At 73.6% G+C, this 53,650-nt stretch carries 60 protein-coding genes, 1 tRNA gene and 2 pseudogenes (1 of these 63 cut by a window edge); 28 read left to right on the top strand and 35 right to left on the bottom strand.

Annotated elements, in window-relative coordinates:
• The 3 genes in view from cobA to cobC are tightly spaced (each overlapping or abutting the next) and all read right to left on the bottom strand, a layout consistent with a single transcriptional unit that may run on beyond the window.
• A protein-coding gene (cobA, locus tag ACGFIA_RS26795; protein WP_357386279.1) for a uroporphyrinogen-III C-methyltransferase crosses the window boundary here: on the bottom strand, positions 1-749 show its 5' portion. 502 nt of this gene lie to the left of the window's left edge; only the first 749 of its 1,251 coding nucleotides appear in the window; the start codon lies at positions 747-749; its stop codon lies off the left edge, out of view.
• Positions 746-1,816 carry a nicotinate-nucleotide--dimethylbenzimidazole phosphoribosyltransferase gene (cobT, locus tag ACGFIA_RS26790; protein WP_357386380.1) on the bottom strand — a complete coding sequence of 357 codons (1,071 nt, stop codon included), beginning with the start codon at positions 1,814-1,816 and terminating at the stop codon, positions 746-748. Before cobT ends, cobA begins: the two co-directional genes overlap by 4 nt.
• Complete coding sequence (cobC, locus tag ACGFIA_RS26785) at positions 1,816-2,898, bottom strand: Rv2231c family pyridoxal phosphate-dependent protein CobC (RefSeq protein WP_357386277.1); 1,083 nt, start codon at positions 2,896-2,898, stop codon at positions 1,816-1,818. Before cobC ends, cobT begins: the two co-directional genes overlap by 1 nt.
• A gap of 121 nt (positions 2,899-3,019) precedes the next feature.
• Between cobC and ACGFIA_RS26780 the strand changes: the two genes are divergently transcribed.
• Entirely contained in the window at positions 3,020-5,152 is a 2,133-nt protein-coding gene (locus tag ACGFIA_RS26780) for a transglycosylase domain-containing protein (protein ID WP_357386275.1), read from the top strand.
• A 136-nt stretch (positions 5,153-5,288) separates the two neighbouring features.
• Here ACGFIA_RS26780 and ACGFIA_RS26775 read toward each other — a convergent pair whose 3' ends face one another.
• Positions 5,289-5,858: a GNAT family protein gene (locus ACGFIA_RS26775; protein WP_357386273.1), complete on the bottom strand. Its 570-nt coding sequence runs from the start codon at positions 5,856-5,858 to the stop codon at positions 5,289-5,291.
• A complete protein-coding gene (locus ACGFIA_RS26770) occupies positions 5,855-7,225 on the bottom strand; it encodes a cobyrinate a,c-diamide synthase (protein ID WP_357481098.1) in 1,371 nt (456 codons plus the stop codon). Before ACGFIA_RS26770 ends, ACGFIA_RS26775 begins: the two co-directional genes overlap by 4 nt.
• Positions 7,226-7,359: 134 nt before the next feature.
• On the opposite strand from ACGFIA_RS26770, the gene ACGFIA_RS26765 reads away from it, so the two are divergent.
• Both ACGFIA_RS26765 and ACGFIA_RS26760 read left to right on the top strand, forming a co-directional pair.
• Positions 7,360-8,184, top strand: coding sequence for an SURF1 family protein (locus tag ACGFIA_RS26765; protein WP_357481102.1), 825 nt, complete (start codon positions 7,360-7,362; stop codon positions 8,182-8,184).
• 82 nt (positions 8,185-8,266) lie between these two features.
• On the top strand, positions 8,267-8,983 hold the full coding sequence (locus tag ACGFIA_RS26760; protein ID WP_357481105.1) for a hypothetical protein: 717 nt from the start codon (positions 8,267-8,269) through the stop codon (positions 8,981-8,983).
• Positions 8,984-8,987: 4 nt separating this feature from the next.
• On the opposite strand, the gene ACGFIA_RS26755 is transcribed toward ACGFIA_RS26760, so the two are convergent.
• The 4 genes from ACGFIA_RS26755 to ACGFIA_RS26740 form a co-directional block, all read right to left on the bottom strand.
• The gene (locus tag ACGFIA_RS26755) at positions 8,988-10,571 is read right to left on the bottom strand and encodes an ATP-dependent DNA ligase (RefSeq protein ID WP_357481108.1); all 1,584 of its coding nucleotides are present in this window, start codon (positions 10,569-10,571) and stop codon (positions 8,988-8,990) included.
• A gap of 170 nt (positions 10,572-10,741) precedes the next feature.
• Positions 10,742-10,948: a hypothetical protein gene (locus ACGFIA_RS26750; protein ID WP_192580616.1), complete on the bottom strand. Its 207-nt coding sequence runs from the start codon at positions 10,946-10,948 to the stop codon at positions 10,742-10,744.
• Between the two features lie 78 nt (positions 10,949-11,026).
• A complete protein-coding gene (locus ACGFIA_RS26745; RefSeq protein ID WP_357481111.1) occupies positions 11,027-12,391 on the bottom strand; it encodes a dipeptidase in 1,365 nt (454 codons plus the stop codon).
• Between the two features lie 21 nt (positions 12,392-12,412).
• Entirely contained in the window at positions 12,413-13,066 is a 654-nt protein-coding gene (locus ACGFIA_RS26740; RefSeq protein ID WP_393262745.1) for a uridine kinase, read from the bottom strand.
• Between the two features lie 111 nt (positions 13,067-13,177).
• Between ACGFIA_RS26740 and ACGFIA_RS26735 the strand changes: the two genes are divergently transcribed.
• Positions 13,178-13,579, top strand: coding sequence for a rhodanese-like domain-containing protein (locus ACGFIA_RS26735; protein WP_357386378.1), 402 nt, complete (start codon positions 13,178-13,180; stop codon positions 13,577-13,579).
• On the opposite strand, the pseudogene ACGFIA_RS26730 reads toward ACGFIA_RS26735, so the two are convergent.
• The 3 genes and pseudogenes from ACGFIA_RS26730 to ssb all read right to left on the bottom strand — a co-directional run.
• A pseudogene (locus ACGFIA_RS26730) lies at positions 13,478-15,149 on the bottom strand (cobyric acid synthase); the annotation flags it as partial. The gene ACGFIA_RS26735 and the pseudogene ACGFIA_RS26730 overlap by 102 nt on opposite strands.
• On the bottom strand, positions 15,146-16,171 hold the full coding sequence (locus ACGFIA_RS26725) for a cobalamin biosynthesis protein (RefSeq protein WP_393262696.1): 1,026 nt from the start codon (positions 16,169-16,171) through the stop codon (positions 15,146-15,148). The pseudogene ACGFIA_RS26730 and the gene ACGFIA_RS26725, both read right to left, overlap by 4 nt.
• 87 nt (positions 16,172-16,258) lie before the next feature.
• Positions 16,259-17,113 (bottom strand): single-stranded DNA-binding protein, encoded by an 855-nt coding sequence (gene ssb, locus ACGFIA_RS26720; protein WP_357500630.1) that lies wholly within the window; start codon positions 17,111-17,113, stop codon positions 16,259-16,261.
• Positions 17,114-17,398: 285 nt separating this feature from the next.
• Here ssb and ACGFIA_RS26715 point away from each other — a divergent pair, with 285 nt between their 5' ends.
• Together ACGFIA_RS26715 and ACGFIA_RS26710 are read left to right on the top strand one after the other, a co-directional pair.
• Positions 17,399-17,809 (top strand): HPF/RaiA family ribosome-associated protein, encoded by a 411-nt coding sequence (locus tag ACGFIA_RS26715; protein ID WP_357386259.1) that lies wholly within the window; start codon positions 17,399-17,401, stop codon positions 17,807-17,809.
• Positions 17,810-17,966: 157 nt separating this feature from the next.
• Positions 17,967-18,983 carry an alpha/beta hydrolase gene (locus ACGFIA_RS26710; RefSeq protein ID WP_357386257.1) on the top strand — a complete coding sequence of 339 codons (1,017 nt, stop codon included), beginning with the start codon at positions 17,967-17,969 and terminating at the stop codon, positions 18,981-18,983.
• A 64-nt stretch (positions 18,984-19,047) separates the two neighbouring features.
• Here ACGFIA_RS26710 and ACGFIA_RS26705 read toward each other — a convergent pair whose 3' ends face one another.
• A complete protein-coding gene (locus tag ACGFIA_RS26705; RefSeq protein ID WP_357386255.1) occupies positions 19,048-19,782 on the bottom strand; it encodes a hypothetical protein in 735 nt (244 codons plus the stop codon).
• A gap of 171 nt (positions 19,783-19,953) precedes the next feature.
• Here ACGFIA_RS26705 and ACGFIA_RS26700 point away from each other — a divergent pair.
• Positions 19,954-20,026: transfer RNA gene (locus ACGFIA_RS26700), tRNA-Arg, on the top strand.
• Positions 20,027-20,112: 86 nt separating this feature from the next.
• On the opposite strand, the gene ACGFIA_RS26695 is transcribed toward ACGFIA_RS26700, so the two are convergent.
• Positions 20,113-20,535 (bottom strand): Imm10 family immunity protein, encoded by a 423-nt coding sequence (locus ACGFIA_RS26695; RefSeq protein ID WP_357386253.1) that lies wholly within the window; start codon positions 20,533-20,535, stop codon positions 20,113-20,115.
• 172 nt (positions 20,536-20,707) lie between these two features.
• Here ACGFIA_RS26695 and ACGFIA_RS26690 point away from each other — a divergent pair, with 172 nt between their 5' ends.
• Positions 20,708-21,205 carry a hypothetical protein gene (locus tag ACGFIA_RS26690; RefSeq protein WP_357386252.1) on the top strand — a complete coding sequence of 166 codons (498 nt, stop codon included), beginning with the start codon at positions 20,708-20,710 and terminating at the stop codon, positions 21,203-21,205.
• A gap of 31 nt (positions 21,206-21,236) precedes the next feature.
• Here ACGFIA_RS26690 and ACGFIA_RS26685 read toward each other — a convergent pair whose 3' ends face one another.
• On the bottom strand, positions 21,237-21,965 hold the full coding sequence (locus ACGFIA_RS26685) for an SDR family oxidoreductase (RefSeq protein WP_357386250.1): 729 nt from the start codon (positions 21,963-21,965) through the stop codon (positions 21,237-21,239).
• Between the two features lie 74 nt (positions 21,966-22,039).
• On the opposite strand from ACGFIA_RS26685, the gene ACGFIA_RS26680 reads away from it, so the two are divergent.
• Positions 22,040-22,399 carry a MerR family transcriptional regulator gene (locus tag ACGFIA_RS26680; protein WP_357386248.1) on the top strand — a complete coding sequence of 120 codons (360 nt, stop codon included), beginning with the start codon at positions 22,040-22,042 and terminating at the stop codon, positions 22,397-22,399.
• A 28-nt stretch (positions 22,400-22,427) separates the two neighbouring features.
• Here the strand turns inward: ACGFIA_RS26680 and ACGFIA_RS26675 are convergent, their stop codons facing one another.
• The 3 genes from ACGFIA_RS26675 to ACGFIA_RS26665 all read right to left on the bottom strand — a co-directional run bounded on the left by ACGFIA_RS26675 (position 22,428) and on the right by ACGFIA_RS26665 (position 24,226).
• Positions 22,428-23,279: an aminopeptidase gene (locus ACGFIA_RS26675; protein WP_357386246.1), complete on the bottom strand. Its 852-nt coding sequence runs from the start codon at positions 23,277-23,279 to the stop codon at positions 22,428-22,430.
• A gap of 108 nt (positions 23,280-23,387) precedes the next feature.
• The gene (locus tag ACGFIA_RS26670; protein WP_357480439.1) at positions 23,388-23,789 is read right to left on the bottom strand and encodes a pyridoxamine 5'-phosphate oxidase family protein; all 402 of its coding nucleotides are present in this window, start codon (positions 23,787-23,789) and stop codon (positions 23,388-23,390) included.
• Positions 23,786-24,226, bottom strand: coding sequence for a hypothetical protein (locus ACGFIA_RS26665; RefSeq protein WP_357480442.1), 441 nt, complete (start codon positions 24,224-24,226; stop codon positions 23,786-23,788). Before ACGFIA_RS26665 ends, ACGFIA_RS26670 begins: the two co-directional genes overlap by 4 nt.
• Positions 24,227-24,483: 257 nt before the next feature.
• Here ACGFIA_RS26665 and ACGFIA_RS26660 point away from each other — a divergent pair, with 257 nt between their 5' ends.
• The 4 genes from ACGFIA_RS26660 to ACGFIA_RS26645 all read left to right on the top strand — a co-directional run bounded on the left by ACGFIA_RS26660 (position 24,484) and on the right by ACGFIA_RS26645 (position 28,349).
• Complete coding sequence (locus tag ACGFIA_RS26660; RefSeq protein ID WP_357386240.1) at positions 24,484-25,659, top strand: ATP-binding protein; 1,176 nt, start codon at positions 24,484-24,486, stop codon at positions 25,657-25,659.
• Between the two features lie 40 nt (positions 25,660-25,699).
• Entirely contained in the window at positions 25,700-26,845 is a 1,146-nt protein-coding gene (locus tag ACGFIA_RS26655; RefSeq protein WP_357386374.1) for a hypothetical protein, read from the top strand.
• Positions 26,815-27,531, top strand: coding sequence for a response regulator transcription factor (locus ACGFIA_RS26650; protein WP_357386238.1), 717 nt, complete (start codon positions 26,815-26,817; stop codon positions 27,529-27,531). Before ACGFIA_RS26655 ends, ACGFIA_RS26650 begins: the two co-directional genes overlap by 31 nt.
• A 74-nt stretch (positions 27,532-27,605) precedes the next feature.
• Positions 27,606-28,349 carry a hypothetical protein gene (locus tag ACGFIA_RS26645; RefSeq protein WP_357386236.1) on the top strand — a complete coding sequence of 248 codons (744 nt, stop codon included), beginning with the start codon at positions 27,606-27,608 and terminating at the stop codon, positions 28,347-28,349.
• A gap of 40 nt (positions 28,350-28,389) precedes the next feature.
• Here the strand turns inward: ACGFIA_RS26645 and ACGFIA_RS26640 are convergent, their stop codons facing one another.
• Positions 28,390-29,142 carry a lysophospholipid acyltransferase family protein gene (locus tag ACGFIA_RS26640; RefSeq protein WP_357480448.1) on the bottom strand — a complete coding sequence of 251 codons (753 nt, stop codon included), beginning with the start codon at positions 29,140-29,142 and terminating at the stop codon, positions 28,390-28,392.
• 77 nt (positions 29,143-29,219) lie between these two features.
• On the opposite strand from ACGFIA_RS26640, the gene ACGFIA_RS26635 reads away from it, so the two are divergent.
• Complete coding sequence (locus tag ACGFIA_RS26635; protein WP_357386232.1) at positions 29,220-29,609, top strand: VOC family protein; 390 nt, start codon at positions 29,220-29,222, stop codon at positions 29,607-29,609.
• A gap of 47 nt (positions 29,610-29,656) precedes the next feature.
• On the opposite strand, the gene ACGFIA_RS26630 is transcribed toward ACGFIA_RS26635, so the two are convergent.
• The 6 genes from ACGFIA_RS26630 to ACGFIA_RS26605 all read right to left on the bottom strand — a co-directional run bounded on the left by ACGFIA_RS26630 (position 29,657) and on the right by ACGFIA_RS26605 (position 36,499).
• Positions 29,657-31,717: a glycogen debranching N-terminal domain-containing protein gene (locus tag ACGFIA_RS26630; RefSeq protein WP_357480451.1), complete on the bottom strand. Its 2,061-nt coding sequence runs from the start codon at positions 31,715-31,717 to the stop codon at positions 29,657-29,659.
• On the bottom strand, positions 31,717-32,088 hold the full coding sequence (locus ACGFIA_RS26625) for an SCP2 sterol-binding domain-containing protein (RefSeq protein WP_357473331.1): 372 nt from the start codon (positions 32,086-32,088) through the stop codon (positions 31,717-31,719). Before ACGFIA_RS26625 ends, ACGFIA_RS26630 begins: the two co-directional genes overlap by 1 nt.
• 160 nt (positions 32,089-32,248) lie before the next feature.
• Entirely contained in the window at positions 32,249-32,665 is a 417-nt protein-coding gene (locus tag ACGFIA_RS26620) for a CBS domain-containing protein (protein WP_357480454.1), read from the bottom strand.
• Positions 32,666-32,746: 81 nt separating this feature from the next.
• Positions 32,747-33,769: an aspartate-semialdehyde dehydrogenase gene (locus ACGFIA_RS26615; protein WP_357480457.1), complete on the bottom strand. Its 1,023-nt coding sequence runs from the start codon at positions 33,767-33,769 to the stop codon at positions 32,747-32,749.
• Positions 33,770-33,866: 97 nt separating this feature from the next.
• Positions 33,867-35,210: a pitrilysin family protein gene (locus ACGFIA_RS26610; RefSeq protein WP_357480460.1), complete on the bottom strand. Its 1,344-nt coding sequence runs from the start codon at positions 35,208-35,210 to the stop codon at positions 33,867-33,869.
• Positions 35,210-36,499, bottom strand: coding sequence for a pitrilysin family protein (locus tag ACGFIA_RS26605; protein WP_357480463.1), 1,290 nt, complete (start codon positions 36,497-36,499; stop codon positions 35,210-35,212). The genes ACGFIA_RS26610 and ACGFIA_RS26605 overlap by 1 nt, the downstream gene beginning before the upstream one ends.
• 85 nt (positions 36,500-36,584) lie before the next feature.
• Here ACGFIA_RS26605 and ACGFIA_RS26600 point away from each other — a divergent pair, with 85 nt between their 5' ends.
• Positions 36,585-37,298: a phosphodiesterase gene (locus ACGFIA_RS26600; protein WP_357480466.1), complete on the top strand. Its 714-nt coding sequence runs from the start codon at positions 36,585-36,587 to the stop codon at positions 37,296-37,298.
• Here ACGFIA_RS26600 and ACGFIA_RS26595 read toward each other — a convergent pair.
• Entirely contained in the window at positions 37,273-37,494 is a 222-nt protein-coding gene (locus ACGFIA_RS26595) for a hypothetical protein (RefSeq protein WP_357480469.1), read from the bottom strand. The two genes, ACGFIA_RS26600 and ACGFIA_RS26595, sit on opposite strands and share 26 nt — an antisense overlap.
• A gap of 252 nt (positions 37,495-37,746) precedes the next feature.
• Here ACGFIA_RS26595 and ACGFIA_RS26590 point away from each other — a divergent pair, with 252 nt between their 5' ends.
• From ACGFIA_RS26590 to ACGFIA_RS26580, 3 genes are read left to right on the top strand one after another with little or no spacing between them, the layout of a single operon-like run.
• Entirely contained in the window at positions 37,747-38,847 is a 1,101-nt protein-coding gene (locus tag ACGFIA_RS26590) for a 3-deoxy-7-phosphoheptulonate synthase (protein ID WP_357386372.1), read from the top strand.
• A gap of 40 nt (positions 38,848-38,887) precedes the next feature.
• Positions 38,888-39,121 (top strand): hypothetical protein, encoded by a 234-nt coding sequence (locus ACGFIA_RS26585; RefSeq protein ID WP_393262684.1) that lies wholly within the window; start codon positions 38,888-38,890, stop codon positions 39,119-39,121.
• A gap of 25 nt (positions 39,122-39,146) precedes the next feature.
• Positions 39,147-39,356: a hypothetical protein gene (locus tag ACGFIA_RS26580; RefSeq protein ID WP_354871007.1), complete on the top strand. Its 210-nt coding sequence runs from the start codon at positions 39,147-39,149 to the stop codon at positions 39,354-39,356.
• Between the two features lie 61 nt (positions 39,357-39,417).
• Here the strand turns inward: ACGFIA_RS26580 and ACGFIA_RS26575 are convergent, their stop codons facing one another.
• From ACGFIA_RS26575 to ACGFIA_RS26565, 3 genes are read right to left on the bottom strand one after another with little or no spacing between them, the layout of a single operon-like run.
• Entirely contained in the window at positions 39,418-39,960 is a 543-nt protein-coding gene (locus ACGFIA_RS26575) for a DUF1360 domain-containing protein (RefSeq protein ID WP_357386216.1), read from the bottom strand.
• Between the two features lie 34 nt (positions 39,961-39,994).
• A complete protein-coding gene (locus ACGFIA_RS26570; protein WP_030502250.1) occupies positions 39,995-40,312 on the bottom strand; it encodes an SRPBCC family protein in 318 nt (105 codons plus the stop codon).
• Positions 40,312-40,605, bottom strand: a complete 294-nt coding sequence (locus ACGFIA_RS26565) for a DUF6158 family protein (RefSeq protein WP_357386213.1) — start codon at positions 40,603-40,605, stop codon at positions 40,312-40,314. Before ACGFIA_RS26565 ends, ACGFIA_RS26570 begins: the two co-directional genes overlap by 1 nt.
• A gap of 124 nt (positions 40,606-40,729) precedes the next feature.
• On the opposite strand from ACGFIA_RS26565, the gene ACGFIA_RS26560 reads away from it, so the two are divergent.
• Entirely contained in the window at positions 40,730-41,203 is a 474-nt protein-coding gene (locus ACGFIA_RS26560) for a hypothetical protein (RefSeq protein ID WP_357386212.1), read from the top strand.
• 25 nt (positions 41,204-41,228) lie between these two features.
• Positions 41,229-41,558: a DUF3817 domain-containing protein gene (locus tag ACGFIA_RS26555; RefSeq protein ID WP_357386210.1), complete on the top strand. Its 330-nt coding sequence runs from the start codon at positions 41,229-41,231 to the stop codon at positions 41,556-41,558.
• A 7-nt stretch (positions 41,559-41,565) separates the two neighbouring features.
• Here the strand turns inward: ACGFIA_RS26555 and ACGFIA_RS26550 are convergent, their stop codons facing one another.
• A complete protein-coding gene (locus tag ACGFIA_RS26550) occupies positions 41,566-42,084 on the bottom strand; it encodes a DUF6232 family protein (protein ID WP_357386208.1) in 519 nt (172 codons plus the stop codon).
• A 415-nt stretch (positions 42,085-42,499) separates the two neighbouring features.
• On the opposite strand from ACGFIA_RS26550, the gene ACGFIA_RS26545 reads away from it, so the two are divergent.
• On the top strand, positions 42,500-43,465 hold the full coding sequence (locus ACGFIA_RS26545) for an NlpC/P60 family protein (RefSeq protein ID WP_393262679.1): 966 nt from the start codon (positions 42,500-42,502) through the stop codon (positions 43,463-43,465).
• Between the two features lie 73 nt (positions 43,466-43,538).
• Here the strand turns inward: ACGFIA_RS26545 and ACGFIA_RS26540 are convergent, their stop codons facing one another.
• From ACGFIA_RS26540 to ACGFIA_RS26530, 3 genes are all read right to left on the bottom strand, one after another.
• Positions 43,539-44,528 carry a sigma-70 family RNA polymerase sigma factor gene (locus tag ACGFIA_RS26540; protein WP_357386370.1) on the bottom strand — a complete coding sequence of 330 codons (990 nt, stop codon included), beginning with the start codon at positions 44,526-44,528 and terminating at the stop codon, positions 43,539-43,541.
• Between the two features lie 464 nt (positions 44,529-44,992).
• Entirely contained in the window at positions 44,993-45,940 is a 948-nt protein-coding gene (locus tag ACGFIA_RS26535; protein ID WP_357386204.1) for an N-acetylmuramic acid 6-phosphate etherase, read from the bottom strand.
• Positions 45,937-46,851, bottom strand: a complete 915-nt coding sequence (locus tag ACGFIA_RS26530; protein ID WP_174533806.1) for a MurR/RpiR family transcriptional regulator — start codon at positions 46,849-46,851, stop codon at positions 45,937-45,939. Before ACGFIA_RS26530 ends, ACGFIA_RS26535 begins: the two co-directional genes overlap by 4 nt.
• Before the next feature lie 265 nt (positions 46,852-47,116).
• Between ACGFIA_RS26530 and ACGFIA_RS26525 the strand changes: the two genes are divergently transcribed.
• Positions 47,117-47,794, top strand: coding sequence for an SDR family NAD(P)-dependent oxidoreductase (locus ACGFIA_RS26525; protein ID WP_357386202.1), 678 nt, complete (start codon positions 47,117-47,119; stop codon positions 47,792-47,794).
• On the opposite strand, the gene ACGFIA_RS26520 is transcribed toward ACGFIA_RS26525, so the two are convergent.
• A complete protein-coding gene (locus ACGFIA_RS26520; protein ID WP_357386200.1) occupies positions 47,779-48,537 on the bottom strand; it encodes a dTMP kinase in 759 nt (252 codons plus the stop codon). The two genes, ACGFIA_RS26525 and ACGFIA_RS26520, sit on opposite strands and share 16 nt — an antisense overlap.
• Positions 48,538-48,684: 147 nt before the next feature.
• Here ACGFIA_RS26520 and ACGFIA_RS26515 point away from each other — a divergent pair, with 147 nt between their 5' ends.
• From ACGFIA_RS26515 to ACGFIA_RS26495, 5 genes and pseudogenes are all read left to right on the top strand, one after another.
• Entirely contained in the window at positions 48,685-49,266 is a 582-nt protein-coding gene (locus ACGFIA_RS26515) for a nucleotidyltransferase (RefSeq protein ID WP_357386198.1), read from the top strand.
• Between the two features lie 56 nt (positions 49,267-49,322).
• The gene (locus tag ACGFIA_RS26510) at positions 49,323-49,532 is read left to right on the top strand and encodes a hypothetical protein (RefSeq protein ID WP_225853111.1); all 210 of its coding nucleotides are present in this window, start codon (positions 49,323-49,325) and stop codon (positions 49,530-49,532) included.
• A gap of 10 nt (positions 49,533-49,542) precedes the next feature.
• A pseudogene (locus ACGFIA_RS26505) lies at positions 49,543-50,323 on the top strand (metallophosphoesterase).
• A complete protein-coding gene (locus tag ACGFIA_RS26500) occupies positions 50,314-50,460 on the top strand; it encodes a GPGG-motif small membrane protein (protein WP_013288160.1) in 147 nt (48 codons plus the stop codon). Before ACGFIA_RS26505 ends, ACGFIA_RS26500 begins: the two are co-directional and overlap by 10 nt.
• A gap of 158 nt (positions 50,461-50,618) precedes the next feature.
• Positions 50,619-51,116 carry a TspO/MBR family protein gene (locus ACGFIA_RS26495; protein ID WP_357480475.1) on the top strand — a complete coding sequence of 166 codons (498 nt, stop codon included), beginning with the start codon at positions 50,619-50,621 and terminating at the stop codon, positions 51,114-51,116.
• A gap of 43 nt (positions 51,117-51,159) precedes the next feature.
• Here the strand turns inward: ACGFIA_RS26495 and ACGFIA_RS26490 are convergent, their stop codons facing one another.
• Positions 51,160-51,936, bottom strand: coding sequence for a peptidoglycan DD-metalloendopeptidase family protein (locus tag ACGFIA_RS26490; RefSeq protein WP_357386194.1), 777 nt, complete (start codon positions 51,934-51,936; stop codon positions 51,160-51,162).
• Positions 51,937-52,171: 235 nt separating this feature from the next.
• On the opposite strand from ACGFIA_RS26490, the gene ACGFIA_RS26485 reads away from it, so the two are divergent.
• The gene (locus ACGFIA_RS26485) at positions 52,172-53,512 is read left to right on the top strand and encodes an ABC transporter substrate-binding protein (protein ID WP_357386192.1); all 1,341 of its coding nucleotides are present in this window, start codon (positions 52,172-52,174) and stop codon (positions 53,510-53,512) included.
• Positions 53,513-53,650 lie beyond the last annotated feature (138 nt).

The raw sequence follows: 53,650 nt of genomic DNA, 5'->3' as shown, positions 1-53,650 counted from the left end.
CCGGCCCGGGCCCGGTCGACCAGGATCCGGTTGATCTCCTCCTGGGCACGCGACGGCCCGTACGGGATCTTGGAGGCGTCGACCAGCTCGACGTCCGGCCGCAGTTCGTCCAGGAGCAGGCCGGGCACGAGCCGGTCGGCGACGACCACCTCGGCCTCGGTGAGCAGCCGCCACCCCTTCACGGTGATCAGCTCCGGGTCGCCCGGCCCGGCGCCGACCAGCGCGACGCGGCCGCCGGTGTTAACAGGGGTCCCTTCCTCTACCGCAGGCGTTAACGGGGGGCCCTTCCTTGCGAGCAACTCGCGGACGGCGTCGCGGACGGCCATCGCTCGGCGGGGGTCGCCGCCGCCGAGGACCGCCACGGTGACCGGGCCGTGCCGGGTCACCGCAGGGGTCCACGCGCTCGCCGCCGACCTGTCGTCGGCGCGGACGCAGAAGATCCGCCGCTCGGCCGCCGCGGCGCTGACCGACGCGGCGGCGGCCCGGTCGTCCACCGCCACCTGGACCAGCCACGCGCCGTCCAGGTCGCCGGGGACGAACCGGCGCGGCTCCCAGTGCAGCCGCCCGGCGTCGACGTGCGCGCGCAGCGCCGGGGTCAGCTCGGGCGACACCAGCAGCACGTCCGCGCCGGCGTCGAGCAGCGCCGGCACCCGCCGGGTGGCGACCGCTCCCCCGCCCACGACGACCACGCGCCGCCCGTCCAGCCGCAACCCCAGGGGGTACGGGCTGGGCGGCGTCGGCCCTGTCACTTCTCCGCCACCCCGGCGGAGTCGAACGTGGCGACCTCGTGCAGGACCCGGACCGCGCCGGTGACCACCGGCAGGGCGAGCAGCGCCCCGGTGCCCTCGCCGAGCCGCAGCCCCAGGTCGATCAGCGGCTCCAGCCCGAGGTGCCGCAGCGCCGCCGTGGCGCCCGGCTCGGCGCTGCGGTGCCCGGCGACCATGGCGCCCACGGCGTCCGGCGCGAACGCGGCGGCGGCGAGCGCGGCGCTGACCGCGATCACGCCGTCGAGCAGCACCGGCACCCGCCGGGCGGCGGCGCCGAGGATCAGGCCGGCCAGCGCGGCGTGCTCCAGCCCGCCGACCGCCGCGAGCACGCCCAGCGGGTCGGCCGGGTCGGGCTCGTGCCGGGCCAGCGCGGCCCGCACCACCGCCACCTTGCGGGCGTACGTCTCGTCGTCGACCCCGGTGCCCCGGCCGGTGGCCGCCTCCGCGTCCACGCCGGAGAACGCGGCGATGAGCGTGGCCGACGGGGTGGTGTTGCCGATGCCCATGTCGCCCGTGAGCAGGATGCCCGCCCCGGCGTCGATCAGCTCACCGGCGACCCGGATGCCGGTCTCGACAGCCGCGCGGGCCTCGTCAGGGGTCAGCGCGGCGGTGACCGTCATGTCCCGGGTGCCGGGGCGGATGTTCGCCGGCACCAGGCGCGGCCCGGCCGGGTCGGCGGACTCGGCGCCGGGGATCGGGGTGGCCACGCCGACGTCCACCACCGTGACCGAGGCGCCGGCCTGGCGGGCGAACGCGTTGACCACCGCGCCGCCGGCCAGGAAGTTGGCGATCATCTGGGCGGTGACCTCCTGCGGCCACGGGGTCACGCCCTGGGCGTGCACGCCGTGGTCACCCGCGAAGATCGCCACCGCGGCGGGCTCGGGCAGCGGCGGCGGGCAGGCGCCGGCCAGCCCGGCGAGGCGTACCGAGAGCGGTTCCAGGGCGCCGAGCGAGCCGGCGGGCTTGGTCAGCCGCCCCTGCAACTCGCGGGCCGCCGCCATGGCGGCCTCGTCCAGCGGCCGGATCGCCGCGACTGTGGGCTCCAGCATCATGCCTCCAGGATCCGTGCCAGCGTCTCGATGAACGCGTCTGTGGTGCCCCGGTCGCGTACGGCGATCCGGAGCCAGTCCGGGCCGAGCCCGGGGAAGGTGTCGCCCCGGCGTACCGCCCAGCCGTGAGCGCGCAGCCGCTCGCGTACCTCGGCGGCGCCGGCCGTGTGGATCAGCACGAAGGCGGCGGCGGGGCGGCCCGCCACGCGTACCCCCGGCAGGCCGGACAGGCGGGCCACCAGGTGGTCGCGGTCGGCGGCGAGTTCGGCGGCGATGGCGCGTTCGGCCGCGACGGCGGCCGGCGCGGCGCAGGCGGTGGCGGCGGCGAGCGCCGGGGTGGAGACCGCCCAGAGCGGCTGCGCGGCGGCGAACCGGGCCAGCAGCGCGGCGTCGCCGAGCAGGTAGCCGATCCGCAGCCCGGCCAGGCCCCAGGTCTTGGTGAGGCTGCGCACCACCACGAGGCCGGGCAGGTCGCGGCGGCCGGCGAGCGATTCGGGCTCGCCGTCGACTCCGGGTGCGGCAGTGGTGTCGGCGAACGCCTCGTCGACCACGAGCACCCGGCCGGGGCGGGCCAGCGCGGCGATCGCGCCCGCCGGGTGCAGTACCGAGGTCGGGTTCGTCGGGTTGCCGATCATGACCAGGTCGGCGTCGTCCGGGACGCGGGCCGGGTCCAGGCGGAAGCCGTCGGCCGGGTCGAGCAGCACCCGGTCCACCCGGTGCCCGGCGGCCCGCAGCGCGGCCTCCGGCTCGGTGAACTGCGGGTGCACCACCACCGGGTGGCGGACGCCGGAGAGCGCGCGGGCGATCAGGACGAAGCCCTCGGCGGCCCCGGCGGTGAGGAGTACCTCCTCCGGGGGTCGCCCGTGCCGGTGAGCGACGGCGGCGCGGGCGGGCGCCGGGTCCGGGTACGCGGCCAGGCCGCCCAGGGCCGCGGTGATCGGGTCGGCCAGCCAGTCCGGCATCGGGGCGCGGCGCACGTTCACCGCGAGGTCCACCAGGCCGTCGGTGGCCTCGGCGTCCCCGTGGTGGCCCAGGTCGGGCTCGTCGAGCGCGGCGGCGCTCCCGGTCGGTGGTGCGGGCATGTCCGCGATCCTGCCGGGTAGCCGCCGCCCGGGACAGCGCATCCCGGCGTGGGTCGCGTCACGGTCCGCCGGTTTATGAGTTCTTCTCATTTCCGAATCGGAAATGTCATAGCTTGACCCCGTGAGCAGTCGTTCCCTTGCTTCCGCAGGCCGTCTCGTTCCCCTACTCCGCGCCGGGCTGATCGCCGGCATCGTGGTCGCCGCCGCCCTCTATCCGCTGGTCGCCGTCACCGGCCTCGGGGCCAAGGCCACCGCGCACGCGGTGGAACAGAAGACGAACATCCTCAAGACCGCGTTGCCGGCCGAGACCTCGTACGTCTACGCGCCGGACGGCAAGACGGTGCTGACCATGTTCTACGAGGAGTACCGGCAGTACACCAAGATCGAGAACATGTCGCCGAACGTCCAGCAGGCGATCGTCGCCGCCGAGGACAACCGCTTCTACCAGCACCACGGCGTCGACCCGAAGGGCGTGGCGCGTGCCTTCGTCTCCAACGCCCAGTCCGGCGGCGTGTCCCAGGGCGCGTCGACGATCACCATGCAGTACGTGCGGATGGCGCTGCGGGACAGCGCGACCACGCCCAAGGAGGTCCAGGAGGCCACCCAGCAGACCAGCCTGCGCAAGGTCAAGGAGATGCGCATGGCGCTGGACATCGAGAAGCAACTGAGCAAGGAACAGATCCTGGAGCGCTACCTCAACTCGGCCTACTTCGGCCACCGCGCGTACGGGATCTACGCCGCCTCGCAGATCTTCTTCTCCAAGACCCCTGCGACGCTCAGCCCGGTCGAGGCGGCCACGCTGGCCGGGCTGGTGAAATCGCCGTCGGAGTACGACCCGATCACCTCCGACCAGAAGGACGCCACCGGCCGGCGCAACTACGTGCTGGACAACATGGCCCGCCTCGGCTACCTGTCGCCGGACGCCGCAGCCGAGGCCAAGAGCCAGCCGATCAAGCTGAAGCTGACCGACCCGCCGAACGACTGCGCCGCGATCGACGGCGGCCACCGCAGCTGGGGCTTCTACTGCGACTACCTCAAGAACTGGTGGAGCGCCCAGCCCGCGTTCGGCGAGAACCGGCTGGAACGGATGGACAAGCTGCGTCGCGGCGGCTACCGGATCGTGCTCGCGCTCGACCCGAAGACGCAGGAGGCGGCGGAGAAGAACGTCGGCGCCAAGGACAACACCGGCAGCCCGTTCGCCAACGGGATCGTGGTCGCCGAGCCCGGCACCGGGCGGATCAAGGCGATGGCGGTGAACCGGAACTACTCGCTCGACCTGGCCGAGAACCCGAACAGCTCGAACCCGGAGGCCGGGCCGAAGGTCAAGGCGAACTATCCGAACACGGTGGCGCCGCTGCTCGGCGGCGGGACGCTCCCGGGCTACCAGGCCGGTTCGACGTTCAAGATGTTCCCGATGCTCGCCGCGCTCAACGCGGGAATGCCGCTGTCCACCGCGTACGACTCGCCGTACACGTACAAGTCGGCCGTCTACGACGGGTGGGCGCCGTCGAACGCCAGCGGCGCGATGACCGGGCGGCAGACCATGTGGTCCGGCTTCGGCAAGTCGGTGAACACGTACTTCGTCCAGCTGGAGGAGAAGATCGGCGCGGACGCCGGGGTGCGCCTGGCCGAGCAACTGGGGCTGCGCTGGCGTACCGACGTGGACAAGGAGCAGGCGTCGCCGGGCAAGGCGAAGAAGTGGGGCGCGTTCACGCTCGGCGTCTCCGACGCCACCCCGCTGGAGATGGCGAACGCGTACGCGGCCATCGCCGCCGACGGGCGCTACTGCGAGGCCATCCCGGTCAACGCGATCATGAACCGGGACGGCACTCCGGCCACGTACACCACGCCGGGCGGGGTGCAGCGGGAGGTGGCCAAACCGCGATGCCGGCAGGTGGTGAACGCCGACGCGGCCCGGGCCGCCACCGACGCGGCCCGGTGCCCGACCGGCGACACCCCGGCCAAGGGGAGCTGCGGCGGCTGGTCGACGGCCGACAGCGTGCGGGGTACGGTCGGCCGCCCGGTCGCCGGCAAGACGGGTACGACGGACAGCACCCGGTCGGCGTGGTTCGTCGGCTACACGCCGGAGCTGGCGGCGGCGAGCTTCATCGCCGACCCGGACAATCCGTTCAACGCGGTGGGCGACGGGCAGTCCCAGATCCCGGTGAACGCGGTGGCGCAGACCCTGAGGGACTCCCTCAAGGGCCAGCCCACCCGCCAGTTCACCCCACCCTCAGACCAGATAGTCGGCTGACCCACCCCGTCCCGCCCCACCACCCAGTTCCGCCCGGGGGTGCGCCCGGGTAGTTGATCAAGGAGTTTGCGTCAGGGATCGCGCGATCCGCCGACGCGAACTCCTTGATCGACGTTGCGAAGGATGGCGGCGAGGCTCAGCGGAGGTCGGCGGCCACGAAGGACCAGAGCTCCAGGTCCACCCGGGCGCCACGGACGAAGCCGGCGTTGCGCAGCAGGCCCTCGTAGCTGAACCCGGCCTTCTCGGCGACCCGCCGGGACGCCACGTTGCCGGCCGCCACCCGCAGCTCCACCCGCTGGAACCCGTGCTCCAGGATCAGCGCGACGGCCACCGCGTCCACCGCCTCGACCGCCAGGCCGTAGCCCCGGGCATGCGGCGCGATCGCGTACGACAGCTCGGTGAGCCGGGCACCCCAGTCGGTACGCCGGGCCCAGAGCGAGCCGACCACCCGCTGGTCCTCCCGGCGGACCACCGCCCAGTGGTCGCCGTCGCCGCTGTCCCGCCGCTGCCGGGCCAGCTCGGTGCACCACGCCTGCCCGTCGATCTGCCCGGACGCCTCGGCCAGCGGCAGCCAGCGCTGCGTCTGCCGGTCGGCGAACACCTCGTCGACCGCCTCCGCGTCCGCGGCGGTCAGGTGCCGCACCTCGATGCGCGGGGTGGAGACGGTCAGCGCCGGGAAGCGGCGTACCGCCACCTGTCCGATCACGCCGACGCCCCCGCCGGGGCCAGCGCGGCGGCCACCAGCCGGGCCGCGATGCCCGGATGCGCGGCCCAGTGCGGCACGAGCTGCGAGGCGTGCACCGCCTGCCGGACGAAGCCCTCCGGGTTGCCGCCCTCCCAGCGCCACGCCGGCCGGTCACCGGCGCGCGGGGTCAGCACGGCGGCGTGCTGCTTGTGCCCGGTCACCGTCGTACCGGCCGCCGCCACCACGCTGTCGGTGACCGCGGTGGCCGTGCGGTAGCCGACCACCAGGCCGTCCCGGACCGTGCCGACCGCGTCGAGCACCCCGCACATGGGCAGGCCGTCCAGCTCCCGGGCCAGCCAGAGCAGACCGGCCCCCTCGGCGATCACCGGACGGCCGGAGCGGGCCAGCTCGGCCACCGCGATGCAGAGGCGGCGGTTGGCGGAGAGCTGATCCGCGTACGTCTCGGGCAGCCCGCCGCCGGCGACGAGCGCGCGGACCCCGGCGGGGAGCGCCTCGTCGCGCAACGGATCGAACGTGACCACCTCGGCTCCGGCGGCGCGCAGCAGCTCGGCGGTCTCGGGGTGGCTGTAGGCGCCGGCCGGTCCGCCGGCCAGCGCCACCACCGGGCGCTCCCCCGGCACCGACGGGCCGTCGGCCGGCTCCGGCGACCACGGCTCGACGGTGAGCGCGGGGGCGGAGCGGGCCAGCGCCAGCAGCCGGTCGAGGTCGACTGTCGCGGCCACCGCCTCACCGAGGCGGCGTACGCCGCGTTCGGCCTCGGCGTCGGCGCGCACCACCGGCCCGGTGCCGTACCGGCGGGCGGGCAGCACCGGGGGCAGTTCGTGCCGGCGCAACGCCCCGTAGACCGGGACGCCCACGTCGTCGAGCGCCTCGCGCAGCAGCGCCTCGTGCCGGGGCGAGGCCACCCGGTTGAGGATCACGCCGCCCAGCCACAGCTCGTCGTCGTACGCCCGGAAGCCGTGCACCAGCGCGGCCACCGACTGCCCCATCGCGGCCACGTCCACCACCAGCACCACCGGGCTGCGCAGCGCGGTGGCGACGGCCGCCGTCGACTCGCTCTCCGGCCGCCCGGCGACCGAGTCGTAGAGGCCCATCGTGCCCTGCACCAGCGCGAACTCGGTGTCGGCGGCGCCGTACGCGAACAGGGGCGCGACCCGCTCCGGGCCGACCAGTCGCGGGTCCAGCGTGCGCCCGGCGCGGCCGGCGGCGAGCCCCAGGTACGCCGCGTCCACCTGGTCCGGCCCGACCTTGAACCCGGCCACCGGAAGCCCCCGGTCGGTGAGCGCCGCGAGCAGGCCGAGGGAGACGGCGCCGGTGCCGTGCCCCGAGGAGGGCGCACTCAGCACGACGCGCGGCACGTCGGTCATCATCGACTCCTGATGTGGGTGGTTTCCGCCCGCGTGACCATACCCGTCCGCTCCCGCGCGCGAGAGCCGCGCACACCACCCTTTCTCCCTGGCTGCGGCGAGTGGCTCCGCTCATACGGGTAGCCTTGGCCAACGTGTACCGGTTCCTGCTGACCCCGCGCTGGCTCGGCTACCTCGCGCTCACGCTCGTCGCCGCGACGGTGATGGTGTTCCTGGGCAACTGGCAGCTCGACCGCTACCGGGGCCGGACGGCGGTCAACGAGCGCATCGACGCCGGGGCCACCATGACGCCCGCGCCGTTGCGCGACGCGCTCCCCGCGCCCAGCGGCGGCGCCGGTGACGTCGGTCCCGCCCCGTCGGAGCAGGTCACCTGGAGCCGGGTCACCGCCACCGGCCGGTACGACAGCGCGAACGTCGTCCTGATCCGCGGCCGGACCGTCGACCGGACGGTCGGCTTCGAGGTGCTCACCCCGCTGGTGCTGGCCGACGGCAGCGCGGTCCTCGTCGACCGCGGCTGGATCCCGCCCGCCCCGGGCGCCGCGGCGACCGTCCAGCCACAGGTGCCGGCGGCGCCGACCGGCGAGGTGACGGTGACCGGCCGGGTCGTCGGCAGCGAGAGCGGCGGCGGCGCGGTCGCCCGGCGCGACGGCAAGCTGGAGGCCCGCCGCATCGACATCCCCCGCCTGGCCGAACAGCTTCCCTACCCGGTGAGCGGCGGCTACGTGCTGCTCGACGGGCAGACTCCGGCCGCCGACCCGGCCTTCCAGGCGGTCCAGATCGGGCACACGAACAACTGGCAGAACTTCGGCTACGTCTGGCAGTGGTGGATCTTCGCGGTGATGAGCCTGTTCGGCTACGGCTGGGTCGCCCGCCGGGAGGCCCGCCGTCTCGCCGGACTGGACAAGCCGGGCGAGCCGGTGGACCGGGCCGCCGAGCCGGCCGCCCCCGCCTCCGCCTGACGACGTCCGCCCTCCCGGTGGGCACACCGGACGGCGGGGACGTTGTAAGGTCCGCGGATGATCGTCAATCGTGGGGGTCGCGGTGACCTCTGACTCCACGACGCCCCCGGCCGCCGAGCCGCCCGCGTACGACCCGTGGTCGGCCATGCCGCCGGCCGTCGCGCCGCCCACCGAGCAGTTCCCGGTGGTAGCCGTGCCGGACGCACCTGTCACCCCCGCGCCCACCGCGCAGTTCCCCGCCGCGCCGCAGTTCTCCGCGCCACCCGCACCGTTCTCCGGCCCACCGGCGACCGCGCAGTTCTCCGCGCCACCGGCCCAGTTCTCGGCGCCACCGGCCCAGTTCTCCGCGCCGCCGGCCCAGTTCTCGGCGCCACCGGTGCCGCCGGCCGGGGCGGTCGCACCGCACCACGGGCCGTACCCGCCGGGCGGGCCGGTGCCGCCCGCGCAGTCGGCGGTCGCCGTGCAGATCGCCGAGATCGTGGTGACGCCGCCGGTCATCCGTACCCCGGCCGGTGTGCTGCCGCTCGCCGGCGCCTCCTGGTACGTGACCGACTACTGGCAGCGGGAGGAGAAGATCGCTCCCTGGGCGATCGTCGCCGCGATCCTCGGCTTCTTCTGCCTGACCGTGTTCAGCCTCCTGTTCCTGCTGATCAAGGAGACGCGGCACTACGGCACCGTGCAGGTGACGGTGAGCAGCGGCGGTCACCAGTACGTCGCGCGGATCCCGGTGGCCGACCAGTTCCAGGTGCAGCAGATCAACAACCAGGTCAACTACGCCCGGTCGCTGTCGGCCGGCTGAGTCGTCAGCCGGTGACCCGGCCGGCGTGGATGGCGCGGACCGCGTCGATGGTGTCCGCCTCGGCGGCGGTCTTGTCGTCGCGGTAACGCAGCACGCGGGCGAAGCGCAACGCCATGCCGCCCGGGTAGCGGCTGCTGGTCTGCACCCCGTCGAACGCGATCTCGACGACCTGCTCCGGCCGGACCCGCACCACCCAGTCGCCCTTCTCCACGGCGAGCGACAGGAACCGCTCGGTCTGCCAGCGCAACAGCTCGTCGGTGAGGCCCTTGAACGTCTTGCCGAGCATGACGAACTCGCCGGTACGTGGATCGCGTGCGCCCAGGTGCAGGTTGGACAGCCACCCCTCCCGCCGGCCGCTGCCCCACTCGACCGCGAGGACCACCAGGTCGAGCGTGTGCCGCGGCTTCACCTTGACCCAGGCCGAGCCGCGCCGGCCCGCGTCGTAGGGGGCAGCCGGGTCCTTGACCACCACGCCTTCCTGACCGGCGTCGACCGCCGCGGCGAACGCGGTGGCGGCCTGCGCCACGTCGTCCACCTCGACCCGGTCGACGAGCAGCGAGGCGTCGACCGCGCCGGCCAGGGCCGCCCACCGCTCCCACCCCGGCGCGTCGATCAGGTCGGCGCCGTCGATGTGCAGCAGGTCGAAGAAGTACGGCGTGAGCACCGGCTCGCCGGTGCGCTCGGCGGCGGCCAGCACGGCCGGCGCGACAGGCGCCTGCCCGGTGGTGCTGGGCGTGGTGCGCCGGGCCGCCCGGCTGGACGTCTCCTGGAACGGCAGCGGCCGGCCGGCGGCGTCCAGCCCGATCGCCTCACCGTCGAGCACCAGCTCGCGGGCGGGCAGCGCGCGGACGGCGGCCACCACCTGGGGCAGCCGGCCGGTGACCTCGTCGAGGCTGCGGGTGAAGACGGCGATGTCCGCTCCGGAGCGGTGCACCTGGATGCGGATGCCGTCGAGCTTGACGTCGACCACCGCCGGCACGCCGGTGGCGGTGAGCGCCTCGTCGACAGAGGGGGCGCTCTGCGCGAGCATCGGCGCGAGCGGCCGGCCCACCTGGAGCCCGAACCCGGCCAGCGCGTCGGCGCCGCCGGTGAGCGCCGCGACCGCCACCGCCCGAAGGTCACCGGCGAGCAGCAGGGCCCGCCGGACGGCGGTGAGCGGCACGTCGGCGGCGCGCGCGACCGCGTCGGTCAGCAGCCCGGCCTGCGCGCCCTGGCGCAACTCGCCCCGGAACAGGCCTGTCAGCAGGCGCTGCTCGTCGGCGGTGGCGGCGGCGAAGAGACGGCCGACCAGTTCCCGCCGCCGGGCCTGCGAGCCGGATCCGGCGACGCGGGAGATCTCCTCGATCGCCGCGTCCACGGCGGCGACGGTGAGCGTCGGCTCGGCGGCCGGCGGGGGCAGGTCACGCAGGCCCGCCCAGCCGACACCGGTCTGGCGCTGGCGCAGCTCACCGGCGAGGTAACCGGCGCCGGCCGGGATCTCGCCCGGCTCCAGCCCGCGCAGCGCGGCGGCCAGCAGCTCCACCTTGGCCCGACGGCCGCTGGTGGCGCCGACCGCGGCCGAGGTGGCCGCCAGCTCCGCGAAACGCACGTCCACATCCTGCCAGCCGCCTGTGACATCGGGGCGGATCCGGCGGCCCGGCACACCGCAGGGGTGCGCCGGGCCGCCCGAATCATCGGGCCGCCGAATCGCCGGGCCGCCGAATCGCCGGGCCGCCGGGCCGACGTGTCGCCGGGGCCGATGTGTCGCCGGGCCGGCGGTCAGGCCGAGACGGGTTCCTCGATGCGCAGGCCGCGCCCGCGCACGCCCTCTGCGACCCGGGTGAGCAGCGCGTCGAGCGTGACCAGGGCGGCGGAGAGCTCGCCGATCTGTTCGTTGAGCGTGTCCTCGGACCACGCGGAGACGTCGACGTCCCCCAGAGCACGGACGGCGGCCTGAAGCCGCTCGATCTCGTCGTTCGTACGCATGTTCGAAAGGCTATAACACCCCGCCCGCCGACACACCACAAACTCCGACATCGGCCCCGAAGTTACGGTTTCGACACCTCAGGCGCGGTTTCCGACCTCGGCCACCCGGGCCAGCAGCAGCGCCTCGGCCAGGCAGACCCGGGCGAACTCGCCGAGGTGCAGGCTCTCGTTCGGCCCGTGCGCCCGCGCGTGCGGGTCCTCCACACCGGTCACCAGGATCGCGGCCCGCGGGAACATCTCCTGGAACGTGGCGATGAACGGGATCGACCCGCCCACCCCGATGTCGACCGGGTCGGTGCCGTCCCAGGCCGTGCGGAACGCCGACCGGGCCGCGTCGAACATCGGCCCGGAGGCGTCGATGACGCACGGCGCACCGTCGTGCTCGAACGTCACCGACACCTGTGCGCCCCAGGGCGCGTGCCGCTCCAGGTGCGCGGTCAACGCCGCGTACGCCTTCTTCGGGTCGTCGCCCGGCGCCAGCCGTACGCTCAGCTTCGCCTTCGCGGACGGCACCAGCGCGTTCGGCGCCTCGCCGGTGGACGGCGCGTCCACGCCGAGGATCGCCAGCGCCGGCTTGGTCCAGAGCCGGTCGGTGATCCGGCCGGTGCCGAGCAGCTTGGCGCCTTCTACCAGGCCGGCCTCGGCGCGGAACCGGTCCTCCGGGTAGTCGACGCTGGCGCCCTCGCGGCCGACCAGCCCGTCCACCGCGACGTCGCCGGCCTCGTCGTGCAGCGTGCCGAGCAGCTTCACCAGCGCGGTGAGCGCGTCCGGCACGGCACCGCCGAACATGCCGCTGTGCACCGCGTGGTCGAGCGTGCGCACCTCCACGAAGCAGTTGACGATGCCGCGCAGCGAGGTGGTCAGCGCCGGCACGCCGACATCCCAGTTGGTGGAGTCGGCGATGACGATGACGTCCGAGGCCAGGTCGTCACGGTGCTCGGCGAGCAGCCGCTCCAGCGAGTCCGAGCCGTACTCCTCCTCGCCCTCGATGAACAGCACCACGCCGACCGGGAGCCGGTCGCCGAACGCGCGCAGCGCGGCGACGTGCGCCATGATGCCGGCCTTGTCGTCGGCGGCGCCCCGGCCGTAGAGGCGGCCGTCGCGCTCCACCGGCTCGAACGGGTCCGACTCCCACAGCGACAGGTCGCCGACCGGCTGCACGTCGTGGTGCGCGTACATGAGCACGGTGGGTGCGCCGGGCGGGGCCGCCTTGGTGCCGATCACCGCGGGCTGGCCGCCGGACCGGACGATCCGCGTGTCGAGGCCGCAGCCGCGCAGCAGCTCCGCCACCGCCTCGGCGGAACGCTCCACGTGCGAGTGGTCGAAGCCCTCGAAGGCGATGCCCGGGATGCGGACGAGTCGCTCGAGGTCGGCGCGGACGCCGGGGAGTTCCCGCTCGACGGCGGCCCGCACCTCGGACTCGGAGAGGATCGGAGTGGTCATGACCGGAATCGTATGCTGGCCTTACCCCGTCACGTCGCCCGAGCCCGATCGCCGACCCACGCGCACGTAGTAGCGGTCCGCGTCGTGCGGCAGGTCCGGGGCACCGTCGACGACCAGGTCCACCGCCGAGGCGGTGCCGTCGGCGGCGAAGTGCGCCCGCTCCCCCGCGTGCCAGCGCCGCAGCTCCGGCAGGATCCGCGCGCCGTCGCGGGCCAGCGCCCGCCGCAACCGCAGTTCGGCCGGCGCGGTGACGAGCACCGACAGCGTCAGCTCGGGGCGTACCACGGCACGGGCGGCACTCACCCCCTCGACGATCAGCACCGGTGCGGCCGGCACCGGCACCACCCGGTCCAGGAAGCGGCGGCGCACCCAGCTGTAGCGGCGGTAGCCGCCCGGCCGCCCCGCCCGCACCGGGCCGAGCACCTGCTCCTCCAGCCGGTTCCAGAACGTGAGCTGGTCGTCCCAGCCGTCGAGCAGGTCGTCGGTGTGCACGAGCGGCGGGCGGGGGGTGCCCGCCCGCTCCGCGAGGGCGTCCGCGAGGCGCGTCGCGAACACGCTCTTGCCCGCGCCGCTCGGCCCGTCGACGGCGACCAGCCGGGTACGCCCCAACCGCGCCGGACCGGCAAGCACCCGGCGGGCCAACCCGGCGTACGCCCCGATCACCGCCACGTTCACCCGACCGACGCTAACGTTCCCCCGTCCGCTGGAACCTGCGACCCGGGCGGACCGTTTCGCCGAGCGGCGGCGCGGGCCGCTGGGCATCATCGGGGGGTGCTCCATGACGTGATGTGTCCGGGCGTCGACGCCCTTCTGGAACAGGCCCGCGCCGGTCTCCGCCGGCTCACTCCGCACGAGACCGTCGAGGCGGTCCGTGGCGGCGCGCTGCTTATCGACACGCGTACCGAGGCGCAGCGCCGCGAGGAGGGTGAGCTGCCCGGCGCGATCGTCATCGACCGCACGGTGCTGGAGTGGCGGCTCGACCCGGCCAGCGCGTGGCGCATCCCGGAGGCCACCGGGTACGACCGCGAGATCATCGTGGTGTGCCGGGAGGGCTACAGCTCCAGCCTGGCCGCCGCCAGCCTCCAGACGCTGGGTCTGCGGCAGGCCACCGACATGGTCGGCGGGGTGCGGGGCTGGCGGGAGGCCGGGCTGCCGATGTCCGACCGCCCGGCCGACGTGCGCTACTGAGCCGTCGCGGCGGCCGCCCTCCGACGCTCTACGCCGGTGGCGCGCCGGGTGGCACGAACGGCAGCCCGGGCGGTGGCCCGGACTCGATCAGCCGCCACAGCGCGTCCGTGTCGAGGTGTTCCTCGACCAGATCGCCGAGCAGATCGAGCGTCCGCTCCCGGGCCGCCGCGAAGGACGTGTCCGGCGCGACCTTGAACCCGGTCCGTCCGGCCGCCTCCGCGACCTCGGTGAGGAACCGGCGGCGGAACGCGTCCGACGAGAAGGCGCCGTGCCAGTGCGTGCCGTACACGGTGCCGAGGCGGGCGCCCTCGCCGGTGCCGTCGGCGTAGCGCAGCAGCGGCGCCAGGCCCGGGTCGGCGGCCGAGACACGGCCGTGGTGGATCTCGTAGCCGTGCACCGGCACGTCTCCGGAGGCGGTGCCCTCGGCCCGGCGTACCGTCTTGCGCGGCTCGAAGGTGATCTCGACGGGCAGCAGCCCGAGGCCGGGCACGCTGCCCCGGCGGCTCTCCACCGGGTCGTGGATCGCCCGGCCCAGCATCTGGAAGCCGCCGCAGATGCCGAGCAGCGGCCGTCCGGCGGCGGCGTGCGTCAGCACCGCGTCGGCCAGGCCGGTCTCCCGCAGCCACTCCAGGTCGGCGACAGTCGACTTGGTGCCGGGGAGCACCACCAGGTCGGCGGCGGCCAGTTCGGCCGGTTCGACGGTGAGGCGTACCCGCACACCAGGCTCCGTGGCGAGGGCCTCGACGTCGGTGGCGTTGCTGATCCGGGGTAGCCGCACCACGGCGACGTCGAGCCAGTCGGTGCCCCGGGGCGCGGGCGGGCGGCCGAGCACGCGCCCGTACGCGAGCGAGTCCTCCGCGTCCAGCCACAGGTCGAGTGCCCAGGGCACCACCCCGTACGCCGGGCGGCCGGTGACCCGGCGCAGCATGTCCAGCCCCGGCTGGAGCAGACCACGGTCGCCGCGGAACTTGTTCACCACGAACCCGGCCACCAGCGCCTGGTCGGCCGCGTCGAGCAACGCGACGGTGCCGAACATCGAGGCGAACACCCCGCCCCGGTCGATGTCGCCGACCACGATCGCGGGCAGCCCGGCCTGCCGCGCCAGCCCCATGTTGACGTAGTCGCCGTCGCGCAGGTTGATCTCGGCGGGGCTGCCCGCGCCCTCGCAGATCACCACGTCGTACTCGGCCCGCAGCTCGGCCAGCGCCGCGTACGCGGTGGTGGCCAGCCGGGCCCGTACCTCCTGGTAGTTGCCGGCGGTGACCGTGCCGACCGCCTCGCCGAGCAGCACCACCTGGCTGGCGTGGTCGCTGCCCGGCTTGAGCAGCACCGGGTTGAAGCGCAGATCGGCGTCGAGCCCGCAGGCTGCGGCCTGCATCGCCTGGGCCCGGCCCAGTTCCCCGCCGCGGCCGTCCGGGCCGACCACCACCGCGGAGTTGTTCGACATGTTCTGCGCCTTGAACGGGGCGACCCGGACACCCCGGCGGCGCAGCCAGCGGCAGATGCCGGCGGTGAGCACGCTCTTGCCGGCGTCGGAGGTGGTGCCGGCGACAAGCAGCCCGCCGCTCACCGCGCGCTCCCCCGGCCTGAGCCACGGGCCGCTCGGGTGACGGCGCCGAGCGCGGCCCGCCCGGCGGCCCCGGCCACCCGGCCGACTGTCACCGGGTAGAGCGCGGCCAGGCCGAGCGCGGCCGCACCCACCGCGCCGGAGATGCGGGCGGCCCGCTTCAGGTGCCGCGCGTCGGGGCGTGGCCCGTCACCGAGGAACGGGCGGGTCTCGGCGCGGCCGAAGTAGACGTTGCGTCCGCCGAGCCGTACGCCGAGCGCGCCCGCCATGGCCGCCTCGCACTGGCCGGCGTTCGGGCTCGGGTGGTCGGCCCGGTCCCGCCGCCACACGTGCCAGGCGGTGGCGAGGTTCCCGTTCGCCACCGGCGCGACGGCCACCGTGAGCAACCCGGTCAGCCGGGACGGCACCAGGTTCAGCGCGTCGTCCAGCCGGGCCGCGGGCGTGCCGAAGCGGGCGTACCGGGGCGAGCGGTGCCCGACCATCGCGTCGAGCGTGTTCGCCGCCCGGTAGCCGAGCAGGCCGGGCAGGCCCGCGACCGCGCCCCAGACCAGCGGGGCGACAACGGCGTCCGAGGTGTTCTCGGCGACCGACTCGACGGTGGCGCGGGCGAGCTCGGGCTCGTCGAGGGTGGACGGGTCACGCCCGCAGAGGTTGCCCAGACGCGCCCGGGCGGCGGGCAGGTCGGCCCGGCCCAGCGCCCGCGCCATCACCCGGGACTCGTGCCGCAGCGTGCGCCCGCCGAGCACCGTCCAGGTGCCGGCGGCCACCAGCGCGGCCCGCGCGATCGGATGGCGCCGGGTCGCCAGCGCGGCGGCGGCGCCGAGCAGGACCGGCCCGCCGACCGCCAGCGCGGTGAACGCGGCGCCGGCCGCCCGGTCGGGGCGGTAGAGCTGCCGCTCCAGCGTGCCGGCCGCGCGGCCGAAGCCGGCCACCGGATGCCACCGTCGGGGGTCACCGAGCAGGGCGTCGAGCGCGTAGCCCGCCACCAGCCCGGTCGCGTTCGCCATGGCGGTCGCCTGCCGCACCCGTCACCACCTCCGGCCGGCCAGCCTAGTCGTACCGCGGGGTGGTGACGCCGCTGTCACCACCCCGCGCCCCCGTCGGACGGAGGGTCAGGCGGGCACCGGGGTACGCCGCCGCCCGCGACGCCCCGGAGCGCTCCCGCCGCCGGCACCGGTCGGCTCGGCCCCATCCGGTCCGGAACCACCCGGCGCGTCGATCTCCAGCGGTGTGACAGCGCCCAGCTCGTCGTCCTCGACCGTGACCGGACCGTCGTCCGCCACGTCGCCCAGCTCGTCCTCCTCCGCGACCGGGTCGCCCGCCCCCGGGTCGAAGCCGGTGCCCTGCGCGCGCGGCCGGGCACCGAGGGCGGCGGCGCCCGGCAGGCCGGGGCCGACGTCGAACGGGTCGGGCTCGCCCACCCGCTCGACCGCATCGGCCGGCCCGGTCCGGCCGCCCCCGTACTCCGGCGGCGGGAAGTCGTCGTCGAAGGGCCGGTCGTCGAACGTGGCGGGGGCCTGCGCTGCCGGCACCGGCTCGGTCGCCTCGCCGTGCACCCGCTGCTCGGCCTCGGCGTCCTCGACGGTGCTGGTGGCGGCGCGGGGCTGGTTGCGCAGGAAGCGGGCCCGGCCGCGGGACAGGTCGTGCCCGACCGCGACCGCCTCCAGCTCGTAGAGCGTGCGGTGGGTGCCGGACTCGTCGGTCCAGTCCCGGGTGTAGAGGCGGCCGGCGACGATCACCGGATCACCCACCGCCACCGAGGCGGCCACTCCCTCGGCGAGGCGGCGCCAGCAGTTGACGCGTACCCGAAGGCTGTTGCCGTCGACCCAGCGGCCGCTGTCGCGGTCGAGCCGGCGGGCGGTCGAGGCGACCTTGAAGTTGGCCACCAGCGTTCCGCTCTGCGTGGTACGGCGCCACTCCGGCGCGGTGAGCACGTTGCCGACGATCGTCACGTACGTATCGAACATCGCCCCTCCCAGGGATCGGCTTGTCCCGGTGAGCGTCGGCCGGATGCCCCGCCCGGACCATCCGCCGGCCCGGACCTGTGGATGACGGGCGGCCCTGTGGACAACCACCTGATCAAGGTCCCGATCTGCTAGGCCGACCGGCCCTACGGGCCTGACCTGCGGCGATGCATGATCGAGAGGAGCCGGCAGGCAGGCGTTCCGGAATCAGGCCGGTTGGGTATGTCTGTGATCAACCGAGAGAAAGGGAGCTCCGATGCTTCTCCGAGACGTCCGCGAGGCAGCGCGATGAGCGCCGTGGCGAACCCCGCGACCGTGGCCGAGTGCCTGCGGGTCGGCGCCGGGTTCTCCCAGGGCGACCGCAACTGGATCGCCGAGCAGTTCGGGACCCTGGACGCCCGGCTCGCCGGCTTCCACGCCGACGCCACCGAGCTGGAGGTGTCCGTCAAGGATCGCGAGGCCCGGGGCCAGAAGGTGACCCTGGAGTGCTGGATCGCCGGGCGGCAGAAGATCGTCACCACCTCGACCGAGGAGGATCTGCACGCCGCGCTCAACGACGTCCGGGACGACCTGCGCCGCAAGCTCAACGACGCGAAGACCCGGCAGGAGCCGCGCCACAACAAGCACCTGCGCGCCGTCGACCAGCCCGAGGGAACCCCGTTGCTGGACGCCGAGCGCGAGGACGCCGAGACCGCATGAATTCCGGCACGGCCCGCCCGCCCGGTGCCGGCGGGCGGGCCGTCCTGCGCCGAGGCGTTGTTAACAGGGGGCCCTTCCTCTACCGGAGGCGTTAACAAGGGCCCCCTCCTTTCACCACCCCTACCGCCGGGTAGCGCGGCGGCGTACCGTCGCGGTCGTGGAACCGGACGTGCTGGGCGCCCCCTACGAGCGGCGGACGATCGAGCTGGGCACCGACGACGAGGGGCCGGTGGTCGCGACCCTCGTGCGGCGGCGGACCGACCGCCCGACCGGCCGCGCCGTGCTCTACGTGCACGGCTTCGTCGACTACTTCTTCCAGACCCACGTGGCCGACTTCTTCGCCGAGCGCGGCTGGGACTTCTACGCGCTCGACCTGCGCAAGTACGGCCGCAGCCTGCTCCCGCACCAGACCCCGAACTTCTGCCGCGACCTGAGCGACTACTTCCCCGAGCTGGACGCCGCCGCGGAGATCATCCGCGCCGAGGAGGGCCACGACACCCTGCTCGCCATGGGCCACTCGACCGGCGGTCTGATCATCTCGCTCTGGGCGCACGACCGCCGCGACGCGGGCCTGGTCGACGGGATCGTGCTCAACAGCCCCTTCTTCGACATCAACGCGCCCTGGATGGTCCGCCGCCCCCTCGCGGCCGCCGTCTCCCGCCTGGGCCGCCGGGCGCCGCGGCGTGTGCTGCCGTTCGGCCTGGGCACGGTGTACGGCGAGAGCCTGCACGCCGACCACCGGGGCGAGTGGCGGTACGACCTGGCCTGGAAGCCGCTCGCCGGATTCCCGGTGCGGGCCGGCTGGATCAACGCGATCCGTGCCGGTCAGCGCCGCCTGCGGGCCGGGCTGGACATCCCGGTGCCGGTGCTGCTCGCCTGTTCCACGCGCAGTTTCCGGGGCGCCAAGTGGCACGACAGCGCCACCGGTGCCGACGCGGTGCTCGACGTCGAGCACATGGTGCGCTGGGCGCCCCGCCTCGGGCGGCACGTCACGCTCGCCCGTTTCGACGGCGGGCTGCACGACCTCACGCTGTCCAGTCCCGGCGTACGCGAGAAGGTCTTCGCGGAGGTCGGACGGTGGGCGGAGGGCTTCCTCCGCGCCGGGCCGACCGAGCCGGAGCCGACGACGCCGCCCGCCCCGCGCAGGCCGGCCGACGCGAACGCCGAGGGCTGAGGCCGGTCCGTCCCACCGCCGGGACGTCGGGTTCGGTCGGCCGTCCCGCCGCCGGACGGCCACTTCAGTCGGCGACGACCGCCGCGAGCGCGGCGCGGATCCGGTCGAACGTCGCGACCGGGTGCCCGCCCGCGCGCGGCGGCAGCACCACGCCCAGGCAGCGCAGCACGGGCCCGCCGTCCGGCCCGGCCTCGACCGCGAACACCGGCGCGCCCACATAACCTGCGGGCAGCTCCGTCGTGACCCGCACCTCGCCGCCGTCCCGGGCGACCCGCTCGACCACCGCCTCCAACGGCCGCGACCCGCCGTCGCCGACACCGAGCGCCAGCACGAACGCCGACGCGGGCGCCGCGCCGATCCGCGCGACCGAGCCGGGCGGCGCGGCCACCGCCTCGGTGACCTGCTGGGTACGCCAGCACCAGCCCCGATCGTCGGCGTAGCCGTGCAGGCCGCCGGTCGGCATCGCGGCGATCCCCAGTTCGGGCAGGTGCAGCCAGTGGTCGGCGAAACCGGGCAGGTCGATCGGCTCGTCCGCCCCCTCGGCCGGGTCGGTGACGCTAGGCCGCAACCCGATCTCGCCGTACGCCCGGCCGGTCAGCGCGTCGGCGGTGAGCAGCCACTCGTGCGCGATCTCGCCGTCGTCGGTGGCGCCGACCAGCTCGCTGTAGAAGAAGGCGGTGCCGGCGACGCCCGCCGGCGCTCCCGGCGCGTCCGAGCCGGTGAGGGGCAGAATGGCCCGCCCGAGGAGCTGGCACAGCTCGAAGACGATCTCGTTCTCGGTTTCCTGGTCGAGCAGCATCCGACGAGGGTACGGATCGCGGCCCGCCCGGCCCGCGCCGGACCCGCCGGAACTGTGGTGCCGGTCCGGGCCCCGGCATGGGACGCTGAGGGACGGAAACGGACGCGCCGACCCGTACCCCCGGACACGTGGGGAGCGGCGGTACCCTCTTGGCGCGACGATCGTCGGCGCGCGCCCGTAGCTCAGCGGATAGAGCAGGGGACTTCTAATCCCAAGGCCGCAGGTTCGAATCCTGCCGGGCGCACCCCCACCACCGCAGGTCGGCGGCTGACGCCACCGGTTGAGACGGAGTCGCCGAACGGTTCCGGTTCGCGGGTGGTGGGCAGCTAGCTAGTTGAGCAGCAGCGTGGGTCGAGCGTCGCTGCGGCCGGATGTGAGAACCCGGGTCAGGCCACGCTTGAGCATCGAAACCTGATCAGCGGTCAGGTGCAGGCCGAAGGTGGCATCGGTCGGCAACGCGAGTGCCTGGGCCGCCTCGCTCGTGAGCTTGAGCCTCAGCCGCGTCCCGGTCACCTCACATTCGACGACTCCGCCGTAGTGGGTAGCCTGCCCCGGATCGACCACCAGGCAGTACGTGTCAAAGCCCAAGGCGATTTCCTGCGGGTCTTCCAGGGCATCCTCGTCGCACTCCATCAGGGCCAGTTGCCAGGACTCTGGTTCACCGGTGTCGCCCACCGCGATGACGTAGACGCCATCGTCTTCCTCACCCACGTCGCGCAGGGTCGACGGTGCGAATCCGTGTGAGGTGCCCATCGCGTCATCCTTCGGTCGGCTGTCCTGCCGCTGATCTTGCTCATCGGTCAGGAGCCGTGCAACCTCCGTACGAATGGTGGCGTCCCGCCTTCGGTCAAGACAGGTGCGGTACAGCCATCGGTACGGGCACAGGCACCAGATCGCGAGCGACAGCTAGTAGGTTGTGGCCGCCATGGAGTTCACCCGGTTCGCGTTGATGTCGGCCTACGTCGTCCTGGTGCTGCTAACGCTGGCGTGGCCGTTGCTCGCGGTCGGCGCTGCGACGCTGCCCCTGTGGGGTCTGCTCGTCCTGGTGAACGCGCGAAGACGAATGAGCACACCCGACCCGGCCAGACGACAGAGACGTGTCCGCTGGTTGCTGATCGCCGGGCCGGTGCTGACGGCACTTGCCACATACGGTTACGGGCTGAGCCGAATGGCGTCCGGCTTGCCGACCGACCCCGACGACAGGTGCCGGATCGCGATGCGTGGCGACATGCCGTACGACCCGGAGCGAGCGGGTGGGTCGTCGTCCATCTGGCCACTGCATGACACCACGTGTGGGCCGGAGTTGGTGCCGGGGTTCGTCAACCCGCTGGTGGCCGGGGCGGCTGTGGTGTCCGTGGTGCTCCTCGTGACCATGGCGTGGGTGACGATCAGGGCCCGGCGGTCGAACGTCGCCGAGCCGTGATCGTCAGCGCGACTGGATGGCCGAAGCCCGCTCAGGCAGCCGTCAGCGCCGCCAAGGCCCGGTCCATCGCGGCGTTGAACTCCTCCGGCTTCAGCGTCAGCCGGGACTTGACGTCGCGACTCCACTGGTCGGCCAGCACCTCGGCGGAACCCGCCTCGACACCGTCGAGCGCCGCGTCGGCCAGCTCGGACGGCGCGATCTTGTCGACGGGCCAGCCCGCCGACATGTCGGTGTCGGCCAGGCCGAGGTGCACCGCCGTCACGAGCGTGCCCTGGTCGGCGAGTTCCAGGCGTACGCCGTTCGTCATGGCCCACGCGGCGGCCTTGGTCAGGTGGTAGGCGCCGGCGCCCCTGGTCCCGAACCACGACATGGCGGAGAGCACGTTCACGATCGCACCGCCGCCGTGCCGGGCGAGCGCCGGTGCGAACGCCCTGATCATCGTCAGATGCCCGAGCACGTTGGTCTCCACCTCGTGCCGTACCCCGTCCAGCGAGCCGGTCACCAGGTCGGTTCCGGTCTGGATCCCGGCGTTGTTGACGAGCAGCGTGACATCCGGCGCGGCAGCGGCGACGGCTCGCACCGACGCGGCACTGGTGATGTCCAGCGGAAGCACCTCGACGCCGGGCAGGTCGACGGTCTCGGGGCGGCGGGCGGTCGCGTAGACCTTGCGGGCACCGCGTTCGAGCAGGCGCTGGGCGAAGGCGCGGCCCAGGCCGCGGTTGGCTCCGGTGACGAGGGCTACCGATTCGTTGATGTCCATGCCGGTACGCTAAAACCTGACGTTGACGTCAGAGGCAAGTGTTGATCGCCGACACCGGGGTGAGAGGGGTCACCGTGACCGAGCCGCTGATCCGCATCGGGGAGGTGGCGCGCGACGCCGGTGTCTCGGTGCGTGCCGTGCGCTACTACGAGCAGCAGGGCCTTCTCCTCCCCCGGCGCAGCGCGTCCGGCCAGCGCCTCTACCGGCCGGACACGGTCACGCTGGTGCGCTTCATCCAGCAGATGTACGCGGCCGGCCTGACCAGCCGCAGGATCGCCGAACTCCTGCCGTGCTGGGACTCCGGGCACACCGATCCCGGGCAGCGGGCCATGCTGCGCGCCGAGCGCGAGCGTATCCAGGCCAAGGTCGACGACCTCCGGGCCGCGCTGGACCGCCTCGACGAGGTCATCGCGATCACCGACACGCACCCGTAGGCGCGGCCCGCCGGACCCGGCAGGGTGCTCAGCGGTCCTCGGCCTCCCGGCGGGCGCGCAGCGCGCCGACGACCGCCAGCCCCACGCCGCCGAGCGCGACAGCCATCTCCACCGCCGAGGACACCTCAAGGGCGCCTGCCGCCGGAGCGTCCACGCTCACCATGACGCCGGGTTGCAGGAAGGCGCCCTTCGCGGGCTCGACGAACGTCCACCAGCTCGCCCATGTGGAGGCGAGATCCGCGCAGGTCCACACCGCGACCACCGACAGCAGGGCCATTCCCGCCGGGAGGAGCCCGCGCCGGTCGCTCCGCCGTCCGGACGACGCCAGCACCCCGGCGGTCACGAGCACGGCGAGCAACGCCGGCCACACCGCCACGAACAGGTCGGGCAGCGGCGGTTCGCCGGGTGTCAGCGCCACGCTCACCACGCACCAGACGACCACGACCACCGCCAGGACCGTCGTCACCACACCGCGCCGCCCGCCGCGCGCCGGAGCCGCCGACACGGCGACACCCAGCAGGAGTACGCCGAGAGCCAGGCCCCACGCGGTCAGCCGCTGCCGGTCGAGGCCGTCCTGCCAGCTCTCCAGCAGGTACGCCCGCGCCGCCGCCTGGCCCCGTAGCGGCTCGCCCGCGTCCGCCGCCTGCTCCCGGTGCCGGTGCATGTTCGCGGCCGCCACCAGGGCGAACAGCCCGGCACCGGCGGCGGCGCCCCACCGCGCCCGGCGGGTGCCGGAGGCCGTGAGGGCGTGGCCGCACAGCGCCGCCAGCGTGACCACCGCCCACAGAAGCGAAGCCTCCCGCATGGCGAGCAGCGCGGCTCCGACCGACAGCAGACCGGCGACGACCGCGGCGACTCGCAGGCCCGACGACAAGCGCATGGCGGAGAGAGTGGCACAGGAATCCGGGCCGCGAGGACCCGCCGTTTTCGTCGGTGGTCTTGGGCATGATCGCGTACGCCGCCGAGCGGTGGCGGTCGACGAGCGGGACTAGCGTGCCGTTCCGGCGAGCAGCCACCGCCGGACGGGCACCTCCAGCAGCACCCGGTCCCCGTCCGTGGTGACCGGCTGCCGGATGTCCCATCCCGCGTACTTCTCGGCGAACGCCGCGACGATCGCGGGCGGGAAGGCGGCATGGTGCACGCGGGCCTCGCCCTCGGCGACGACCGGGTGGACGCCGTCCTCCAGGGCGAGCGAGACGCGGGGGTCGGCGGTCACGTTGCGCGCCTTGACGCTGCGTCCCTCGCAGGCGATCCACCAGACGCCGTCGGTGTGGACGAACCACACCGGAGTGACGTGCGGGGAGCCGTCCGGGCGCAGCGTGCAGAGCCAGACGTTGCGCTCGCGGGCGAGCCGGTCCGCGACGTCCGCCGCGAGCTCAGCCCGGCTCACTCGCAGATCCGCCACTCCCCGTCCTCCTTGACCATGGGGAACTCCTGGGTCACCTTGTTGCCGACCTCCGGCGTGAAGCGGATGGTCGTCGACCCGCTCACCAGACCGTTGTTGTTCGACACGTTGATGCCGGTGATGGCGTAGCCGGTGAACTCCGGCTGCGAGGCCCGCTGCTGGGCGAACTCCTCCTCGCTGAACCGCTCGCGTACCCGGGTGCAGAGCTGCCGGTACGCGGCCGGATAGTCGCGGTCGACGATCGCCTCGGCGAACGTCTCCGCAGCGGATCGGGCCGGCCCGGTGGCGTCCTTCACCACGCGGAACAGGAGGAATCCGCCGAACACGCCGCCGGAGCAGCAGAGCGCGAGCACCACGCCCAGGACGATGAACAGGGTTCGCTTGGACTTCTTGGGCGGGACCGGGGGCTGCTGATACGCCATGATCGGCAGGATAGGAGGCCCGGACAAGCGTTAACCGGATACCCGGCCTCCCCTTCTCGCCGGCCATCGACCGATGTCGGCACAGCGCACCCGGGATCCGCGCCGCTGAACGCCGGGCCGGAGGGCGGCTACTTTACGGCGGAGCGAAACTCGTCAACCACCAAGGGTGACCAGTTGCGACAAACCGTGTTATTCTCCGGCGTCGATCTAAGCCCGCGCGGACCCGGCCGGGTCGCTGCCGGAAGGACATCCCCCCGATGCCGGTCGCTGCCGCCATGCCGCTGCCACGGCCCCCGCTGGCCCGCCCGGCGGGTGACGCGTTCAGCCTGATCTTCACCACCCTGCCGGCGCTGCTGCGGCTCACCTGCGGCCTGGTCGGCGCGGTGGTCGCGCTGTCGGTGCGTACGCCGCCGGTGCGGGTCGCGCTGTTGATCCCCGCGGTCGTCGTGCTCACCGCCTGGTCGGTCTGGTACGCGTGGCGGGCGTTCCGGCACGGCATCGACGGCCCGCTGGTCGCCGGTGACGTGGCGCTGACCACCGCCGCCGCGCTCGCCGTGCCGTGGCTCGTCGCGCCGGAGGTGCTGCCGGGCGAGGCGAGCTGGATCGCGGTGCTGGCCAGCTCGACGATCATCAACGCGCAGGCCACCGCGCCGGCCCGCTGGTCCGTGCCGGCCGGCCTGCTGGTCGCCGCCGCGTACGGCACCGGCACCACGCTGGCCGGCAACCCGGCCGAGGCGCGGGCGCACGTCGCGACACTGCTGGTGCAGACCGGCAGCACGGCGGTGATGACAGCGGTGATGCGCCGCCGGATCGCCCGCGCCGACGCCGCGTTCGCCGACTACCAGCGGCTGTCCCGCGAGGCGGTGGTGGCGCGCGCCGCCCGCGAGGCCGAACGGCGGCACAACCGCGACCTGCACGACACGGTCCTGGGCACGCTCACCATGGTCGGCCTCGGCGCGGTGCCCGACTCGGCGACGTTGCGCGACCGGTGCGTGCACGACCTGCGTACCCTCACCGCCCTGGCGGGGGCGCGGACCGCGAGCGCACCCGCCGAGGCCGACCTGGACGAACGGCTGCGCGAGTTGCTCGCCGGTGCGCCCGGCCCGGCGGTGACCGCGACGTTGGAACCGTGCCGGCTGCCGGCGGAGGTCGTCACGGCGCTCGCCGACAGCGCCGCCGCCGCGCTGGCGAACGTGGCGCGGCACGCGCCGGGCGCGGCGGCGGCGCTGCGCCTGGCCCGCGAGGGTGACACCGTCGTGGTCGAGGTGGCCGACGACGGTCCCGGCTTCGACCCGGCGACGGTCCCGGCCCACAGGTACGGGCTGCGCGAGTCGATCCACGGGCGGATGAGCACTGTGGGCGGTCGGGCGGTGGTGACTTCCGCCCCTGGCGCCGGCACCCGTATCCGGCTGGAGTGGTCCGGTGGCGACTGAGTCGGGCACGGCGGCGACGGCCGGCCCCGCGCTGCGGCCGCTGCCCCGGCCTCGTGCGGCGGCGCGATCCGGAGCGCCGACGGCCCCGCCCGAGGCGCACGCGGTGGCCCACGCGTCCGACCAGGGCGCGCGGATCGCGGTGATCGTCATCGCGGCGGCCTGGCATCTGGGGGTCGCGTTGCCGGCCGTGTCGCGGGCCGGGCAGGGCATGGCGGCCCCGGCCGTGGTGGCGGCGGGCTGGCTGGTGACCGCGCTGGTCGGCGTCGGCGCGGGGGTACGGCTGCTGCGCGGCGGACTGCCGCCGGCCGGGCCGCTGGCCGCGGTGCTGCTGGTGGTCGACGCGGCGGTGGTCACGGGGGCCGGCGAGCGGTTCCTGTTCAGCACCGCCAACTGGGTGTGGGGCGGCCTGGCCTGGTTCTTCCTGCTGGCGATCTGGCAGCGGCCGGCGCGCTGGCTGCTGGTCATGCTCACCGCGCACGGCGCGATCGCGCTGGCGGCTGTGGTGTTCTACGGGGCGACCGCCCCGGCCGACCTGAGCCGCACCGCGATGTACGTCTACGGCACCTCCACCCTGCCGGTGGCGGTCTTCGTCGGCGCGGCGGCGATCACCGCGCAGGCCCGGGAGCGGGCGGCCACCGCCGCGGCGACGCTCGCCGTGGCGGCGGAGCAGGAGGCGGCCGAGCATGCCCGCACCGAACGGCAGGCGCGCCTGGCCCTGGTCAGCGGCACCGCCGAGGAGGTGCTGGCCGAGCTGGCGGCCGGTGCGGCCGACCCGGCCGACCCGGCGGTACGGCGGCGCGCGGTGCTGGCCGCGGCCCGGCTGCGCCGGCTGATCGCGGAGTCGGACGACGTGCCGGACGCGTTGCTGCACGAACTGCGCGCGGCGGCCGACCTGGCCGAGCGCAACGGACTACCGATCGACCTGGTGTCGGTCGGCACGCCACCGGAGCTGCCGGTGGAGATCCGGCGCGGGCTGGCCGACCCGCTCACGGCGGCGCTCGCCGCGGCTGAGGGCTGGGCCCGGCTGACTGTGGTCGCGGGCCCGGACGAGGTGGTGGTCAGCCTGGTGACACCGGATCACGACGGCCCTGACGAGCCGGCGGCCGGCGGTTACGGGCCGGTGGAGCACCTGCACGAACGCGACGGGGAGATCAGATGGACGCAGACCCGCTGGCGGCGGACGTGAACGCCGGCACCCCGATCGGGGTGGCGATCGTGGACGACCACCCGGTGGTGATCGACGGGGTGCGCGCCTGGCTGTCCGGCGAACCACGGCTGCGGGTGCTCGCCACCGGCGACGACCCGGACGAGGTGCTGCGCGCCGCGCCGGACGCCGAGGTGGTGCTGCTCGACCTGCGCCTGCACGGCCGGATGGTGCTGGACAAGCTGGCCGAGCTGAGCGCGGCCGGGCGCCGGGTGGTGGTCTACTCCGAGCACAGCGACCCGCAGACCATGCTCGCCGCGCTCGATGCCGGTGCGGTCGCGTTCCTGGCCAAGCACGAGGGGCGGGAGCACTGTGTGGCCACTGTGCTGGCGGCGGCGAGCGACCGGCCGTACGTGCCGCCGGCGCTGGCCGGCGCGATGGTCGGTGACGCCCGGCCGGACCGTCCGTCCCTGTCGGACAAGGAGCGGGAGGCGCTGCTGCTGTGGTTCCAGTCGATGTCGAAGGCGTCGGTGGCCCGCCGGATGCAGATCAGTGAGCACACCGTGAAGCAGTACGTCGACCGGGCGCGGATCAAGTACACCCGAGCGGGTCGTCCGGCCGCCACGAAGTCGGCGCTGCTCGCCCGGGCGATCGAGGACGGACTCGTCCGACCGGAAGATATCGGCATCTACCGGTCGCAGGCGTCGGCCGACCGGCCGACCCCCTAACAGGCGTCATGACAGTCACCTCGGGAATCCGGCAGGCTCTCCGATACCGCCAACCGTCATCGGGAGGTCGTACCGTGCCGGAGGACGCCACACCCTTCTTCGTCGGGCCACACCGGTTCGACGCCGACGACGACCCCACCCGTCCCGTGCTCGACCGGCGCTACGAGCTGGTGCCCGAGCCGGGCGAACGCCTGCTCGGCCAGCATCGCCTGCGCGTCGCCGGTCATCTGCTCGGCCCGAGCGAGGACGTCCGCTGCTGGTCGCTGCCCACCCCGGCGACGGTCACCGTGACCGACCGCCGGATCGCGTACGTCTGCACCGGCTCCGAGCTGTCACTGGTCTCCGGGCGGGACGGCCGGACGGACGCCCGGCACCGGCGCCCGGGCCGGCTGTCCCGCCTGGTCAGCGCGCAGATCCGCTGGCAGTGGCCGTCCCGGCTGGACCTGGCCGAGATCGGCGACGGCAGCGGTGAGCTGCGCGTCGTCTGCGACGCGCTGCGTACCATCAGGCAGCCCGCGCTTGCGCTGACCGGCCCGGTCGGGACGGTGGCCGCGCTGGCCCGGCAGGTGCGCCGCGCGGTGGCCGGTTTCCGGCTGGCGAACGCCGACCTGGTCGACCTGTCCCGGCCGGAACGGGACGCGCTCGCCGTCCGGGTGGCCGCCTCCCCCGGCCCGACGCTCGGCACCGTGACGCTGCCGGGCTCGCTGCCGGTGGAGTTCCTGTCCCGCGACGACTACTACCGTTCGCCGGAGGCCGAGACGTCGCGGTGGTCGTGGTCCGGCTTCCCGGCGCACGACCGGCCCGGCTCCGCCTGCTGACGCTCCCCCGTCGCGGGCGGGTCGCCGGGCGCGGGCGCGGTCAGGAGGCGCTGCGGGTGCGGCGCTCGGACCGGTCCAGCTCGACCGCCTCCTCCGGGGTCGGCGCGCCGCCGCCCAGGTGGGCCGGCTGCCACCAGGCGTCGTCCGGGCCGGACGGCTTGTCCGGGTACTCCCGCTGGGCCCGGTCCACGAGCGCCGACAGACGGGTACGCAGGTCGGCGGTCATGACTGTGGCGTCCGGGTAGGCGGCCGGGTCCATCGGCTCGCCGACGATGATGGTGATCGGCGTGTGCCGGCGGGTCAGCGTACGCGGGCGGCCCTTGGTCCACAGCCGCTGCGTGCCCCAGAGCGCCACCGGCAGCAGCGGCACGCCGGCCTCCTGCGACATCCGGGCCGCGCCGTTCTTCAGGTCCTTGACGGTGAAGGAGCGGCTGATCGTCGCCTCCGGGAAGACGCCCACCACCTCGCCCCGGCGCAGCGCGGCGACAGCCGTGGAGTACGAGCCGGCGCCGGCCGCGCGGTTGACCGGGATGTGCTTCATGCCGCGCATCAGCGGACCGGAGACGCTGTGCCGGAAGACGCTGTCCTTGGCCATGAACCGGACCAGCCGCTTCGCCGGGTGGGCGCCGTAGCCGCAGAAGATGAAGTCGAGGTAGCTCACGTGGTTGGACGCGAGGACGGCGCCGCCGGTGGCCGGCACGTGCTCGCTGCCGGACACGTCCAGACGCAGGTCGAGCAGCCGGAACATCGTCTTGGCGGCGGTGATCACAGGGGGGTACACGAGTTCCGACATGCCGAAACTTTACCCCGAGTAGGTTACGCGACCGTAGGGCCGATCTGACCGCCGTCGCCGGCGACTAGGTTCGAGGCATGCCCGACCTCGCCGCGATCGTCATCCACTGCCGCGACCCCTACCTGCTCGCCCCGTTCTGGAGTGCGGTCACCGGGCTGCCGCTGGTCGAGGAGGATCGGGTGAAGCTCACCGAGGGCACGCTCGCGCCGACCGAGGCGGTGCTGCTGCGTGATCCGCACGGCCGGCGTCCGGACCTGTGGATCAGCCCGGCCGACGTGCTGCCGGCGCCCGGCCGGATCCACCTCGACCTGGTCGGCGACGCCGAGGAGCGGGCCGCGGTGCTGGAGGCGGGCGCGACAGTCGTGCGCGAGCTGCCGCGCTGGACCGTGCTGGCCGACCCGGAGGGCAACGAGTTCTGCCTGCTGCCGCCGAACGAGGCGCACACCGCGCCGCCGCCGGGCCACTGAGCCACCGCCGGCCGGTTACCGAGCCGCCGCCCGGCGGCTGAGCCGGCTCAGCCGGCCGGTTCGTCAAGGTCGAGCCGGCCCCTGGCGAACGCGTCCACCCGGCCCCAGCGGCCCGGGATGTCAAGCACCTCGATCCGCCCCATGCCCACCGGCAGCCGCGGGTCCACCACCAGGTGCCCCTCGTGCGGCTCCAGCCCCAGCATGGTCCGCAACAGCAGCAGCGGCGCACCGGTGGACCAGGCCTGCGGGCTGCACGCGGTCGGGTACTCCACCGGGAACTTCGTCAGCTCGCGCTGGTAGCCGCCGAACGCCTCCGGCAGCCGGCCGTCGAAGTAGGTGGCCGCGTCGAGGATGCCGTTCGCCACGGTGGCGGCCTCCTCGGCGAAGCCGTACCGGCGCAGGCCCCACGCGGTGAACGAGTTGTCGAACGGCCAGATCGTGCCGTTGTGGTAGCCGATCGGGTTGTAGCGGACCTCGCCCTCGGCCAGCGTCCGCACCCCCCAGCCGGACCAGAGCCGGGGGCTGAGCAGATGCTCCGCGATCCTCGGCGCCCGCTCCTCGTCCACGATCCCGCTCCACAGCAGGTGGCCGATGTTGGAGCTGAGCACGTCGCACTGGCGGCCGTCCGGGTCCAGCGCGAGCGCGTAGAAGCCCTGGTCGGCGACCCACCAGTCGTCGTTGAAGCGCCGCTTCAGCTCCGCCGCCTCGCGTTCCAGTTGATCGGCGTACGCGGGGTCGTCCCAGAACAGCCGGGCCAGCCGGGCGGCCCGGGTCTTCGCGTCGTACGCGTACCCCTGCACCTCACAGGTGGCGCGGGGGAACGGCGGCAGCGTGCCGTCGGCGTACGAGATGGAGTCCCACGAGTCCTTCCAGCACTGGTTCTCCAGGCCGGTGTCGGTGTTGCGCCGCTCGTACCAGATGTAGCCGTTGCCGAGCAGGTCGGCGTAGTCGTCGATCCACTTCAGCGCGGCCCGGCACTCCCGTTCCAGCTCCTTGACCAGGGCGCCGTCGCCGCTCCACCGCTCGTACTCGTCGAGCAGCACCACGAACAGCGGCGTCGCGTCCACCGAGCCGTAGTACGGCGAGTGCGGCTGCTCCTCGAACGCGGCGGTCTCGCCGTACCGCATCTCGTGCAGGATCCGGCCCGGGTCCTCGTCCCGGAAGTCGTCGAACCGGGTGCCCTGGAGCGCGCCGAGGATGCGCAGCGTGGTCTTCGACATCTCCGGCGCGAACGGCAGCACCTGGAGGCAGGTGAGGATGCTGTCCCGGCCGAACATGGTCATGAACCAGGGCAGGCCGGCGGCGGGCAGCGTCTGCCCGCCGAGCGACAGCGGCGAGAAGCGCAACGCGGCGAGGTCGACAAGGCTCCGCCGGTACGTGGCGGCGAGTTCCTCGTGCTCGCTGTTCAGCTTCGGGGCCCGGCTGATCCACTCCTCCAGGTCGTGCTGGAGCGCGAGCCGCTCGGTGCCGTGCGCGCGCAGTCCCATCCGCAGGTCCCGGCCGCCGGGGCCGATCGCGAACGTCTGCACGTCGATGACGGCGTCCCACTGTTCGTTGGGCTCCAACCGGATGCTCCAGGCGAAGCCGCGCTGGTCGTAGCGGGCCGGCCGGTTGGCCGAGACGAACGTCTCGCGCCGGAAGTTGCCGCGCCGGTAGCCCAGGCGCAGCCGGTCCGGATCGGCCTCGGCGTAGTGTTCGCCCTTCTTGTTGAGGATCTCGTCCTTGACCTGGAACAGGTCGGCGAAGTCGGCCCCGGCGTCCATCCGGATCTCCAGGTCGACCGCTTTCTCGTCGTGGTTGAGGATGGTCAGCGTCTCGCGGAAGCTGCCGCCGACCGCCCGCTCCCGGATGACCGACAGCTTCGCGTCGATGTAGTGCGTGGCCACGCCGGGCACCAGGAAGAACCGGGCCTCGTAGTACTGCAGGTCGTCGTAGGACAACGCGTTGAGCCGCTCGCCGTTGACGGTGAGCACCCACTTCGACAGGTACCGCGTGTCGAGCGAGAACAGGCCGGTCGGCTCGCTCGGTGTGGCCTCGATGTCGCCGGTGTCCTGGCTCACCACGAACGTGTTGCCGTCCAGGATCCGGACGGTGTTCCCGCCGGGCATCAGGCGGCCCTCCCGGCGAACGTGTGGTGCGGTCCCCGGGAGGCCGGCGGGCCGGGGAAGACCCGCTCGACCTGCAACACGAGCCGCAGGTCCCCGACGACTGTCATGTCGCCGCGCAGCAGCGCCGCGATGGGGTTCTCCTCGCCGCCGACCATCTCGGCGAACAGGCGCGGATCGGTGCCGACGACAGTGTCGGCCTCGCCGTCCTCCTGCCGGACCCGCAGGTTCCCGTGGTCGATCTCCAGCAGCCAGTGCGTGGTGTGCGGGCCCTCGTGCAGGTCGAAGCGGAGCGTCCCGGATGTCTTGGCCAGCAGCGGCTCGAACCCGCGCCGATCCAGGTCCTCGAAGAATCTCGTGGTCATGTCCACCATCCGGGTGACTCCTCCCGCGATCCGCGGTCCACCTGTCCGAGGCTCCGTGTCCCCACCCGGCCCGGGGTCAACCTCGCCCGAACCGGGTGAGCCCGGCGCACGGCGCGGACAAGCGACGCCGGCCCCCGAACCGGGGACCGGCGTCATCGCGGCGGACAGGTCAGTTGTTGGGGTCGTCGGCGCTGATGTCCGCGAGCACCGACTGGGGTTCCCGTTCCACCGCCAGGTCACCCATGGAGATCAGGCCGACCAGACGGCCGTCGTCGACCACCGGGAGCCGGCGGACCGCGTACGTGCGCATCAGGTCGGCGGCGGCCACGACGTCGTCGTTCTGGCTCACGGTCACCACGTCCCGGCTGGTGATCTGGTTGAGCCGGGTGGAGGTGGGATCCATGTCCTCCGCCACGCCGCGTACCGTGATGTCCCGGTCCGTCACGATGCCGACCACGTTGTCACCGTCGGTCACCACCACGTCGCCGATGGCGCTGTCCCGCATCTCCTGCGCCGCGGCGATGAGCGTGTCGTTGCCGTCCATCGTCACCAACCGGGTCGTCATGAACTCTCCGACCGTTGTCATGGTGCTCCCCTCTCGGTGTCGGCACGGCGGTCTACCCGCCGGCCGAGCCGGGGTAACGCGGAGGAGCGCACGACGGCGGCGTCAGCGTTCGGCGGCGACCAGCTCGGCGAGCTGCACGGCGTTGAGCGCCGCGCCCTTGCGCAGGTTGTCGTTGGCGCAGAACAGCGAGAGCCCGTGCTCGACGGTCTCGTCGGCCCGGATCCGCCCGACGAACGTCGGGTCCTGGCCGGCCGCCTCCAGCGGCGTCGGCACGTCGCGCAGCGCCACGCCGGGTGCGCCGTCGAGCAGCTCACGGGCACGGGCCGGGGCGATCGGCCGCGCGAACCGGGCGTTGATCTGCAACGAGTGGCCGGTGAAGACCGGCACCCGCACGCACGTGCCGGAGACCTTCAGCCCGGGGATCTCCAGGATCTTGCGGCTCTCGTTGCGCAGCTTCTGCTCCTCGTCGGTCTCGTCGGAGCCGTCGTCGACGATCGAGCCGGCGAGCGGGAGCACGTTGAAGGCGATCGGGCGGGCGAACGAGCGCGCCGCCGGGAACTCGACCGCCCCGCCGTCGAAGGCGAGCCCGGTGGCGCCCTCGGCCACCTTGCGGACCTGCTCGTCCAGTTCCGCCACGCCGGCCAGGCCGGCGCCGGAGACCGCCTGGTAGGTGGAGATGACGAGGCTGACCAGTCCGGCCTCGTCGTGCAGCGGGCGCAGCACCGGCATGGCGGCCATCGTGGTGCAGTTCGGGTTGGCCACGATGCCCTTCGGGCGGTCCGCGATCGCGTGCGGGTTGACCTCGGCCACCACCAGCGGCACCCGCGGGTCCATCCGGAACGCCGAGGAGTTGTCGATCACCACGGCGCCGGCCTCGGCGACCCGGGGAGCCAGCTCCTTCGCGGTGCCCTTGCCCGCCGAGAAGAGCACGATGTCCAGCCCGCGGTAGTCCGCGGTGGCCGCGTCCTCGACCGTGACCTCGCCGTCGCGCCAGGGCAGCGTGCGCCCGGCCGACCGGGCCGAGGCGAACAGGCGCACCTGCTCCGCCGGGAACTCGCGCTCCGCCAGCACCTGCCGCATGACGCCACCGACCTGGCCGGTGGCTCCCACAATGCCGATCCTCATGCCCGCGAGGCTACCCAGCCGGGCGGCGCGGGTGGGAAACGTTTCCCACCGCGCGGATGGGGGGCGACGGGAATCACAGGCCCGCCGCCCCGTCCGGTCAGGTGTGGTCGACCACCTCGCCGAGACCGCTGGCGACCAGCTCGTCCCGGATGACCGCCGCGTCCCCCTCGACCACCATGGTCAGCGACTCGGGGTGCAGGTACGTCGACGCAGCGGCGGAGACCTCCTCGACTGTCGCGGCGAGCAGTTGCTCCCGCAGCCGCGCGTGGTAGTCGTCCGGCAGGTCGTGCACGACGAGCGTGGTCAGGGCCGAGGCGATCGCCCGCGGGCTCTGCAACTCGACCGAGAGCTGCCCGGCCCGCCAGGAGCGCGCCACCTCCAGTTCGTCCTCGGTGACGCCGGTGAGCTGGGTACGCGAGATCTCGCCCACCGACTCGACAAGCGCCGGCGCGGTCACCCCGGTCTGCACGCCGGAGCTGACCGCGAACCGGCCGAACCGCCGGGACGAGGCGAAGTCGCCCCGGATCCCGTACGTGTAGCCGCGTACCTCACGGATCAGGTGGTTGAGCCGGGAGGTGAACGCGCCGCCGAGCACGGTGCCGGCGAGCGTCATCGGCACGTGGTCCGGGTGGGCCCGGTGCGGGGACGGGTGGCCGAGGCGCAGAGTGGACTGCACCGAGCCGGGCCGGTCGACCAGGATGATCCGCCGCTGCCCGGCCGTCGGCACCTCGATCGGGGCGCCGCGTTCCACAGGTCCCCCGCCGGTGCCGGCGAACGCCGTCGCGGCGAGCGCGTCCAGGTCGATCCGCTCCAGGTCACCGGCGACGACGAGCGTGCCGGGGCGGATGAACCACTCCGAGTGGAAGACGGTCACGTCGTCCACCTCCAGCGCGGCCACGCTGTCCGGGTCGCCGTAGAGCGGGCGGCCCCACCGGTGCTGCGCGCCGAACAGCTCGGCGCGCAGCACCGCGTCGGCGCGCGGGCCGGGGTTGGCCCAGTCCATCCGCAGCGCGGTCGCCTCGTCGTCGCGTACGCGCCGCACGTCGGCCGGGTCGAGCCGGGGCGTACGGACCGCCTCGGCCAGCAGCTCCACGGCGGCGCTCAGCCGGTCCACCGGCACCTGCACGCTCACCTGGAACGAGTCCCAGTCGAGCCCGGTCGCCAGCTCGGTGCCGAGCGCCTCGATGGCCAGCGCGTACGCGGTGGCGTCCCGCTGCGCGGTGCCCTCCTCCAGCGCCTTGGCCAGCACCGCGCCGAGGCCCTCCTTGCCGACCGGCTCCCGGCCCGCGCCGCCGTCGAGCAGCAGCAGCGCGACGGCGAGGTTCTGCCCGGGCAGGTGCGCGGCGACCACCTGGCCGCCGGCCACCGTCCGCCGGACCACCTGCGGGAACCGGTAGGCGCGGGCGGCGCCGGGGCCGGGACGGGTGGTGATCAGCGACATCACTTCTCCTCGGGCAGGTAGGTCAGGATCACCCGGTCGTCGGCGCCGAGCAGCTCGGCGGCCTGCTCGGCGATCTGCTCCGCGGTCACCGCGAGCCAGGCCGGCAGCCGGTCGGCGGCGCGGGCCGGGTCGCCGAACTGGGTGGCGTAGCGGCCGAGCGTGTCCGCCCGCCCGTCCACAGTGGCCATCTGCCGCCACCACATGGTGCTCAGCAGCGCCTTGGCCCGGTCCAGCTCGGCGGCGGTCACCGGCACCGTGGCCAGCTCGTCGACCACCTCGGCCAGCCCGTCGCGCAGCCGCTGCGCGCTCACCCCGGGGCGGGCCGTGGCGGTGGCGATCAGCGGGGCGGGCGCGTGCGCCAGATCCACCCCGTACGCGCCGACCAGGTCCGGCTGGGCGATCCGCTCACCGTCGGCCAGCCGCTGGTAGAGGCGGCTGCCCCGGCCGCTGCCGAGCACTGTGGCCAGCACCGTCGTCACGTCGTACCCCGGTGTGCCGAACGGGTGGGTGCGGTGCGCGAGGTAGACGCGGGGGGCGGGCACGTCGGCGGTGACCGTCTCCACTGCGGGACGGCCGGTGGCCGGCACGGTACGGCCGTCCGGCGCGGCCGGGATGTCGGCGCGCGCGGCCAGGCCGCCGAAGTACTTGTCGGCGAGCGCGAACACCTCCGCCGCCGTGGTGTCGCCGGCCACCGTGAGGACCGCGTTGTTCGGCGCGTAGTAGGTGCTGTGGAACTCCTGGAAGGTGGCCAGGTCGGCGGCGTTCAGGTCGGCCATCGACCCGATCGTGGCGTGGTGGTACGGGTGGCCGGGCGGGTAGAGCAGCGGCAGCAGGCGCAGCCAGGCGTCGCCGTACGGCACGTTCTCGTAGCGCTGCCGGCGCTCGTTCTTGACCACGTCGCGCTGGTTGTCCAGCGTCTCCTGGGTCAGCGCCGGCACCAGCCCGCCCATCCGGTCGGCCTCCAGCCAGAGCGCCAGCTCCAGGTGCTCGGCCGGGACCGTCTCGAAGTAGTTGGTCCGGTCCGGGTTGGTGGTCGCGTTGAGCGAGCCGCCCGCGCCCTGGATCAGCTTCATGTGCTCGGTCTTCGCCACGTTCACCGAGCCCTCGAACATGAGGTGCTCGAAGAGGTGGGCGAAGCCGGTCTGTCCCGCCGGCTCGTGGCGGGAGCCCACGTCGTACCAGAGGTTGACCGCCACGGCCGGGGCGGTGCGGTCCTCGCTCACCACCACGCGCAGGCCGTTGTCCAGTCGGGTCGTCTCGATCGGCCAGGGGAAACCGCTGTCGGGCATGAGACGACGCTATCCGATCTCGGAGGCGGAAAGGTGACACGCACGCCGGAGCATCGTCGGTGCGCGCCGGGGTACCCGTGCGGGCATGGCCACCACCACGTCTTCCGCCGTCGAGCGCGCCGCCGCCGCGCTGGCCCGGCTCCGGCACGCCCGGCTGCTGCACCCGGCCGGGCGCACGTTCGGCGGCGAGGCCCGGATCTGGGGTACGCCGGGACCGCCGACCGGGGTGCCGCTGCTCGACTCACCCGGCCGGTGGCCGGCCACGATCCGCCTCTCCAAGGGCGTGCCGACGCCGGGCGCCTGGCCGGACGTGCTGGGCGTGGCGGTACGGCTGCACCGCGACCCCGAGCCGCCGGTGGACCTGCTGTGGAGTTCCAGCTGCGCCGCACCGGTGCTGCGGAACCTGCCGCTGCCCCGGCGGCGCCTCACCGGGACGTACACGTCGATCATGCCGTTCCGGGCCGGCGGGCGGCGGCTGTTCCTGGCCGTGCTGGCCGACCCGGATTCACCGGACCTGGGCCGTGGCCTGGCCGGGGCGGGCGCGGTGGTGGCGGGCGGCGAGGCCCGGCTGGTGCTCGCGGTGGCCTCGGCGGTGGGCCGCTGGCGGCCGTTCGGCGAGGTACGCCTCGACGACGAGCGCGGCGCCGCCGAGGACGCCGCGCTCGCGTTCGATCCGGTCGGCAACGTACCGCCGGGGTTGCGACTGACCGGCCCGCTGGCCCGGCTGCGGGACGACAGCTACCGGGGGTCCCGCCGGGCCCGGGGTGCGGGGCTCAGTCGGGCGGCTCGATGGGGGTGACGGTCTGCTCGGAGGTGCGGTGCTCCAGCACCGTGTCGGGGGCGGCGTTCTGGTCCGCCTCGCGGGTGTCGGACTCGGCGAGGATCGCGTCGGCCTGCGCCTCGGCGTCGTCGCTGCCCGCCGCCGCCTCCTCCGGCAACAGATGCGCTCGGGATTCGATTCGTTCCTGATCACTCGGGTCGTGGCTCGTGGTCATGGCGCTCTCATACCCCGCGTTCCGCACTTCGGAACGACAGCGGGCTTTCCGGCGCGCGTCGGGTAGGCTGGCCGACGTGACGCGGTCGTATCGATGGTTTAGGAAGCCGGCTGGAGGAGCCGGTGACTCGACCATGAGCTGACGTCACTTCCTCTTCGAGCCGGCCGGGCAGGGATCGTTTTCCTTGCCTTTCGCACGCGAGCAGCCGGCTCGATCCCCGGGCGCCGGCACGGGGGCACGGTCGGCGGAAGGATCCCCACCGTGACCACCTCCCCCCAGGATGCCCATCGGGTCATCGACCAGCGCATCGACCGTGTGGTGCCGCTGACCACCCCGGCCCTGCTGCACCATCACCTGCCGCTCGACACCCCGCTGGCCGAGGCCGTCGTGGCGGGCCGCCGGGCCGTCGGCCGGGTACTGGACCGCGAGGACGACCGGTTGCTCGTCGTCGTCGGCCCCTGCTCCGTGCACGACCCGGCCGCCGCCCTCGAGTACGCGGGCCGGCTGCGCGAGGCCGCCGAGCGGGTCGCCGACGACCTGCTCGTGGTCATGCGTGTCTACTTCGAGAAGCCGCGTTCGACGGTGGGCTGGAAGGGCCTGATCAACGACCCGGCGCTGGACGGCTCCGGCGACGTGAACACCGGCCTGCGTACCGCGCGGGCGCTCCTGCTGGACGTGCTGCGACTGGGCCTGCCGGTGGGTTGCGAGTTCCTCGACCCGATCACCCCGCAGTACATCGCGGACACGGTGGCCTGGGGCGCGATCGGGGCGCGGACCGTGGAGAGCCAGGTGCACCGGCAGCTCGCCTCCGGGCTGTCCATGCCGATCGGTATGAAGAACCGGCCGGACGGCAGCATCGCCACCGCGGTGGACGCGATCCGGGCCGCCGGGGTGCCGCACGTCTTCCCCGGCATCGACGTCTCCGGCACCCCGGCGATCATGCACACCCGGGGCAACGCGGACGGCCACCTGGTGCTGCGCGGCGGGGGCGGCCGGCCGAACTACGACGCGGAGTCGGTGGCCGGGGCGCTGGAGCTGCTGCGCGCCGCGGGCCTGCCGGAACGCGTGGTGGTCGACGCCAGCCACGCCAACAGCGGCAAGGACCACCGCAACCAGCCGCTCGTCGCCGCCGACGTGGCCGCCCAGCTCGCCGCCGGTCAGCGCGGGATCGCCGGGATCATGCTGGAGAGCTTCCTGGCCCCCGGCCGGCAGGACCTGGACCCGACCCGGGAGCTGGCGTACGGCCAGTCGGTCACCGACGCCTGCATCGGCTGGGACACCACGGCCGAGGTCCTGGAGCACCTGGCCCAGGCCGTCCGGGCCCGCCGGGCCACGCTCCCGGCGCGGACCTGAGCGGGGTTGGGGCGAGTTTGACCGGTTCGGGGCCGGGTAGGTGGTCGGCGTGACCGATGACGCGCCCGTTACCGAGCAGCCGGACACCAGGCCGCTCGACGACCTGCTCGACGACATCTACCACGGCCAGGAGCGGATCACCCAGGCGGACATCTACCGCCGGGCGGTGGCCGCCGAACTCCCCGCGGAACTGCTCACCCGGATCGCCGCGCTCCCCGAGGGCGAGTACGCGGCGGACGAGGCGGCCGATCTGCTGGGCGGCACGGTCGCCTGAGCCCCCGCCGACGAGAGGACGCGACATGACCGACCGCAACCCCGACCACGAGCACCTGGCGGCGCTCGGCCAGCCCCCGGAGGGCGTCGACACCCTGCCCGAGCCGGACTTCGCCAACGAGCACGACCGCACCGCCGTGGACCGGGAGATCGTCACCGGGGAGGACGAGGACGAGCGGGAGCCGGAGGCGTCGCGCGGCTGGGCCGGCGAGGACCACGGCACCACCCCCACCTGACGGGTGGGAGGCACGGAAGAGGGCCGGCGCGCGAACGCCGGCCCTCTTCCGTGTCTGCTTCTCACTCCTGGTGGTGGCGACCACCCTCGGCCGCCTGCTGGGCGACCGCGTACCCCATCTGAAGGAAGTCGGAGGCGGCCACGGCTGTCAGCGCGGTGGCGACCAGCCGGGTCAGCCGGGGCGCCAGCACGAGGCCGCCGGTCAGCCCGGTGGCCACCCAGACCGCCAGGCAGAAGGGGCAGCTCACCAGCTCGCCGAGCGCGTGCCGGGTCGGGCTGCCCTCGTCGCGGACCTGCTCCATCACCTCGCCGCTGCCGATCGGGTGGTCGTAGCGGGTGAACGGCGCCCGCAGCGGGCTGGTGATCGCGTCCTTGGACAGCAGCCGGCTGAGCTTGTGCGTGGCGATCGAGAGCAGCACCACGTCCGCGGGCGTGGGCCGCTCGGGCACCGGCCGGCCGGTCGCCCGGACCAGGCCCACGATCGCAGCGGTCACCCCGGCGTACGTGCCCATCGCCTTGAGGTAGCCCTCCAGCGGCCGATGCTCGTGCGGCGCGTACGCCTGGCGCAGGCGCGCCACCTTCTGCTTCAGGCCACTCCCGGTCAACCCGGCCTCCTCGTCCTAGTCGTGCGGGCCGGGCTCAGCCGGCGGTCAGGTTGTCGGCCACCTCGCGGTCGAGGTTGGCCAGGATCTCGTCGGCCAGGTCGTGGTCCGGCCCGGCCAGGTCCAGCCGTACCCGGGCGCCGCCCGCGCCGGCCGGCTCCACGTCGATCTCGGCGGACCAGTCCGCGGCGCTCCACCGGGCCCGCATGTCGTCGGCGTCGACGACCTCCACCCGGCAGGTGCCGGAGTTGCGCAGCCGCTCGGGCAGCCAGGCCGAGGAGCGGTCCGGGTCGGTCGCCGTGTTGAACACCACCTCCGGCGGTGCGGACATGCCGCGCTCGGCGTGGCTGGCCATCAGGCGTCCCGCAGCCGGCTCGGGTCGACCTCCCGGCCGGGGTGCCGGGCCAGGTACTCCGTCTCCAGTTCGGCGGTGCGCCGCAGGTGGTTGGCGAGCGCCGAGTCGGTGGCGTGCCGCAGCGTGTCCAGCCGGGTGCGGTGCAGGCTCTGCATCTCCCGGATCAGGTCGTCGTCGCCCAGCTCCACCGGGTCCACCCCGAGCTGCTCGCCGTCGACGGTACGGGCGTGGTCGCCGTCCCACTCCGCGACCCGCTGTTCCGGGCTCGCGTCCCGGCGTACCGATTCGGTCATCGTCGCCCCCTCGTCTCGTTCGGGTTGGCACCTGTCCGGATGCCCAGCGGGAGTGTCACCAAACCACCGCCCGGACTACGACGCCGTGTCGGAGACACCCGGTGGCCCCGGTACTCTCGTCTGCATGAATCGGCTCTGGACACCGGCGTGGATCGTCCGCCACGTGGCCATGGTCGTGCTCGTGGTGGCTTTCCTCGGGCTGGGCTGGTGGCAGGTCACCCGCGCCGCCGGGGGGAACGCGCTCAGCTTCGGTTACGCGATCGAATGGCCGGTGTTCGCCGCCTTCGTGGTCTTCGTCTGGTGGCGTGAGGTCCGTCAGACGCTGCGCGCCGCTGATCCGGCACCGGATGCCGCCTCGCCGTCGGACGGCCCCGCGCCGTCGGACGACGCGGCGTCGCCTTCCGGTCGCCCGCCGTCGGTGACCGCCGGCGCCGGGCCGGCCACCGCCACCCCGGCGGTACGCCGGCCGGTGCGCGTCGTGCGGGTGCCTGCCGCTCCGGCCGACGGGGCGGACGACGCCGAGCTGGCCGCGTACAACCGCTACCTATCCTGGTTGAACGCCAATCCGGGCGCCCGGCCCGGCGACTATCCCGGCTGAGGCCGGTGCGGAAGGACGGACGACGGTGGGCGGAGCCTTTACCCGGTACCGCGTGATCGCCTGGATCGTGGGCGTGGCGCTCGTGGTGCTGGTCCTGATCGGCATGCCGCTGAAGTACGGCTTCGACAACCCGAGCGTGGTGGCCGTGGTCGGCGTGGCGCACGGCTGGCTGTACATGCTCTATCTGGCGCTCACGTTCGACCTGTCCCGCCGGGCGGACTGGCCGCTGAAGCGGATGCTGCTGGTGATGCTCGCCGGCACCGTGCCGTTCGTCTCGTTCTACGCCGAGCGTCGGGTGAGCCACTGGGTGGCCGCCGAGAGCCGGTCGCGTACCCCGGAGCCGGTCGCGGGCTGACCGCGGCTCATCGGGCCGGCCGCCACGGCTCGGCCGCCGGCGGGTCGGCCCAGCCGCCCAGCCGCGACGCCTCCCGGGCCCGCCCCAGCGCGCGGGCGACCTGACCGAACTGCCGCTCGTCGTCGCTGCTGAACAGCAGCACCTCGGTGCCGTCCACCCGGCCCCACAGCTCGTGCGCCGGGGGCCGCACGCGGTCGCCGATCAGCACGAGCAGCAGCGGCACCAGCCCGACCGCGCCGAGCACGAGGTACGCCCCGGCGGTGAGCCGGTGCAGGCCGCCGGTGAACCCGAGCAGCAGGCCGACAGCGGCGAGCATCGCGGCGGACACGACGACGGCCCGGACGGCGAGCCGGTCGTGCGGCCCGCGGTCGGTCCGGAGCTGGGTGATCCCGGCCACCGGCCAGGTGTTGCGGCCGACGGTGAAACGCTCGGCGGTGACGACGATGCCCGGCCGGGCGTAGAGCAGCCTGGGTGCGGCCGGTCGCGGCGAACGGGGCGGCTGGGTGGCGGAGCGGTCGGTCTGCACGGCGGCCTCCCGGGAGCAGGGATCCCGTGGTGGGATTTCCCGTCCGGGCTTCATTGTGGTCGCCTTGCGCCACCTGACCTCGGGCTTTCGGCGCTCGCGTGGCTCGTCGGCCCGGCCGTGCCAGCCGGAAACAGAGAGCGATTTCCGTCTTTGTCGTGACTTTGCCCGCCGTTGCCTGGCTACATCCGCCCAGAACGACGAATCGGGCGAGTCGCCTCATCCACCCACCGGCTCCCTCTCGTCACTTTCCGCCACTTTGCCAACTTTCGCCCCTGCTTGAACTCCCGGTCACTGCGATCACGGGTTAGGTTGTCCAGGTCGGCCCGGTCGACAGCCATCCACCCGGATGGCCCCGGGCCGGTGTCGCCGGGCCGCAGACGCGCCCGGCGACCGGTGGGAGAGGAGCTTTCCGCTCTTGTCGTCCTTACGGATGCTGCTCCGCTCGCTGGCGGTGGCCGGCCTCTCGGCCGCGCTGCTCGCCCCGGCGCAGGTGGCCCGGGCCGAGCCCACCCCCGCCGAGCTGACGAAGCAGATCGAGAAGTCCTCGACTGAGCTGGAGCGAATCGTCGAGTCCTACAACAAGCTCAACGAGGACATCAAGGCCAACAAGGCCACCGCGGCCAAGTTGGAGGCCCAGATCGGGCCGTTGCAGGAACAGGCCGAACGCAGCCGCGCCGACGTGGGCGTGCTGGCCGCGACGGCGTACAAGACCGGTGGCATGCGCACCGCGGCGGCCCTGCTGGACCCGGGCGGCCAGGCCACACTGCCGGAGCGGCTGGGCACGCTCGACCAGCTCACCCGCCAGCGGCAGCGCACCATCAACAGCTTCACCGCCGATCAGCAGCGGCTGATCGACCAGAAGACCCGGCTGGACGTCACGCTCGCCCGGGAGGCCGCGCAGGCCAGGCAACTCAAGTCCGCGAAGACGCGGATCGAGGCGGACCTGTCCGGCCTCTACGAGATGCGGCGCAAGGCGTACGGGCGGGCCACCGAGGCACCCGCCAAGTCGAGTTCGGCGGGCAAGCCGCCCGCCGTCTCCGGTGACGCCGGCACCGCCGTGCGGTACGCCTACGGCGCGGTCGGCAAGCCCTACGGCTACGCCCAGGACGGCCCCGGCAGCTACGACTGCTCCGGCCTGACGCTCGCCGCCTGGCGGGCGGCCGGGAAGTCGCTGCCGCACAGCGCGGCGCGGCAGTGGGGCGCCACCACCCGGATCAGCCGCAGCCAGCTGCAACCGGGTGACCTGGTGTTCTACTCCGGGCTCGGGCACGTGGCGCTCTACGTCGGCAACGGCCAGATCATCGACGCGCCGAGCGCCGGACGCAACGTCAGCAAGCGCGGCATGAACATCATGTCGATCCAGGGCTACGGGCGGGTCTGACCGGCCCGCAAGACGGCGAACGGCCGGCGTCCCCCTGTCGGACGCCGGCCGTTCGCCGTCAATTGTTACCAGGTCAGGCCGCCTGGAGCCCCTCCGCGCGAGCCAGCTCACGCAGCCGGCCGAGAGCCTGGATCTCCAGCTGGCGGATGCGCTCGCGGGACAGCGAGAACCGCGACGCGACCTCGGTCAGCGAGTGCTCACGCCCGTCCTCCAGGCCGTACCGGGCCCGCATGATGCCCGCGGAGCGGTCGTCGAGGTGGTTGAGCAGGCCCTCGATCCGCTGCCGCTCCAGGCCGGTCAGCACGATCTCCTCGGGCGACGGGGCGTCACTGTCGGCGACCAGGTCACCGAGGTTGGTGTCGCCGTCGTCACCGACCGGGGTGTCCAGCGAGACGGTGTCCTGCGACCAGCGGACCAGCTCGTTCACCCGCTCGACGGTCACGCCGAGCGCGGTCGCGATCTGCTCCGGCTCCGGGTCGCTGCCCAGCTCGCGGGTGAGCTGCCGGGCCACGTTGCGCATCCGGTTGACGTCCTCGACCAGGTGCACGGGCAGCCGTACGGTCCGCTCCTGCTGGGCGATCGCCCGGCTGATGGCCTGACGGATCCACCAGGTCGCGTAGGTGGAGAACTTGAAGCCCCGCTCGTAGTCGAACTTCTCGACCGCCCGGACCAGGCCGGTGTTGCCCTCCTGGATCAGGTCCAGCATGGGCATGCCGGAGCGCACGTAGCGCCGGGCGATCGACACGACCAGTCGCAGGTTCGCGCGGATGAACAGGTCCTTCGCGCGCTCGCCCTCGATGACCAGCCGTTCCAGGTCCTCCCGGTCGGCGCCGTCGGGGATGCGCCCCTCGTCGAGCAGGTGCTCGGCGTAGAGGCCCGCCTCGATCGCCTTGGAGAGGTCGACCTCCCGGGCGGCGTCGAGCAGCGGCGTCCGGGAGATCTCGTGCAGGTAGACGCCGACCAGGTCCCGCTCCTCGGCGACCTCGTCGGTACGCATGCCGATGTTCTTGTCCACGATTGCCACGGTCCCCTCGCTCGCGCCGGTTGCCCGGTTCCTTGCCATCCCCACGTTCATCAGCCCTCCCCGTAACCTCCGCTGTGCCCGTAGGTGCTGACACCTACACAACAGATGTGACGCGTCGGGGATTCCATGTCGTGAGTCGAAACTGTCACGAATGCCTGAGTAGTAGCTGAGAGCCCGGTCCATGTTTCCTGTTACCGGCCCGGTTCCGGGGCTCCCGGCCGCCGATTTCGACGCATACCGGAGTCGCGGAATCACCGTTCGCCCATGGAATGGCACCATTGTCTCTTCCATGAACACAGCGAGCCGCGTCACCGGGTCGTTGCGATCCTGCTCACTGCGAGATACGCGGCTGCGGACCGGCCGGTTCAGCCATGCTCAAGGATTACCCTCCGCCTCGTTGAACAATCCGTGCGGGCGGGGTCGTCCCCTCCCCGCACGTGATACGCGTCGCACCCGCCGGGCGGATGCGCCGGCGGGTGGATCGATCGGGCGGGCGGGGACGGTCAGGAGGCGAGCAGGGCGAGCGCGCCGCGTACCTGGTGGGCGGAGCGGGCCAGCGCGGCCCGGGCGGCCGGCACCTCGGCGCCGGACACCAGCGCGACGAGCGCGGTCTTGAGGTCGCCGTCGGCCTCCCGCAGGGCGACCCGGCACACCTCCTCGGCGCAGCCGGTGGCGTCCACGAGGATCGAGATCATGCGGCCGCGCAGCTTGGCGTTCGTGGCCACCATGTCGATCATCAGGTTCGAGTAGACCCGGCCCAGACGCACCATCACGGCCGTGGAGAACGTGTTGAGCACCAGCTTCTGCGCCGTGCCCGCCTTCATCCGGGTCGACCCGGTGACCACCTCCGGCCCGGTGTCCACCCCGATGAAGACGTCCACCGACGCGGCGGCCTCGGCCTCCGGATTCGCGCAGAGCAGCACCGTACCGGCGTCCTGCGCCCGGGACGCGGCGAGCGCCCCGAGGACGTACGGTGTGCGCCCGCTGGCGGCCAGGCCGACCACGAGGTCGCCGGGGCGTACGCACTCGGCGGCCTCGGCGGCGCCACCGCGCTCGTCGTCCTCGGCGTCCTCGACCGCCCGCCACATCGCCTCCGGGCCGCCGGCCAGGTGCGAGCAGAACCAGTGCCGCGGCGAGTTGAACGTGGGTGCCAGCTCGGCCGCGTCCAGCACGCCGAGCCGACCGGAGGTGCCGGCCCCGAAGTAGTGCACGCGGTGCCCGTCGCGCAGCGCGGCCACGGCCAGGTCGACGGTCTCGGCGATCTCGTCCAGCACGGCGGCGACAGCGGCCGGCACCCGGCGGTCCGCCTCGTTGATCACGGTGAGCACGTCCCGGGTGGACATCAGGTCGAGGTCGACGCTGTGCGGGTTGCGGCGCTCGGTCGGTGCGCCGACGCGCACCACCGGCCGGATCGCCGCCACGCCGTCGCGCTCCACCCGGCCCGCCGTCATCCCCGCCTCCGCCCGGGACCGACCCGGCGCGACTTGACCGCCTCGGCGGTGGCTTCCAGGGCCTTCTTCGTCCGGGCCCGGCTGCGGGCGGCCACGCCGACGAAGAGGCAGTCGACCACGGTGAGCTGGGCCAGCCGGCTCGCCGTCGCGCCGGAGCGGTACGTCGTCTCGCGCGCGGCGGTGGTGAGCACGTGGTCGGCGACCTCGGTGATCGGCGAGCGGGGGAAGTTGGTCAGCGCCACGGTGGTGGCGCCGCGTGCCCGCGCCTGCTCCAGCACCTCGATGACGTCGGAGGTGGTGCCGGTGTGCGAGATGCCGACCGCGACGTCGCCCCGGCCCAGCAGGGCGGCGGAGGTGAGCGCGGTGTGCACGTCCGGGAAGTAGAACGCGATGCGGCCGATGCGGTGCAGCTTCTGCTGGAAGTCTGAGGCGACGAAACCGCTGGCGCCCGCGCCGTAGACGTCGATCCGGCCGGCCGCGCCGATCGCCTCGACGACCTGCTCGCAGACCGCCGGGTCGAGTTGCTCGGCGGTCTCCTCGACGGCCCGGGCGTCGTTGAACGCGATGGTGGCGATGATCTGGGCGAGGTCCGCGCCCGGCGGGATGTCGCCGCCGACCACCCGCGCGTCCGGCGGCTCGACCCGGCGGGCGGCCTCGGCGGCGAGCCGGATCCGCAGCTGGGGGTAGCCGTCCATGCCCACCGAGCGGCAGAAGCGGATCACTGTCGCCTCGGACGTCTCCGCGGCGGTGGCGAGGTCGGTGATCGTACGCCGGGCCGCGTCCGCCGGATCGGCGACGACCAGCCGGGCCACCCGCTGTTCGGCCGGGGACAGCGAGGGCAGCAGGCCGCTGATGTGGACGATCAGTCCACCGGGCTCGTGACTCGCAGAAATCTTCGGACTCTTCGCCACGGATGAAACTTACTTTCACCAGGCGTGAGCGTCAACCATGACACCGCGTATCGGGAAATTTACCGTCTTCCGTGTCCGCCCGGGCCAAGGATCCCATTCTCCCAGCCCCACCGCCTCATCCGGTCCGGCCGAGTCACTCCTGCCGCCTGGCAGACCGGTCCCCCGTCGTGCCGCCCGGCCTGCCTGGTCGGCCTCGACCGGGCAGACCGGACGGCCGGTGCGGGTCACCGGTCGGCCGGGCACGGCGGTTGGCTAGCGTGTGTCCATGACGCGACGCACGGTGCTGGTGACCGGAGGCACGGGCGGGCTCGGCCGCGCGGTCACCGCCACCTTCCTCGACGCCGGCTGGCGGGTGGTCGTACCCCAGCGGGAGCCCGGGACCGACGACGGCCCGGTCCGGGTCGTGGCCGACCTGCTGACCCCGGAGGGGGCCGCGCGGGCGGTCCAGGCCGCGACCGACGAGCCGGCCGCGCCGCTGCGCGCGGTGGTCAACCTCGTCGGTGGGTACGCCGCCGGCGGGCTGGTGCACGAGACCCCGGTCGAGGACTTCGAGCGGATGCTACGGCTCAACCTCCGCCCGACGTACCTGGTCACCCACGCGGCGCTGCCGCACCTCATGGCGTCCGGCGACGGCGCGGTGGTCTGCGTCTCGGCCCGGGCGGCGGTCTCGCCGTTCCCCGGCGCCTCCGGTTACGTCACCGCCAAGGCAGCGGTGCGCGCGTTCGCCGAGACGGTGGCGGTCGAGTACCGGCAGCGCGGCGTGCGGTGCAACACGGTGCTGCCGAGCGTCATCGACACCCCGGCCAACCGCGCCGCCCAGCCCGGCGCCGATCACGGGCGCTGGGTGCCGCCGGCCGAGATCGCCGAGGTCGTCCGCTTCCTGGCCTCCCCCGAGTCCGCGCCCACGAGCGGCGCGAGCATCCCGGTCTACGGGCGGGCCTGAACCGGCACCGGCCCGTCCCGTCCGGCGCCACCGGCCGGACCGGACGGGTCCGTGCCGCCGGCCGGGCGTCGCGGGCCGGCCGGCGCGGGGCCGGGGCCGGCGGACGGGTCGCCGGGCAGCCACTCGCTCAGGTGTGCCCGGATCCGGCGGGCGACGTCCTCCGGCGGGCCGTTGCCGTCCACCACCACGAAGCCGCCGTACTCGGGTAGCGCCCGGTACGCGGCGTCCGCGGCGGTCAGCCACGCCATGCTCTCGTGGTCGGTGCCGCGCCGCTCGATCCGGCGGAACGCCTCGGCGGGGTCGACGGTGAGCAGGAACGTGACTTGAGGCGCCGGGAAGATCCGGTAGCCGGCCCGGGCCCACCGCTCCCACCGCTGCCCACCGTGCGCGCGGATGCTGGCGTACTGGCAGGCGGACCACCTGTCCATCACCGCGGTCCGGCCGGTCACCAGGCAACTGAGCAGGGCGAGCGCGATGGCCAGCCACCGCAGCACCGACTCGACAGCGAGCAGGCCGCCGCGCCCGACGAGCCGCTGCGCGTCCGGGCGGCCCACCCGCTGGGCGAGCCGGCCGAGCCAGCGGCGGCCACCGGCGTTGCGGTGGTAGGTGGCGGGGATACCGGCGGCGGTGAGCGCCTGGGCCAGCCGGTGGGCCTGGGTGGTCTTGCCTGAGCCGTCGATGCCGATCAGGGCGACGATGCGCGGCCGGGCCCCGCCCCGCCGCGTCCGCAGTGAGCTGGCCACCCTCCCGAGGCTATCCGACCGATGCTCGCCCGGCCCCGTTCGTCGCTTTGCTGCCCGGGCGCACGGATCGCGCCGCGACAGGTGTGACCAAAGCGTCCACCGGGTACGCATCGTGGTCCCACCGCCCATACGACGAGGGAGCCGCAGATGGCCGAGCGCGGGGACGAGACCCTGGTGCACACGCTGAAGAAGGTCGCCGCCGTGCTCAAACAGTCCGAGATCCCGTTCGCGCTCGGCGGCAGCTTCGCGGTGTACGCCCACGGCGGCCACTCCAGCGACCACGACGTGGACTTCCTGCTGCGCGAGGCGGACGTGGACCGGGCGCTGGAGGCACTCGTCGAGGCCGGCTTCACCGCCGAGCGCCCGCCGGAGGACTGGCTGGTGAAGGTCTACGACGAGGACCGGATGGTGGACCTGATCCACCGGCCGGTGGAGACGCCGGTCACCGAGGAGACGTTCGCCGACACCATCGTGCGCCCGGTCGACGCGATCCACATGCCGGTGCTCTCGGCCAGCCAGCTCATGGTGCACAAGCTGCTGAGCTTCTCCCAGCACTACTGCGACTTCGCCCGCGCCCTGCCGCTGGCCCGCTCGCTGCGGGAACAGATCGACTGGGAACGGGTACGGAAGGAGACGCAGCACTCGCCGTACGCGGAGGCGTTCCTGGTGCTGCTGGACCGGCTGGACGTGCTGCCCGGCGGCACGCCCGGCGGAAGGGAGACCCTGTGACCGGACTGTCCGGCGACGTTCCCCCCGACGAGTACGTCGAGGCGGAGATCCAGAGCATGCTGGCCGAGGACCCGACCGTGGCCGAACAGGGCATCACCGTGGTGCGGCGGGAGAACGGGCTGGTGCTCTACGGCGAGGTGGAGAGCCCGCACCGGCGGGAGGAGATCCTGCGGCGGGTGGCCGAGCGCTTCCCGGACACGCCCGTGACCAGCGACATCGGGGTGATCCGCACCCAGGCGCCCACCCAGGTCGAGGAGTTGCCGTGAGGGAGGTTCGATGGTGATCCGGATCGCCGCCGTGGGCGACGTGCATCTGGACGAGGACGTGGTGGGCCGGTTCCGCCCGGCGCTGGAGGAACTGCCCGGCCGCGCCGACGCGCTGCTGCTCGCCGGTGACCTGACCCGGCACGGCACCGAGGCCGAGGCGCGGTGCGTGGCCCAGGAGTTCGGCGGTCTCGGCGTACCGGTGATCACCGTGCTCGGCAACCACGACCACCAGTGCGACGAGGTGCCGCAGGTGGTGAAGGTGCTGGAGGACGCCGGGATCACCGTGCTGGAGGGCACGGGCACCGTGGTGGACACCCCCGGCGGACGGCTCGGGGTGGCCGGCGTGAAGGGGTTCGGCGGCGGGTTCGCCGGGCGCTGCGCCAGCGACTTCGGCGAGCCGGAGATGAAGGCGTTCGTGCGCACCACCCGGGAGGCCGCTGACGCGCTCGCCGACGCGTTGCTCTCGCTCGACTGCGACGCGCTCGTCGCGCTCACCCACTACTCCCCCGTCCCGGACACGCTCGCCGGCGAGCCGCTGGAGATCTACCCGTTCCTCGGCTGCTACCAGCTCGGCCAGGCGATCGACTCCGCCCCCACCGCGCTGGCGCTGCACGGGCACGCCCACCACGGCACCGAGCGCGGCACCACGCCGGGCGGCGTACGGGTCCGCAACGTGGCGCACCCGGTGATCAAACAGGCGTACAGCGTCTTCCACCTGGGCGGTGATCAGCTCGACTGAGCGCGAGGTTTCCGGGATCGGGCGGCCGGGTATTCAGCCGACATGGAGCTGATTCTCTGGATTCTCGCAGTCGTACTGGTGGTCGCCGGAATTCTCGCCCTGTTCCGCCGGCAGATCCTCTGGGGCATCGTCCTCATCGTCGTCGGCCTGTTGGTCGGCCCGGGTGGCGTCAGCATCTTCAACACGTAACCGAGGTTCCCGTACCCGCCGGGGTCGCCGGGCCCGGGCGTTCCGTCCTGCCGGACGCCGAACGTCCGGGCCGGGTGACTCCGGCCTTTTCCGTGTCCGGCGGCGGCCCGGCGGCCGTGCCGCGTTTGCCGGGCCCGCCGAGCGGAAACATCTCGACGATGGAGACGTCGCAGAGTGTCGCCCGGCGCACCACCGGAGCCCGCAGATGGTGGGCGCTGCTCGGCTTCGGCGCCGCCACGTTCGCCGCCGCCGCGATCGGCGGGCTGGGGGTCCAGGGCACCTCCGCCGAGTACCAGGGCCTGGAGCAGCCCGCCTGGGCGCCGCCGTCGTGGCTGTTCGGCCCGGTCTGGACCGTGCTCTACGCGCTCATCGCGATCGCCGGCTGGCTGGTCTGGCGCCGGGCTGGTTTCGGTCCCGCGCTGTGGGCCTGGGTCGCGCAGCTCGTGCTCAACGCGATCTGGACGCCGCTGTTCTTCGGCGCCGGGGCGTACGGGCTGGCCTTCGCCGAGATCGTGCTGATGTGGCTGGCGATCGGCGTGACGGTGGCCCTGTTCCGGCGCGTCTCCCGGCCGGCCACGCTGCTGATGCTGCCGTACTGGGCCTGGGTGACGTTCGCGTCCGCGCTGAACTTCGCGGTGTGGCGGCTGAACTCCTGACCGGTTACGGCGCGGAGGCCGGTCGCCCCCGCGCCCGCCGGGCTCAGCAGCGGGGTACGCCGGGGATGTAGCCGTCGTACCCGGTGTAGACGTAGGCGTCGGAGATGAACCGGCCGGAGCCGATCCGGTCCCAGATCGAGCTGGTGCCGTACGTGCCGCTGACGCTGGTGCCGCTGGTCTGGCACTGGATCGTCACCTTCGCCCCGTCGGCGACCGTGCCGACCGAGCTGTAGCCGGTGCCGGGGCCCGAGCGGACTGTGAGCGGGGAGCCGGCCGTGTTCACGGTGCCCTCGCCGGTGTTCGTCCCGCCGCAGCCGTTGTCGCTGGTGTAGGTCTTGGTGCCCCAGTAGAGAGCCTGCACCCCGTTGAACTTGATCTTCACCGAGCTGCCGTCGACGCGCTGCTCGTAGTGCAGGTGCGGGCCGGTGGAGCCGCCCGTCGTGCCGACGTACCCGATCACACGGCCGTAGCCGACGGTCTGCCCGACGGAGACGTTGAAGGCGCTCAGGTGGGCGTAGTAGGTGGTGTGGCCGCCGCCGTGGTTGATCCGGACGTACTTGCCGTAGCTGGTGTCGCCGAGGTTGGTGACCACGTCGACGGTGCCGGGCGCGCTGGCGACCACCGGGTCGCCGACGTCGTCCGTGCGGTTGAAGTCGATCGCGTTCGCCGGGCTGTGGTTCGTCCGGGTCTGGCCGGACCAGGACTGGTTGCACGGGAACGGGACCTTGAACGTCGGCGCGGCCATCGCCGGCGCGGCCGGCACGAGAGTCGCCGCCAGGACCGCCGCACTCGCCCCGAGGGCGAGCCATCGCTTCCGCATCCACTGCCTCCCATGTTGAAAGTCTTCAATATGTTGAGGACATCCTGACAGAAAGTTCCGTTCCCGGGAAGATTCGTGGGAGCGCGCCCACCCCCCGGCTCAGGGTTTCGGGATTGTTACCGGGCCGTGTCCGGCCAGGGGTGGACCCGACACGATGCAAGCGCTTACATGTGAGGACGACATCGGACCGGCGCGGGTTCGATCCCCCCACGCGCCGGCAAGGAAGGAGATCGGCATGGCGTTTGCCAGATCGCGCCAGACGCTCGCGGTCGCCGGCGTCCTGGGGCTGGCGCTCGGCGTCGCCGCCTGTGGCACCGGCGACGACAAGAAGAGCGACAAGGCCGGATCGGCCGAGTGCGCCGCATACGAGAAGTACGACGGTCACGACGGCAAGAAGGTGACCATCTACTCCTCCATCCGGGAGATCGAGGCCGACCGCCTCGACCAGTCCTGGAAGGAGTTCGAGGACTGCACCGGCATCGAGATCGACCACGAGGGCAACGCCGAGTTCGAGGCGCAGCTCCCGGTCCGGGTCGACGGCGGCAACGCTCCCGACCTCGCCTTCATCCCGCAGCCGGGCCTGCTCAAGCGCTTCGTCGACTCGGGCAAGCTCAAGCCGGTCGGCGCCGACACCAAGGCGATGGCCGAGCAGAACTACTCCCCCGACTGGCTGAAGTACAGCACCGTCAACGGCCAGCTCTACGGCGCCCCGCTCGGCTCCAACGTGAAGTCCTTCGTGTGGTACTCGCCGAAGACCTTCAAGGAGAAGGGCTGGACCGTCCCCACCTCGTGGGACGACATGATCAAGCTCTCCGACCAGATCGCGGCCAGCGGCACCAAGCCGTGGTGCGCCGGCATCGAGTCCGGTGACGCCACCGGCTGGCCGGCCACCGACTGGATCGAGGACGTGCTGCTGCGCACCGGCGGCCCGGAGGTCTACGACAAGTGGACCACCCACCAGATCCCGTTCAACGACCCGCAGGTGGCCGACGCGCTCAACCGGGCCGGCACCATCCTGAAGAACGAGAAGTACATGAACGGCGGCTTCGGCGGCGTCAAGAGCATCTCCACCACCGCCTTCCAGGAGGGCGGCACGCCGATCACCACCGGCAAGTGCGCGCTGCACCGCCAGGCGTCCTTCTACGCCAACCAGTGGCCCAAGGGCACAACGGTGGCCGAGGACGGCGACGTCTTCGCGTTCTACTTCCCGGCCATCGACCCGGCCAAGGGCAAGCCGGTGCTGGGTGGCGGCGAGTTCGTCGGCGCCTTCGCCGACCGGCCCGAGGTCCAGGCGGTGCAGACCTACCTGGCCTCCGGCGAGTACGCCAACAGCCGCGCCAAGATCGGTGACTGGGTGTCCGCGAACAAGAAGCTGGACATCAACAACGTCCCGAACCCGGTGGACAAGCTCTCCGTGGGCATCCTCCAGGACGAGAAGACGGTCTTCCGCTTCGACGGCTCGGACCTGATGCCGGCCGCGGTCGGCGCCGGCACCTTCTGGAAGGGCATGGTGGCCTGGATCAACGGCAAGGACACCACCTCCGTCCTGAACGACATCGAGGGCAGCTGGAAGTGATCTAGCAGGTGGGGGGGGGGGGGGGGGGGGGGGGGGGGGCGCCGCCGGGGCCCCCCCCCCCCGGGGGGGGGGGGGGGTGGGGTGTGGGGGGGGGGGGGGGGGGCCCACGGCGGGGGGGGGGATCTGTTGGGTGGGAGG

It is taken from the genome of Micromonospora sp. NPDC049203 (assembly GCF_043197215.1).
GTDB lineage: Bacteria > Actinomycetota > Actinomycetes > Mycobacteriales > Micromonosporaceae > Micromonospora.
The sequence above is the reverse complement of the archived record's forward strand: the minus strand, read 5'-3'. Positions and strand labels throughout refer to the sequence as shown.

Coding starts and splice junctions, on each gene's coding strand:
- cobT (WP_357386380.1), bottom strand. CDS start 1,816: ATGCTGGAGCCCACAGTCGCGGCGATCCGGCCGCTGGACGAGGCCGCC.
- cobC (WP_357386277.1), bottom strand. CDS start 2,898: ATGCCCGCACCACCGACCGGGAGCGCCGCCGCGCTCGACGAGCCCGAC.
- ACGFIA_RS26770 (WP_357481098.1), bottom strand. CDS start 7,225: ATGACCGACGTGCCGCGCGTCGTGCTGAGTGCGCCCTCCTCGGGGCAC.
- ACGFIA_RS26750 (WP_192580616.1), bottom strand. CDS start 10,948: ATGCGTACGAACGACGAGATCGAGCGGCTTCAGGCCGCCGTCCGTGCT.
- ACGFIA_RS26745 (WP_357481111.1), bottom strand. CDS start 12,391: ATGACCACTCCGATCCTCTCCGAGTCCGAGGTGCGGGCCGCCGTCGAG.
- ACGFIA_RS26735 (WP_357386378.1), top strand. CDS start 13,178: ATGTGTCCGGGCGTCGACGCCCTTCTGGAACAGGCCCGCGCCGGTCTC.
- ssb (WP_357500630.1), bottom strand. CDS start 17,113: ATGTTCGATACGTACGTGACGATCGTCGGCAACGTGCTCACCGCGCCG.
- ACGFIA_RS26715 (WP_357386259.1), top strand. CDS start 17,399: ATGAGCGCCGTGGCGAACCCCGCGACCGTGGCCGAGTGCCTGCGGGTC.
- ACGFIA_RS26705 (WP_357386255.1), bottom strand. CDS start 19,782: ATGCTGCTCGACCAGGAAACCGAGAACGAGATCGTCTTCGAGCTGTGC.
- ACGFIA_RS26695 (WP_357386253.1), bottom strand. CDS start 20,535: ATGGGCACCTCACACGGATTCGCACCGTCGACCCTGCGCGACGTGGGT.
- ACGFIA_RS26690 (WP_357386252.1), top strand. CDS start 20,708: ATGGAGTTCACCCGGTTCGCGTTGATGTCGGCCTACGTCGTCCTGGTG.
- ACGFIA_RS26685 (WP_357386250.1), bottom strand. CDS start 21,965: ATGGACATCAACGAATCGGTAGCCCTCGTCACCGGAGCCAACCGCGGC.
- ACGFIA_RS26675 (WP_357386246.1), bottom strand. CDS start 23,279: ATGCGCTTGTCGTCGGGCCTGCGAGTCGCCGCGGTCGTCGCCGGTCTG.
- ACGFIA_RS26665 (WP_357480442.1), bottom strand. CDS start 24,226: ATGGCGTATCAGCAGCCCCCGGTCCCGCCCAAGAAGTCCAAGCGAACC.
- ACGFIA_RS26660 (WP_357386240.1), top strand. CDS start 24,484: ATGCCGGTCGCTGCCGCCATGCCGCTGCCACGGCCCCCGCTGGCCCGC.
- ACGFIA_RS26650 (WP_357386238.1), top strand. CDS start 26,815: ATGGACGCAGACCCGCTGGCGGCGGACGTGAACGCCGGCACCCCGATC.
- ACGFIA_RS26640 (WP_357480448.1), bottom strand. CDS start 29,142: ATGTCGGAACTCGTGTACCCCCCTGTGATCACCGCCGCCAAGACGATG.
- ACGFIA_RS26635 (WP_357386232.1), top strand. CDS start 29,220: ATGCCCGACCTCGCCGCGATCGTCATCCACTGCCGCGACCCCTACCTG.
- ACGFIA_RS26630 (WP_357480451.1), bottom strand. CDS start 31,717: ATGCCCGGCGGGAACACCGTCCGGATCCTGGACGGCAACACGTTCGTG.
- ACGFIA_RS26625 (WP_357473331.1), bottom strand. CDS start 32,088: ATGGTGGACATGACCACGAGATTCTTCGAGGACCTGGATCGGCGCGGG.
- ACGFIA_RS26620 (WP_357480454.1), bottom strand. CDS start 32,665: ATGACAACGGTCGGAGAGTTCATGACGACCCGGTTGGTGACGATGGAC.
- ACGFIA_RS26615 (WP_357480457.1), bottom strand. CDS start 33,769: ATGAGGATCGGCATTGTGGGAGCCACCGGCCAGGTCGGTGGCGTCATG.
- ACGFIA_RS26610 (WP_357480460.1), bottom strand. CDS start 35,210: ATGTCGCTGATCACCACCCGTCCCGGCCCCGGCGCCGCCCGCGCCTAC.
- ACGFIA_RS26605 (WP_357480463.1), bottom strand. CDS start 36,499: ATGCCCGACAGCGGTTTCCCCTGGCCGATCGAGACGACCCGACTGGAC.
- ACGFIA_RS26600 (WP_357480466.1), top strand. CDS start 36,585: ATGGCCACCACCACGTCTTCCGCCGTCGAGCGCGCCGCCGCCGCGCTG.
- ACGFIA_RS26595 (WP_357480469.1), bottom strand. CDS start 37,494: ATGACCACGAGCCACGACCCGAGTGATCAGGAACGAATCGAATCCCGA.
- ACGFIA_RS26580 (WP_354871007.1), top strand. CDS start 39,147: ATGACCGACCGCAACCCCGACCACGAGCACCTGGCGGCGCTCGGCCAG.
- ACGFIA_RS26570 (WP_030502250.1), bottom strand. CDS start 40,312: ATGGCCAGCCACGCCGAGCGCGGCATGTCCGCACCGCCGGAGGTGGTG.
- ACGFIA_RS26565 (WP_357386213.1), bottom strand. CDS start 40,605: ATGACCGAATCGGTACGCCGGGACGCGAGCCCGGAACAGCGGGTCGCG.
- ACGFIA_RS26560 (WP_357386212.1), top strand. CDS start 40,730: ATGAATCGGCTCTGGACACCGGCGTGGATCGTCCGCCACGTGGCCATG.
- ACGFIA_RS26540 (WP_357386370.1), bottom strand. CDS start 44,528: ATGGCAAGGAACCGGGCAACCGGCGCGAGCGAGGGGACCGTGGCAATC.
- ACGFIA_RS26535 (WP_357386204.1), bottom strand. CDS start 45,940: ATGACGGCGGGCCGGGTGGAGCGCGACGGCGTGGCGGCGATCCGGCCG.
- ACGFIA_RS26525 (WP_357386202.1), top strand. CDS start 47,117: ATGACGCGACGCACGGTGCTGGTGACCGGAGGCACGGGCGGGCTCGGC.
- ACGFIA_RS26515 (WP_357386198.1), top strand. CDS start 48,685: ATGGCCGAGCGCGGGGACGAGACCCTGGTGCACACGCTGAAGAAGGTC.
- ACGFIA_RS26510 (WP_225853111.1), top strand. CDS start 49,323: ATGCTGGCCGAGGACCCGACCGTGGCCGAACAGGGCATCACCGTGGTG.
- ACGFIA_RS26500 (WP_013288160.1), top strand. CDS start 50,314: ATGGAGCTGATTCTCTGGATTCTCGCAGTCGTACTGGTGGTCGCCGGA.
- ACGFIA_RS26495 (WP_357480475.1), top strand. CDS start 50,619: ATGGAGACGTCGCAGAGTGTCGCCCGGCGCACCACCGGAGCCCGCAGA.
- ACGFIA_RS26490 (WP_357386194.1), bottom strand. CDS start 51,936: ATGCGGAAGCGATGGCTCGCCCTCGGGGCGAGTGCGGCGGTCCTGGCG.
- ACGFIA_RS26485 (WP_357386192.1), top strand. CDS start 52,172: ATGGCGTTTGCCAGATCGCGCCAGACGCTCGCGGTCGCCGGCGTCCTG.